The sequence below is a fragment of the Marinibacterium profundimaris genome, from assembly GCF_002210095.1.
GTDB lineage: Bacteria > Pseudomonadota > Alphaproteobacteria > Rhodobacterales > Rhodobacteraceae > Marinibacterium > Marinibacterium profundimaris.
The window spans coordinates 57,442-115,112 of sequence record NZ_AQQR01000007.1 but is presented as its reverse complement, the minus strand read 5'-3'; the positions used below and the strand labels follow the sequence as shown (position 1 = coordinate 115,112).

At 69.4% G+C, this 57,671-nt stretch carries 38 protein-coding genes (2 of these 38 only partly in view); 16 read left to right on the top strand and 22 right to left on the bottom strand.

The annotated features are described in order from the left end of the window. Both ATO3_RS17005 and ATO3_RS17000 read right to left on the bottom strand, forming a co-directional pair. Positions 1 to 745, bottom strand: partial view of a CaiB/BaiF CoA transferase family protein gene (locus ATO3_RS17005; protein WP_233152193.1) — the 5' portion only. Its footprint begins 458 nt before the window's first position; the window shows 745 of its 1,203 coding nt (coding positions 1-745); the start codon lies at positions 743 to 745; the stop codon falls past the left edge of the window. 143 nt (positions 746 to 888) lie between these two features. Further along, positions 889 to 1,545 carry a GntR family transcriptional regulator gene (locus ATO3_RS17000; RefSeq protein WP_088651082.1) on the bottom strand — a complete coding sequence of 219 codons (657 nt, stop codon included), beginning with the start codon at positions 1,543 to 1,545 and terminating at the stop codon, positions 889 to 891. A gap of 137 nt (positions 1,546 to 1,682) precedes the next feature. On the opposite strand from ATO3_RS17000, the gene dctP reads away from it, so the two are divergent. The 5 genes from dctP to ATO3_RS16975 all read left to right on the top strand — a co-directional run bounded on the left by dctP (position 1,683) and on the right by ATO3_RS16975 (position 7,426). Continuing rightward, a complete protein-coding gene (gene dctP, locus ATO3_RS16995) occupies positions 1,683 to 2,669 on the top strand; it encodes a TRAP transporter substrate-binding protein DctP (RefSeq protein WP_088651081.1) in 987 nt (328 codons plus the stop codon). Positions 2,670 to 2,733: 64 nt separating this feature from the next. Beyond that, positions 2,734 to 3,282 (top strand): TRAP transporter small permease, encoded by a 549-nt coding sequence (locus tag ATO3_RS16990; protein WP_088651080.1) that lies wholly within the window; start codon positions 2,734 to 2,736, stop codon positions 3,280 to 3,282. Then, positions 3,282 to 4,598: a TRAP transporter large permease gene (locus ATO3_RS16985; RefSeq protein WP_088651079.1), complete on the top strand. Its 1,317-nt coding sequence runs from the start codon at positions 3,282 to 3,284 to the stop codon at positions 4,596 to 4,598. Before ATO3_RS16990 ends, ATO3_RS16985 begins: the two co-directional genes overlap by 1 nt. Then, positions 4,595 to 5,899, top strand: coding sequence for a malonyl-CoA decarboxylase (locus tag ATO3_RS16980; protein ID WP_088651078.1), 1,305 nt, complete (start codon positions 4,595 to 4,597; stop codon positions 5,897 to 5,899). Before ATO3_RS16985 ends, ATO3_RS16980 begins: the two co-directional genes overlap by 4 nt. A 12-nt stretch (positions 5,900 to 5,911) precedes the next feature. Beyond that, the gene (locus ATO3_RS16975; RefSeq protein ID WP_088651077.1) at positions 5,912 to 7,426 is read left to right on the top strand and encodes a malonate--CoA ligase; all 1,515 of its coding nucleotides are present in this window, start codon (positions 5,912 to 5,914) and stop codon (positions 7,424 to 7,426) included. Positions 7,427 to 7,670: 244 nt separating this feature from the next. Here ATO3_RS16975 and ATO3_RS16970 read toward each other — a convergent pair whose 3' ends face one another. The 5 genes from ATO3_RS16970 to zrgA are packed head-to-tail and all read right to left on the bottom strand — an operon-like array spanning position 7,671 to position 11,453. Further along, complete coding sequence (locus ATO3_RS16970) at positions 7,671 to 8,183, bottom strand: DUF3299 domain-containing protein (RefSeq protein WP_233152192.1); 513 nt, start codon at positions 8,181 to 8,183, stop codon at positions 7,671 to 7,673. A gap of 18 nt (positions 8,184 to 8,201) precedes the next feature. Then, positions 8,202 to 8,729 carry a DUF3299 domain-containing protein gene (locus ATO3_RS16965; protein WP_233152191.1) on the bottom strand — a complete coding sequence of 176 codons (528 nt, stop codon included), beginning with the start codon at positions 8,727 to 8,729 and terminating at the stop codon, positions 8,202 to 8,204. 13 nt (positions 8,730 to 8,742) lie between these two features. Beyond that, entirely contained in the window at positions 8,743 to 9,990 is a 1,248-nt protein-coding gene (locus ATO3_RS16960) for an ABC transporter permease (protein WP_088651075.1), read from the bottom strand. Further along, positions 9,987 to 10,685: an ABC transporter ATP-binding protein gene (locus tag ATO3_RS16955; RefSeq protein ID WP_088651074.1), complete on the bottom strand. Its 699-nt coding sequence runs from the start codon at positions 10,683 to 10,685 to the stop codon at positions 9,987 to 9,989. The genes ATO3_RS16960 and ATO3_RS16955 overlap by 4 nt, the downstream gene beginning before the upstream one ends. 3 nt (positions 10,686 to 10,688) lie before the next feature. Next, complete coding sequence (gene zrgA / locus ATO3_RS16950; RefSeq protein WP_088651073.1) at positions 10,689 to 11,453, bottom strand: zinc uptake protein ZrgA; 765 nt, start codon at positions 11,451 to 11,453, stop codon at positions 10,689 to 10,691. Positions 11,454 to 11,785: 332 nt separating this feature from the next. On the opposite strand from zrgA, the gene ATO3_RS16945 reads away from it, so the two are divergent. The 3 genes from ATO3_RS16945 to ATO3_RS16935 are packed head-to-tail and all read left to right on the top strand — an operon-like array spanning position 11,786 to position 16,997. Further along, positions 11,786 to 12,874, top strand: coding sequence for an efflux RND transporter periplasmic adaptor subunit (locus tag ATO3_RS16945; RefSeq protein ID WP_158217991.1), 1,089 nt, complete (start codon positions 11,786 to 11,788; stop codon positions 12,872 to 12,874). Then, positions 12,871 to 13,959, top strand: a complete 1,089-nt coding sequence (locus tag ATO3_RS16940; RefSeq protein ID WP_088651071.1) for an efflux RND transporter periplasmic adaptor subunit — start codon at positions 12,871 to 12,873, stop codon at positions 13,957 to 13,959. Before ATO3_RS16945 ends, ATO3_RS16940 begins: the two co-directional genes overlap by 4 nt. Beyond that, a complete protein-coding gene (locus tag ATO3_RS16935) occupies positions 13,956 to 16,997 on the top strand; it encodes an efflux RND transporter permease subunit (RefSeq protein WP_088651070.1) in 3,042 nt (1,013 codons plus the stop codon). Before ATO3_RS16940 ends, ATO3_RS16935 begins: the two co-directional genes overlap by 4 nt. 46 nt (positions 16,998 to 17,043) lie before the next feature. On the opposite strand, the gene ATO3_RS16930 is transcribed toward ATO3_RS16935, so the two are convergent. The 6 genes from ATO3_RS16930 to ATO3_RS16900 all read right to left on the bottom strand — a co-directional run bounded on the left by ATO3_RS16930 (position 17,044) and on the right by ATO3_RS16900 (position 24,149). Next, positions 17,044 to 18,828: an FAD-dependent oxidoreductase gene (locus ATO3_RS16930; protein WP_088651069.1), complete on the bottom strand. Its 1,785-nt coding sequence runs from the start codon at positions 18,826 to 18,828 to the stop codon at positions 17,044 to 17,046. Positions 18,829 to 18,830: 2 nt separating this feature from the next. Continuing rightward, positions 18,831 to 19,640, bottom strand: coding sequence for a glycosyltransferase family 25 protein (locus ATO3_RS16925; protein ID WP_088651068.1), 810 nt, complete (start codon positions 19,638 to 19,640; stop codon positions 18,831 to 18,833). Next, positions 19,637 to 20,824, bottom strand: a complete 1,188-nt coding sequence (locus tag ATO3_RS16920; protein WP_088651067.1) for a DegT/DnrJ/EryC1/StrS family aminotransferase — start codon at positions 20,822 to 20,824, stop codon at positions 19,637 to 19,639. The genes ATO3_RS16925 and ATO3_RS16920 overlap by 4 nt, the downstream gene beginning before the upstream one ends. A 46-nt stretch (positions 20,825 to 20,870) precedes the next feature. Then, complete coding sequence (locus ATO3_RS16915; protein ID WP_233152190.1) at positions 20,871 to 22,160, bottom strand: glycosyltransferase family 4 protein; 1,290 nt, start codon at positions 22,158 to 22,160, stop codon at positions 20,871 to 20,873. A 163-nt stretch (positions 22,161 to 22,323) separates the two neighbouring features. Further along, positions 22,324 to 22,812, bottom strand: a complete 489-nt coding sequence (locus ATO3_RS16910; protein WP_269845418.1) for a sugar transferase — start codon at positions 22,810 to 22,812, stop codon at positions 22,324 to 22,326. Positions 22,813 to 23,216: 404 nt separating this feature from the next. Beyond that, positions 23,217 to 24,149 carry a glycosyltransferase family 2 protein gene (locus tag ATO3_RS16900; protein ID WP_088651064.1) on the bottom strand — a complete coding sequence of 311 codons (933 nt, stop codon included), beginning with the start codon at positions 24,147 to 24,149 and terminating at the stop codon, positions 23,217 to 23,219. Positions 24,150 to 24,346: 197 nt separating this feature from the next. Between ATO3_RS16900 and ATO3_RS16895 the strand changes: the two genes are divergently transcribed. Next, positions 24,347 to 25,423: a GNAT family N-acetyltransferase gene (locus tag ATO3_RS16895; protein ID WP_088651063.1), complete on the top strand. Its 1,077-nt coding sequence runs from the start codon at positions 24,347 to 24,349 to the stop codon at positions 25,421 to 25,423. Here the strand turns inward: ATO3_RS16895 and ATO3_RS16890 are convergent. From ATO3_RS16890 to ATO3_RS16880, 3 genes are read right to left on the bottom strand one after another with little or no spacing between them, the layout of a single operon-like run. Beyond that, a complete protein-coding gene (locus tag ATO3_RS16890) occupies positions 25,392 to 26,708 on the bottom strand; it encodes a glycosyltransferase (RefSeq protein ID WP_088651062.1) in 1,317 nt (438 codons plus the stop codon). The genes ATO3_RS16895 and ATO3_RS16890 overlap by 32 nt on opposite strands. Then, positions 26,705 to 28,354, bottom strand: coding sequence for a hypothetical protein (locus ATO3_RS16885; RefSeq protein ID WP_088651061.1), 1,650 nt, complete (start codon positions 28,352 to 28,354; stop codon positions 26,705 to 26,707). The genes ATO3_RS16890 and ATO3_RS16885 overlap by 4 nt, the downstream gene beginning before the upstream one ends. After that, positions 28,351 to 29,811: a hypothetical protein gene (locus ATO3_RS16880; protein ID WP_143747296.1), complete on the bottom strand. Its 1,461-nt coding sequence runs from the start codon at positions 29,809 to 29,811 to the stop codon at positions 28,351 to 28,353. Before ATO3_RS16880 ends, ATO3_RS16885 begins: the two co-directional genes overlap by 4 nt. 624 nt (positions 29,812 to 30,435) lie before the next feature. On the opposite strand from ATO3_RS16880, the gene ATO3_RS16875 reads away from it, so the two are divergent. Genes ATO3_RS16875 through ATO3_RS16865 form a run of 3 tightly spaced genes read left to right on the top strand, consistent with a single transcriptional unit; the run spans position 30,436 to position 35,295 of the window. Continuing rightward, complete coding sequence (locus ATO3_RS16875; RefSeq protein ID WP_088651059.1) at positions 30,436 to 32,523, top strand: GumC family protein; 2,088 nt, start codon at positions 30,436 to 30,438, stop codon at positions 32,521 to 32,523. A gap of 12 nt (positions 32,524 to 32,535) precedes the next feature. After that, a complete protein-coding gene (locus tag ATO3_RS16870) occupies positions 32,536 to 33,870 on the top strand; it encodes a glycosyltransferase (protein ID WP_233152189.1) in 1,335 nt (444 codons plus the stop codon). Positions 33,871 to 33,879: 9 nt separating this feature from the next. Then, positions 33,880 to 35,295 carry an oligosaccharide flippase family protein gene (locus tag ATO3_RS16865; RefSeq protein WP_088651057.1) on the top strand — a complete coding sequence of 472 codons (1,416 nt, stop codon included), beginning with the start codon at positions 33,880 to 33,882 and terminating at the stop codon, positions 35,293 to 35,295. Between the two features lie 18 nt (positions 35,296 to 35,313). On the opposite strand, the gene ATO3_RS16860 is transcribed toward ATO3_RS16865, so the two are convergent. From ATO3_RS16860 to ATO3_RS16840, 5 genes are all read right to left on the bottom strand, one after another. Continuing rightward, positions 35,314 to 36,876, bottom strand: a complete 1,563-nt coding sequence (locus ATO3_RS16860; RefSeq protein ID WP_088651056.1) for a glucosamine inositolphosphorylceramide transferase family protein — start codon at positions 36,874 to 36,876, stop codon at positions 35,314 to 35,316. Between the two features lie 146 nt (positions 36,877 to 37,022). Further along, positions 37,023 to 43,166: a type I polyketide synthase gene (locus ATO3_RS16855; RefSeq protein ID WP_088651055.1), complete on the bottom strand. Its 6,144-nt coding sequence runs from the start codon at positions 43,164 to 43,166 to the stop codon at positions 37,023 to 37,025. Continuing rightward, a complete protein-coding gene (locus ATO3_RS16850; protein ID WP_143747295.1) occupies positions 43,163 to 47,197 on the bottom strand; it encodes a non-ribosomal peptide synthetase in 4,035 nt (1,344 codons plus the stop codon). The genes ATO3_RS16855 and ATO3_RS16850 overlap by 4 nt, the downstream gene beginning before the upstream one ends. Positions 47,198 to 47,244: 47 nt before the next feature. Beyond that, positions 47,245 to 50,709, bottom strand: a complete 3,465-nt coding sequence (locus ATO3_RS16845) for an aminotransferase class III-fold pyridoxal phosphate-dependent enzyme (RefSeq protein ID WP_088651053.1) — start codon at positions 50,707 to 50,709, stop codon at positions 47,245 to 47,247. Further along, the gene (locus ATO3_RS16840) at positions 50,706 to 52,553 is read right to left on the bottom strand and encodes a polyketide synthase (RefSeq protein ID WP_088651052.1); all 1,848 of its coding nucleotides are present in this window, start codon (positions 52,551 to 52,553) and stop codon (positions 50,706 to 50,708) included. The genes ATO3_RS16845 and ATO3_RS16840 overlap by 4 nt, the downstream gene beginning before the upstream one ends. Before the next feature lie 183 nt (positions 52,554 to 52,736). On the opposite strand from ATO3_RS16840, the gene ATO3_RS16835 reads away from it, so the two are divergent. The 3 genes from ATO3_RS16835 (at position 52,737) to ATO3_RS16825 (ending at position 56,060) form a co-directional block, all read left to right on the top strand. After that, positions 52,737 to 53,522, top strand: coding sequence for a thioesterase II family protein (locus tag ATO3_RS16835; RefSeq protein WP_158217990.1), 786 nt, complete (start codon positions 52,737 to 52,739; stop codon positions 53,520 to 53,522). Then, entirely contained in the window at positions 53,519 to 54,574 is a 1,056-nt protein-coding gene (locus tag ATO3_RS16830) for a hypothetical protein (protein ID WP_088651050.1), read from the top strand. Before ATO3_RS16835 ends, ATO3_RS16830 begins: the two co-directional genes overlap by 4 nt. Before the next feature lie 64 nt (positions 54,575 to 54,638). Then, a complete protein-coding gene (locus tag ATO3_RS16825) occupies positions 54,639 to 56,060 on the top strand; it encodes a coproporphyrinogen-III oxidase family protein (protein WP_158217989.1) in 1,422 nt (473 codons plus the stop codon). Between the two features lie 91 nt (positions 56,061 to 56,151). On the opposite strand, the gene ATO3_RS16820 is transcribed toward ATO3_RS16825, so the two are convergent. Next, a complete protein-coding gene (locus tag ATO3_RS16820) occupies positions 56,152 to 56,439 on the bottom strand; it encodes a hypothetical protein (protein WP_088651048.1) in 288 nt (95 codons plus the stop codon). A gap of 442 nt (positions 56,440 to 56,881) precedes the next feature. Between ATO3_RS16820 and ATO3_RS16815 the strand changes: the two genes are divergently transcribed. Then, positions 56,882 to 57,671 carry the 5' portion of an ATP-binding protein gene (locus ATO3_RS16815; protein WP_088651047.1) on the top strand. The gene runs 1,499 nt beyond the window's last position, so 790 of the gene's 2,289 nt are visible here — the first part of the coding sequence; the start codon lies at positions 56,882 to 56,884; its stop codon lies off the right edge, out of view.

The following is a 57,671-nucleotide window of genomic DNA, read 5'->3' as shown; positions in this document are numbered from 1 at the left end:
GCGACCGCGTCGGCAGGCGCCGGCCGTCGTTCAGCCAGGTGGTCAGGACCTCGAACTGCAGGTCGACCAGCGCTTCGAGCAGGCTGGTCTCCACGTGGCGGCCCTTGCCGTCGATGCCCCGGCGGACCAGCGCTGCAAGGATGCCCTGGCTCAGCGCCACGCCGGCGAACATGTCGCCCACGGCCAGCCCCATGGGCACCGGCCCCTGCGCTGCGTCTCCGGTCAGCCACATCAGGCCCGAGCGCGCCTGCGCCAGCAGGTCCTGCCCCGGCAGGCCCACCCAGGGCCCGTCGGTCCCGTAGCCCGAGACGGAGCCCATCACGAGCCGGGGGTTCAGCGCGTGCACCGCCTCCCAGCCCAGGCCGATCCGCTCGGCCACGCCGGGCCGGAAGTTCTGGATCATGACATCCGCCTGGCCCAGCAAGATCCGCAGCGCCGCCAGGTCGGCCGGATCCTTCAGGTTCAGCGCGAGGCTTTCCTTGCCCCGGTTGATGGCGTGGAAGATCGTCGAATCCCCGCCCAGCTCGGTGTCGGACAGGTACAGCTGGCGCGACAGGTCGCCCTGCCCCGCGCGTTCGATCTTGATCACCCGCGCGCCAAGGTCGGACAGGCGCAGCGAACAATACGGCCCCGACAGGAACTGGCTGAGGTCAACGACCAGCAATCCCTCCAGCGGCCGTTCGGGTGCCGTATCCATCTGCTCTCCCCCCTGCTCCGTCGCGGCGGTCGTCTCCATTTGGCTCATGATAATTCTTCTATGAATGTCTCCCTCACATATGAATGATGCATCCGGACATGGGTCGTCAAGTGCGGTAACGCGCCGACACGCCACGGCCGGCCGCCCGCCGCCCTGCGGCGGAGGTGCGTCAGCGTGATCCGCGGCCCGGTTTACTCGGCGGCGGGTTTCAGGCTGGCCATGAGATGATGGAACTTCTCGCCCTGCACGGCGACATGGGCATGGATCGCGACCGCGGCGCGGTCCTCGTCCCCCGCGGCGAGGGCATCGACCACGGCCTCGTGCTCGGCCATGGATTGCCGCAGACGCCCGCGCAGACGCAGCTGCAACCGGCGGAACGGCTTGAGCCGCCGATGCAGGCGCAGGCATTCCTGTTCGAGGAATCCGTTGCCCGATTGCCGGTACAGCATGTGATGAAACCGCTCGTTCTCGCGGTAATAAAGGTCGGTATCCCCGGCCAGCACAGCCTCCTGGCAGGCCGCGTTCACCGCGCGCATCTCCTCCAGCGCCATGTCCGAGATCCGCCGGGCCGCGAGCCGGGCACAGATCGCCTCCATCCCGGCCATGACCTCGAACATCTCGATCAGTTCGACCGGGCCGGGCTGGCGCACGAAGACCCCGCGGCGCGGGATCTGTTCGACCAGACCGGAAAGCGCGAGCCTTTGGAAGGCCTCGCGGATCGGCGTGCGCGACACCTCGAACCGGGCCGCAAGCTGCACCTCGTCCAGCCGCGCGCCATCGGCAAAGGTGCCGTCGAGGATCATGCCCTCGAGCGTTTCCGCGATGATCTCTGCGCGCTTCGGTTCCATGGAACCTGCGTACCATGATGCCCGCCGTGCGCGCAACGGCGAGCTTCTTGTATACAAAAAGATTGACCTGAAGAACATGAAGTGAGACCCATTGAGACGTCCGGCGTTCGAATCGGACACACCAAGGGAGGAACATCATGCACCTGAAATTCACGGGGGCCGCCGCCGCGCTTGCGTTGTTCGCGGGCAGCCTGACCGCCAACGCCACCGAACTGCGCCTGTCCCACCAGTGGTCCGACAATGACGTCCGCCACAAGGTCGCGCAGATCGTGGCCGACGAGGTCGCCGCCGCGGATGTCGACCTGGAAATCCGGATCTTCCCGACCCAGTCGCTGTTCAAGGCGCGCGAGCAATACACGCCGCTGTCGCGCGGCCAGCTCGACATGACGGTCCTGCCGCTGTCCTACGCGGGCGGCCAGCAACCGGCCTACAACCTGACGCTGATGCCCGGTCTGGTGAAGAACCACGACCATGCCGCGCGTCTGAACGACAGCGAATTCATGGGCGAGATCGAGAAGATCCTCGAAAGCGACGACATCATGACGCTGGTGCCGGGCTACCTGGCGGGCGGGTTCGCCGGCAAGGATGGCTGCATCACCGGTCCCGACGACATGCCGGGCAAGCAGACCCGCGCCGCCGGCAAGGCGTTTGAACAGATGCTGGCAGGCGCTGGCGCCTCGATCGCCTCGATGGCCTCGTCCGAGATCTACAACGCCATGCAGACCGGCGTTCTGGACGCGGCGAATACCTCGTCCTCGTCCTTCGTCAGCTACCGGATCTACGAACAGGTCAACTGCTACACCCCGGCCGGCGACTATGCGCTGTGGTTCATGTACCAGCCCCTGCTGATGAACAAGTCGACCTTCGACGACCTGACCGAAGAGCAGCAGGCCGCGCTGATGGCCGGCGCCGAGAAGGCCACCGCCTTCTACCTGGAAGAGGCCAAGAAGGAAGACGCCGAGAGCCGCAAGGTGTTCGAGGATGCCGGTGTCGAGATCGCCGAGATGTCGGAGGCCGAATTCAACGCCTGGCGCGAGCTGGCGAAGGAAACCTCGTACAAGATGTTCATCGAAGAGACCCCCGGCGGCGACAAGCTGCTTGAGATGGCCCTGTCGGTCGACTGATCTCAACTGTCCGGGCGGCCCCGGGGATCCGGCGGCCGCCCCCAAGGAAAGAACGGAGTGACCCATGGCGGGCCACAGCTCTGCGGCGGTCGCGCATACCGCCAACAATCCCTTCCTGCGCGCCGTCGCGGCCCTGTCCACGCTGGCCGGATGGTGTTCGGCGGCGATGATCGTGGCCGCGGTGGCGATCACCTGCCAGATGATCTGGATCCGGTTCGTGATGAACGGATCGACGATCTGGCAGACCGAGGCCGTGATCTACCTGATGATCGCCGCCACGCTGATCGGCCTGTCCTATGTCCAGCGCCTGCGCGGGCACGTGAACGTGGACCTTCTGCCGCTGGCCTTCGGCCCGAAGGCCCGCAAGATGCTGGCCGTGATCACCCTTGGACTGTCGGTCGCGGTGGTCGGTATCATGCTGTTCTACGGCTATGAGTTCTGGCACTTCGCCTGGGAACGCGGCTGGCGGTCCGACACGGTCTGGGGCGTGCGGCTCTGGATCCCCTACCTTGCCCTTCCCATAGGCTTCGCCCTGCTCCTTCTGCAGCTTGTCGCCGACCTTTATGCCGTGATCGCCGGCATCGATGCCCCCTTCGGACTGGAGGACGCCTGATGGATCCCCTTCTTCTCGGCGCGCTGGTCGCCGTCGCCACCATCGGCGTGCTCTTTTCGGGCGTGTCGGTTGCCCTGGGCCTTCTGATCGTCTCGGGCGGCTTCCTTGTCGCCTTCGACGGCATGCGCTCGCTTGAACTGATGCCCGAGATCTTCTTCGGCAAACTCGACAATTTCGCCCTGCTGTCGATCCCGATGTTCATCATCATGGGCGCCTCGATCGCCTCGACCCGGGCCGGCGCCGACCTCTACGAGGCGCTGGAACGCTGGCTGACCCGTGTGCCCGGCGGGCTGGTGGTGTCGAACCTGGGCGCCTGCGCGCTGTTTGCCGCAATGTCCGGGTCAAGCCCGGCCACCTGTGCCGCCATCGGCAAGATGGGCATCCCCGAGATGCGCAAGCGCGGCTATCCCGACGGTGTCGCCGCCGGCTCCATCGCCGCGGGCGGCACGCTGGGCATCCTGATCCCGCCCTCGGTCACCATGATCGTCTACGGCATCGCCACCGAAAGCTCGATCGGGCGGCTGTTCCTGGCCGGGGTCATCCCGGGCCTTCTGCTGGTCGCGCTGTTCATGGCCTGGTCGCTCTATTCGACCTGGCGCTCGGGCGAGGCGTCGGTCCTGTCGGCCGGCCGCTATTCCTGGCGCGAACGGTTCGAGATCCTGCCCAGGGTCCTGCCCTTCCTGGCGATCATCGTCGGCGTCCTTTACGCGATGTACGGCGGTGTCGCGACCCCGTCTGAGACGGCGGCCGTCGGCGCGTTGCTCTGCCTGGTGATCGCCATGGTGATCTACAAGCTGTGGAACCCCAAGGACCTGTGGGTCGTGCTCCGCGACAGCACCAAGGAATCGGTGATGATCCTGGCCATCATCGCCGCCGCCGGGGTGTTCTCGTTCATGCTGTCGTCGCTCTTCATCACCCAGTCGATCGCCGAATGGATCGGAACGCTGGAGGCCAATCGCTGGGTCATCATGGCCGCGATCAACGTCTTTTTGCTGATCGCCGGGTTCTTCCTGCCGCCGGTGGCCGTGATCCTGATGGCCGCGCCCATCCTGCTGCCGATCATCACCTCGGCCGGGTTCGACCCGATCTGGTTCGCGGTGGTGCTGACCATCAACATGGAAATCGGCCTGATCTCGCCGCCGGTCGGCCTGAACCTCTACGTGATCAATGGCATAGCGCCCGACATCTCGCTGCGCACGATCCTGATGGGGTCCCTGCCCTTCGTGGCTTGCATGATCGTGGCCATCGTGCTGCTGTGCCTGTTCCCGGGGCTCGCCACCTGGCTGCCCGACCTCGTGATGGGACCCAGCGTTTGACCCTTCTTGCAGATCTTCTCACCACCGTGTTCGACCGCCGCGACAGGCTTGCCCTGCTTGCGAAACAGGTCGACAGGCCGCTGCCCGAGCTGGCCGCGGACCTGATCGGTGCCGAGGGCGAAGTCACCGGCCTGACCGTCGCCCAGCAGCTGCTGGACGGCTATGGCGCGGCCGACGACGAGACCAAGCTGGCCTTCTTCCGCCACCTGGCCGAAGAGATGACCATATCGCCCGAGGCCATACGCGCGGCCCTAGCCGCCTATGAAGAGGGCCAGTCCAAGGCCAGTTACCGCGCCTACATGGACGCCTCGGAGCCGCCCCGGCAGGAGTTGATCCGCCGCCTGAACCGGGTACCCGGGGCCACCCGGGCGCTGGTGGCGATGCGCACCGACCTGCTGCGCCTGGGCGGAGACGACGACACCCTGCAGGCGCTCGACCTCGATTTCCGCCATCTCTTTGCCAGCTGGTTCAACCGCGGCTTCCTGGTGCTGCGCCCGATCTCGTGGGAAAGCCCGGCGCATATCCTGGAAAAGATCATCGACTACGAGGCGGTCCACGCGATCAATTCATGGCGTGATCTGCGCAGCCGGCTGGAACCGTCGGACCGGCGGTGCTTTGCCTTCTTCCACCCCGCCATGCCGGACGAGCCGCTGATCTTCGTCGAGGTGGCGCTGACCCAGGGCATTCCCGGCGCCATCCACGCCGTGCTGACCGACGACCGGCCGCGCCTTATCCCGCAGGACGCCGACACGGCGGTGTTCTATTCCATCTCGAACTGTCAGGCGGGTCTGGCCGGCATTTCCTTCGGCAACTCGCTGATCAAGCAGGTGGCGGCCGATCTGGCCCACGAATGGCCGGGCCTGAAGACCTTCGTGACGCTCTCGCCCATTCCGGGGCTGGTGCGCTGGCTAAGCGCGCGGAACACGCCCCCGGCCGAGGGCGACGACCTGCGCGCGCAGGCCGCGCATTACCTGCTTGAGGCCAGGCGCCCCGACGGCCAGCCTCTTGACCCCGTGGCGCGGTTTCACCTGGGCAACGGCGCGCAGATCCTGCACCTGCATGCCGATGCCGACCGGTCGGACAAGGGCATGGCCCAGTCCGGCGGCGCGATGGTCAATTACCTGTACGATTTCGAGACGGTCACACAGAACCATGAACGCTATGCGGCCAGCCGCGAGATCGCGGCCTCCTCCGAGATCCGGGGGCTGGCTGCCGCCGCCGAAAAGGCCCAAAAGGCGACCGACAAGACGTCCAGATCCGCCAGGCAGAACCGGACACCCGACGACACGACAACCGCATGAGGATCCCCTCCGATGGCGAACCCGCTCTATGACCGTCTGTTCGGCAAACATGCCGGCAAGACCACGCCCTTCCTGATCCTGCCCGACGGCACGGTCGTCACCCATGCCGATTTCCTGGCCCGGGCCGCGCAATTCGCCCATGTGCTGACCGGGCTGGGGCTGGCGCCCGGCGATCGCCTCGCCGCCCAGGTGGAAAAATCCCCCGAGGCGCTGGCGCTTTATGCCGCCTGCGCCCAGGCCGGCGTGGTCTTTCTGCCGCTCAACACCGGCTACACGGTGGATGAGCTGACCTATTTCATCGACAATTCCGGAGCCCGGCTGGTGGTCTGCGACGGGGCCAAGGCCGCGGGGCTTGCGCCGGTGGCGGAACGTCTGGGCGCGATGATCGAGACGCTGAACGCCGATGCCACCGGATCGCTGATGGACAAGGCGGAAGGCCAGCCGGACAGCTTCGACACCGTCGACCGCGATGCCGAAGATCTCGCCGCCTTCCTCTACACCTCGGGCACCACGGGGCGCTCGAAGGGGGCGATGCTGACGCAGAAGAACCTGCTGTCGAATTCCGAAACCCTGGCCGAGCTCTGGCGCTTCACGGCGGATGACGTGCTTCTGCACGCGCTGCCGATCTTCCACACCCATGGGCTGTTCGTCGCCACCAACATCACGCTGATCGCCGGCGGTGCGCTGATCTTCCTGCCCAGGTTCGACGTGCAGGAGATGCTGCGCCTGATGCCGCAGGCCACCGCGATGATGGGCGTGCCGACCTTCTATACCCGCCTGCTGGACGAAGACGGTTTCACCCGCGACCTGGCGCAGGGCATGCGGCTGTTCGTGTCGGGCTCCGCACCGCTGCTGGCCGAAACGCATGTGCGGTTCGAAGAGCGCACCGGGCACCGGATCCTTGAACGCTACGGCATGACCGAGACCAACATGAACACCTCGAATCCCTATGACGGTGAACGCCGTGCAGGCACCGTGGGCTTCCCGCTGCCGGGGGTCGACCTGAAGATCACCGGGTCGGAGGGCGAGGAGCTGCCGCAGGGCGAGGTCGGCCTGATCGAGGTCCGCGGGCCGAACGTGTTCAAGGGCTATTGGCAGATGCCCGAGAAGACCCGAGAGGAGCTGCGCGAGGACGGGTTCTTCCTCACCGGAGATCTGGGGATGGTGGACGAGGATGGCTATGTCCATATCGTCGGCCGCAACAAGGACCTGATCATTTCCGGCGGCTACAACATCTATCCCAAGGAAATCGAGATGGTGCTGGACGACCAGCCCGGCGTGCAGGAAAGCGCCGTCATCGGCGTGCCGCACGCGGATTTCGGCGAAACGGTGCTGGGCCTGATCGTGCCGGAACCGGGCGCGACGCCGGATCTGGACGCCATCGCCGCCGCCGCCGGGGCAACGCTGGCAAGGTTCAAGCATCCCCGGAAGCTTCTGGTCATCGACGAATTGCCGCGCAACACGATGGGCAAGGTGCAGAAGAACATCCTGCGGGACGCATACAAGGATACCTTCGCGCCGGCGTGAGGCCGGGGCAAATCAAGGGGCCATCGCAACGGCCGAACGTCTCCCTTCGTCCGGACTCAAGCCGAAGGCGCCGGGCCAGCGGCGGCCCGCCCCATCGGGCTGCCGCTTTGGTGACGCCGAGAGAGACCTTCCCGCGAGGGAAATGATTGCCCCGTAAAGCGCACCCGCACGGGTGTACGGGCGGCATCCCGCGGGCCGCTGCTGGTCCGGCTTCTGCAGCTTTGCCTGCGTGGTCCGAAGCTCCCTAGCGGTAGGGCTCCACCTTTTCCGCCGACAGCGCGTAACCGATCTCGGCCAGCTGGGTCGAGGTTTGGGCCGTTCCGAACATCCCCGTCACCACCACCGGAGCGAAAAGCCCGTCGGTCTCGTAGGGCTTTTCGCTCGTGACCAGCACCAGCTGGTTGGCGGGCGGCGGCGGCACATGAATGCAGGCCCCGACATAGGGAACGAGGATGAAGGCCGTCACGCCCGTGCCCGAGTAATCCAGCGGGATGATGAACCCGGCCAGCCGCACGATCTGGCCGTTCCAGTCCGTCCGCACGCCGGTCGACATCGGCTGACCCGCCGTCGCGGCGGCGCTTTCGTCATGGGGCACCACGCCCTGCAGCGACGGCGGCAGCGCCTCGCTGTCCTCGGGCAGAAGATCCTCCCACGCCAGATCCACGACCGACGCCGCCCGGGCCGTGGACCCGAGCACCGGCAGCGCGACGGCGCCCAGCAGCATGGCGCGCCGGGACAGGAGAAATCCGTGTGTCATCTCATGCACCCCATGAGGTCAGTCGAACCTCTCGATCCGGTCGGCGACGATGGTATAGCCGGCCTCGGCCACCTCGGAACTGCGCGGCGCGGCGGTCATGATCCCCGACACCCAGACCGCGTCCCACAGATCGGTCGTGGGCCAGGGCGGATCGGTTTCCACGATCACCAGCTGGTTCGGCGGCGGCGGCGGCACGTGGATGCAGGCGCCGACATACGGCACCAGAAGGAAGACGCTGACACCGTCCGTGCCGAGCTCTAGCGGGAGGATGTAGCCCGGCAGCTTCACGGTCTCGCCATGCAGATCGGTGTTCAGCGCCAGCGCGTTGTCGTCGTACTGCGGTTTCCAGATGTCATTCGCCTCGTCGACCTCGCCCATGCCGACGATCTCGCTGTAGGGCACTCCGGGCGGGATCAGGTCGTCCCACTCGATCTGCCGCGCGGTGGTGGCCCGCGCCGACGTGGGCCAGACGATGCCGTTTGCCAGCGGCACGCCCAGCATGGCGGCCCCCAATGCAAAGCTGCGACGTGTCACAAAGCCGGACATGATCTTTCTCCGTTCAGATCCGCACCATCATACCGTCTGCCAGCGACAACCGGTAGGCCCTGAGCGCGGGCAACAGGCTGGCAACCGCCGCTGCGCCGATCACGGCCAGTAACACCTGCGTTTCCGCAAGGCTTGGCGCCTCGATCGGCAGCCAGAGGCCAAAGGCCTGGTCGACGACCGGCCGCGCCAGCCAGAGCACGGCGTACAGCAGCGCCATGCCCAGCACCGCGCCGATGGCCCCCATGCAGGCGGCCTCGGCCACCAGAAGGCCCAGGATCGTCGCCGGGCGCGCACCCATCGCCCGCCAGATCGCCATCTCGCGCCGGCGTTCGTTGAGGCTTGAGAAGATCATCGCCATCATCCCGATAAGCGCCGTGACCACGACCATGGCCGAGACCGCGATCAGCGCGGTTTCCGCCACGCCGACGATCTGCCAAAGTTCCTGCAGCGCCACGCCGGGCAGCACGGCCAGCAGCGGCTCTTCGGGGTATTCGTTGATCCAGCGTTGCAGGCCGAAGATCTGCAGGCGCGATTTCACCCCCACCAGCGCTGCGGTGATCGCCTGCGGCTGCAGGTCCATCTCGCGGATCACCTCTGTCGGCGTCACCTGCCCGGTCTTGGCGCCGCTCTGCCAATCCACGTGGATCGCCTCGATCGCGTCGAGCCCCACGATTACCGTGCGGTCCACCGGCGTGCCGGTCTTGGCCAGGATCCCCGCGATCCGGAACGGCTGATCGTCATGTCGGGTGAACGAGGCAAGCCCGTGCGCCACCACGATCGGGTCGCCCACGGCATAGCCCAGCGTCTCGGCCACGTCGGCGCCGATCACCGCGTCATAGAGATCGCCGATGCCCGTCCCATCGGCATAGGCCAGCGACCGGCCACCGCGATACTTGTAGCGCTGAAAGAATTCGGGCGTCGTGCCCATCACGCGGAACTGCTTGTGGCTGTCCCCCAGCGAGATCGGCACGATCCAGTCGACCTCGTCCCGCGATGCGATGTCCTGGTAACTTTGCCAGGTCACGTTGTTCGTGGCATTGCCGATTCGGAACACCGAATAAAGCAGCAGCTGCACGGAGCCCGAGCGCGCGCCGACGATCAGGTCGGTGTCGGAAATCGTGTCGGCAAAGCTGGCGCGGGCACCGGTGCGCACCTTCTCGACACCCATGAACAGGGCGACCGACAGGGCGATGGACAGGATCGTCATGCCCACGGTCAGGGCACGGGCCGACAGGGATCCCATGACAAGACGAAAGATCATGCGGCCTGCCTTTCGGTTTGCGCGATGTCGTCCAGCCGCAGCACCCGGTCGAACCGTGCGCCCAGCCGGTCATCGTGGCTGACCATCAGCAGGGCGGAGCCCGCGGCGCGGACCTGGTCGAACAGCAGGCCCAGGAACGCATCCTGCGTGCGCGCATCCAGCGCCGAGGTCGGTTCGTCCGCGACGATCAGCGGCGGCTGGCCGATCAGCGCGCGCGCCACGGCGACGCGCTGCTGCTGGCCGACCGACAGGCGCCCGGCGGGCACCCCCTGCAGCTCGGGCGCGAGGCCCAGCGCGGTGCAAAGCCGTGCGGCCTCTGCCTCGGCATCGCCGGCGCGGGACCGGCGGTCGGGAGCGAAGCGCAGCGGCAGGCGGATGTTGTCGCGGACCGAACCATAGGGCAGCAGGTTGAACTGCTGGAAGATCACCCCGATCCGTTCGGCGCGAAACCGGTCCCGGGCGCCGGCGCGCAGGGAGGACAGGCTGGTCCCGTCGACCTCCACCTGCCCCTCCTGCGGGACGATGATGCCGCAGATCAGCGACAGCAGCGTGGATTTCCCGGATCCGCTTTCCCCCAGCAGAAGCACCGTCTCGCCCCGTTGCAGGGTGAACCCCGGCACCGTCAGCCGGAACGATTGCCGTCCCGGCCAGCGAAAGCCGACGTTTCGGAGGGAAAGCGCAGTGCCGTCCGTCATGGATCAGTTCCGGGTCTCCAGGGTCAGGACCGGGTCGTCGCGGCCAACTTCGGCCATCGAGGCGCCCGCGTCGCTCACCAGCTGGATATCCAGTTCCTGCGCATTGGGGAAGGCGTCGAAATAGGCAAAGTCGATCCGGTCGGCGGCGCCGATGTCGGAACAGGTCAGCAGATACTCGGCGTGGAACTCGGAATGGCCACCCTCGGCGTGGTCGTGATCATCGTGGTCGTCATGGGCCTCGGCGTGATCGTCATCGTGTTCATGGGCGTCTGCGTCATGATCATCGCCCTCGGCATGATCTTCGTCATGCTTGTCATGCTCATGCTCCTCGTGGTCGCCATGCGCCGCATCGTCGCCATGATCGTCATGCGCCTCGTCGTGGTCGTGGTCGCTGTCTTCTTCGTCATGATCATGGTCGTCATCGTGATCGTCATGCTCCCCGAGCACCAGCTCGGCATGGGCCTCGACCAGCGTGCAGCCCGCCGCCTGGGGCATTTCAAACAGCGTCAGCGGCTGTTCCAGAGCTGCCAGCGCGGCGGTCACCAGCGCCCGGTCCTCGTCGCTTTCGGCCGCATGTTCAAAGCCCACGATATCGGCCCCCGGCGCGCGCAGTTCCATGGCGATGCCGTCGTCCTCGATGGCGATGCCCAGCTGGCCGACGCCATGTTCATGGGCGCCCAGCTCGCGGTGCTCCTGCGCGGAAAGCGGGGCCGAGAGCCCCAGTGCAGCGACGGAAACGGTGGCCAGGGCCAGGGCGGAAACGTTCATGATCCATTCCTTCTTTTACCCGCCGGGACGGGGTTCGCAGTCCCGGACGGGACAGTGTCATGGCGCGGCCCGGAGCCGTTCGCCGGCCCGCGGCTTGCCGCGCATGGGAGTCGCACGCGCCTTGTAATGTTATAACATTTGACCATCAACCCCCCCCTACGATCCGCACCAGGTCCGGTACGTTCCGCAGCGTCACATCGCGATCTCCCCGCAAGTGCTTCACCATAACTGAACCAAACGGTTTACTTCCTCGCCTTTTGCCTTACATGTCCGCACCATGCCCGTCGCCAGATCGCGATCGCGGCAGCCTAACAGCGACCGGACACCCGACCTTGCCCATCCCTTCCAGACCTTCCGCCCCGTCCCGCGCTCTTGTTGCGGCGGCGCTCGGCTGGCTGACCCTGGTGTCGCCCGCCCCCGCCGAAGAGCCGCTGGCCGTCACCGCCGTCACCGCCCGCACCGAGACGCCCACAGCCCGGTCCACGCTGATCGGCGAGATCACCGCGCCCGAGACGCTTCAGGCCTCCTTTCCCCTGGGCGGCCGGCTGACGGCCGTGCGCGCGCAGGTCGGCGACCACGTGCTGAAAGGAGACGAGCTGGCACGGATCGAACAGGTGCAGCAGGCCCAGGCCCTGCGCGCGGCCGAGGCACAGCTTTCGGCAGCCGAGGCGGAACATGCCGCCGCGCAATCCGCCGCGCAGCGGCAGGCGCAGCTTTTCGAGCGCGGCGCCACCACCCGATCCGACCGCGACAGCGCCGCCGACCGCTTCGCCGCGGCCGTGGCTCTGAAAACCCAGGCCGAGGCCACGCTCGACCAGGCAAAACAGGCGCTGGAGGACACCGTGCTGACCGCCCCCGCGGACGCCACGGTCACCGACCGCTTCGGAGAGCCGGGCCAGGTCGTCGGCGCCGCGCAACCGGTGCTGGAGCTGGCCGTGGGCCAGGGGTTCGAGGCCACGTTCAACGTGCCCGAAACCGTCCTGACCGCCTCGCGCGCGGCACCGGCCGAGGTCGAGCTTTCGGCCATCGACCGCCCGGGCCTGACGGTGACCGCGCGGGTGAAAGAGATCTCGCCCCTCGTCGATCCGGCGCGCGGCACGGTGGAGGCGACCGTCGCGCTGGAGGAGAACCTGCCGGGCCTGACCTATGGCGACCCGGTGCGCGGCTCGACCACCTGGCAGGACGAGCCCGGTATCTCGCTGCCCTGGTCGGCGATCTCCTCTGGGGTCGAGGGGCCGTCGGTCTGGGTGGTGTCGCCCGAGGACAACACGGTCTCGGAACGCCCGATCACCATAGCCCGCTACAGCGAACACCGGATCCTCGTCGAGGAGGGGATCGCCGAGGGCGAGACCGTCGTGACCCGCGGCGCGCAACTGCTGTTCCCCGGACGCAAGGTCCGGATCGTGGAGGCCCCGGAATGAAACCTGCTTTTCTTGCCCTTGCTTCGCTGCTGGCGCTCGCCGCAGCGCCTCTCCACGCCGCCGATACCGATGCCGCCGGTGCGGAGGCCCGCCCCCGCCCCGTCGTCTCCGAGGTGATCCAGCCGCAGGCCGAGATCGCGCGAAGCTGGGTCGGCTCCGTCGAGGCCAAGCACGAGATTTCGCTCGGGTTTCTCCTGCTAGGCACGCTGGCACAGCGCCAGGCGGAGCTGGGCGACGTGGTGAAGAAAGGGGACGTGCTGGCCCAGCTCGACTCCGCGGATCTCGCGGCCGGGGTGCGCGCCGCCGAGGCTGGCGTGTCCATCGCCAGGGCCCAGCGCGACACGGCGCAGGACGCCAATGACCGCGCCTCCGCCCTTCTGGAGCGCGGCGTGTCGAACCAGGCCGCCGTCGAGGAAGCGCGCAATTCCCTGGCCGCCGCCGAGGCCTCCCTTCGCCAGGCCGAGGCGCAGCTGGAACAGGCGCGCGAGCAGCTGTCCTATGCCCAGCTGACCGCGCCCACCGACGGGATCATCACCGCCGTGCGCGCCGAAGCCGGCGCAACGCTGGATTCCGGCGAACCGGTCTTCGACCTGGCGGCGGGGGAGGCGCGCGAGGTGATCGTCAGCCTGACGCAGGACGTGGCCTCGGCCATGCCGACCGGCACGGAATTCGACGTCAGCCTCGTGTCGAACCCCGCGATCACCGCCCGGGCCACGCTGGAACGCATCGACCCGGTCAGCGAACGCGCCTCGCGCACCCGCGCGGCGCATCTGGCGCTGTCGCAGGACAGCCCCGCGGCCTTTCGCATCGGCGCCCTGGTCTCGGCGCGGCTGGCGGCGCGCAACGGCTCGATCGTCACCCTGTCCGAAGGGGCGCTCATCGACGACACCGACAGCGTCTGGCTGGTCTCGGGCCCCGACCGGACGTTGCGCCGCACAGAGGTCACGGTCGGCCCCCGCATCGCCGGCCGTGTGCTGATCACAGGCGGGCTGTCCAGGGGCGACGAGGTGCTGGTGCGCGGCGTCCGTTCCGTCACCGAGGGCCAGAAGGTCGGCCCCCGTACTGCGCCGGAGGCGATCCGATGAGCGGCTTCAACCTGTCCGACTGGGCCCTGAGGCACCGGTCCTTCGTCTGGTTCCTTATGATCGTCTCGCTGCTGGCCGGCACCATGGCCTACCTGCAGATCGGGCGCGAAGAGGACCCGAACTTCGCGATCAAGACCATGGTGATCCAGGCCTCGCTGCCCGGCGCCTCGGTCGAGGAAACGCTGCGCCAGGTCACCGACCGGATCGAGAAGAAGCTGGAGGACCTGGACGAGCTGGACCGCACCCGCTCGCTGACGCGCCCCGGCGAGGCGATCATCTACGTCGAGTTGCTGGATACGACCCCCGCGCGCGAATTGCCGCGGATCTTCCAGAAGGTGCGCAACATGATGTCGGACATCCGGGGGGATTTCCCGCCGGAATTCCAGGGCTTCGGCTTCAACACCGATTACAGCGATGTCTTCGGCAATATCTACGCCTTCACCTCCGACGGGTTCACCCCGCGCGAGCTGCGCGATTACGTTGAGGGCGTGCGCCGCGCCGTGCAGGGGCTGGACCAGGCCGGCAAGGTCGAGATCTTCGGCACGCGGGACGAGGTGATCTATGTCGAGTTCTCGACCGAGCGTCTCGCCGCGCTGGGTCTGAACCAGGAAGAGGTCCAGCAGATGCTGGCCGCGCAGAACGCCATCCTGCCCTCGGGCGAAATCGACGCCGGTCCGGAGCGGGTACTGGTGCGCACGGGCGGCGAATTCACCGGCGCCGAAAGCATTGGCGACGTCAACCTGCGGCTGGGCGACGACTTCTTCCGCCTGACCGACGTGGCAACCGTCACCCGCGGCTACGAGGATCCGCCGTCCGAGATGTTCCGCTATCGCGGAGAGGACGCCATCGGCCTGGCCATCGGCATGCGCGACGGGGCCAATATCCTCGATTTCGGGGAGGAGCTGTCGGCGCTGATGGCCGATATCGAACAGCGCCTGCCCATCGGGATCGATGTCTATCACATCGCCGACCAGCCCGAGGCGGTCGAGGAGGCGGTGGGCCATTTCATCCGCGCCCTGATAGAGGCGGTGGTGATCGTGCTGGCGGTCAGCTTCATCAGCCTTGGCGTACGCGCGGGGCTGGTGGTGTCGCTGTCGATCCCGCTGGTGCTGGCGATCACCTTCGTGGTGCTCGACCTCTACGGCATCACCCTGCAGAGGATCTCGCTGGGCGCGCTGATCATCGCGCTGGGGCTGCTGGTCGATGACGCCATGATCGCGATCGAGACGATGATTTCGCGGCTGGAGCTGGGCGAAAGCCTGGCCAAGGCGGCCTCCTTCGCGTGGACCTCCATCGCCTTCCCGATGCTGACGGGAACGCTGGTGACGGTGGCGGGCTTCATCCCGATCGGGCTGAACAACTCGGCGGCGGGCGAATTCACCTTCTCTCTTTTCGTGGTGATCGCGGTGTCGCTGCTGGTGTCCTGGATCGTGGCGGTGCTGTTCGCGCCGCTGCTGGGGGTCACGCTGCTGCCCGAAACCTGGGCGCATCGCGAAGGCCAGAGGGATTACGTGCGCACCCTGTTCCACCGGGTGCTGCGCGGGGCCATGCGGTTCCGCTGGCTGACCATCGCGATCACGGTCGCCGTCTTCGGCACGTCGATCTGGGGCATGCGCTTTGTCGAGAACCAGTTCTTCCCCAGCTCGGACCGGCCCGAGCTGATCATCGATGTCACCCTGCCCCGCAACGCCTCGATCGAGGCGACGCGGGCCGAGCTGGACCGGATGGAGGCCGCGCTCGCCACCCATGACGACGTGCTCTACTGGAGCTCCTACGTCGGTCGGCTGGCCCCGCGGTTCATCCTCAGCTTCTCCGGGGATCCGCCGGCGCCGAACATCGGGCAGATCATCATCCAGACCCCCAGTGTCGCGGCCCGCGACCGGCTGCGCGCCGACATGGAAGAGCTGGCCGAGACCGCGTTCCCCGGCACGGATGTCTTCATCAAGCTGCTGGAGATCGGGCCGCCGGTGGGCCGCCCGGTGCAGTACCGCATCACCGGTTTCGACCCGGACCGCCTGCGCGAGCTGTCGCGCGATTTCGCCGCCATCCTGGCCCAGGATCCGCGCACCGGCAACGTGGTGCTCGACTGGAACGAACCGGCGCGGACGGTGCGGGTGGACATCATCCAGGACCGGCTGCGGCTGCTCGGCCTGACCTCGCGCGATATCGCGGGGGCGCTGAACACGATCTATGACGGCACCCTGATCACCGCGCTGCGCGACGACACCTACCTCGTGGACATCGTCGCGCGCGGCAGCGACGCGGCGCGCGCCTCGATCGAGGGGCTGACCAACCTGCAGCTGTCCACGCCGGACGGCACCGCGATCCCGCTGTCGTCGCTGGCGGTGTTCCATTACGACACCGAACAGCCGCTGATCCGGCAGGAGAACCGGATGCCGACCATCATCGTCGCCTCGGCGATCGAAGGCGGCGACCAGCCGGACACCATCGTCCGCGACCTGGCCCCGCAGGTGGAAGACTTCCGCAGCGCCCTGCCGCCGGGCTACGACGTGGAGGTCGCGGGCTCGGTCGAAACCTCGGCCGAGAGCCAGGAGCCGATCGCGGCGGTGGTGCCGATCATGCTGCTGATCATGGCCTTCCTGGTGATGGTTCAGATGCAGGGCTTCCGGCGGTCCTTCGTGGTCTTCGCCGCGGCGCCGCTGGGGCTGATCGGGGTCGTGGCGGCGCTGGTCGCCGCCGATGCGCCGCTGGGCTTCGTGGCGATCCTGGGGGTGCTGGCGCTGATCGGGATCCTGATCCGGAATTCGATCATCCTGGTGCACGAGATCGAGGTGCAGCGCGAGCAGCACGGGCTGTCGGCCTGGGATGCGGTCTTTACCGCCTCGGACAACCGGGCGCGTCCGATCCTGCTGACGGCGGCGGCGGCCTCGCTTGCGCTGATCCCGATCTCGCGGCAGATCTTCTGGGGGCCGATGGCCTATGCGATGATGGGCGGGATCATCGCCGGGACGCTGATCACCCTGCTTTTCGTGCCGGCGCTTTACCTGGCCGTGTTCCGGGTGAAGCGGCCCACATAGGGCGGCGGGTGCGCGTCGGCCCGATGCCGGCACGCCTCGCTGCCTGTCAGGCGGCGTTTCTGGCGGCGGAGCGGGCCTTGGCCTGCTGGCCCAGGTGGCCGGCCAGGCGGGTGGCTAGCGCGACGATCATCAGCGTCGGGTTGGCGTGCCCACTGGTCGGGAAGACCGAGGCGCCCGCGACGTAGAGGTTCGCCATCCCGTGCACCCGGCAATCGGCATCCACCACGCCTTTGGCCGGATCCGCCGACATCCGCGTGGTGCCGGCGGAATGGGCCATGTCGATCACCGCGACATCCCCCTGCCCGTCGCGGATCCAGTCCTCGATCACCGGGACCGGAAGACCGGCGCGGGCGAACTCCTCTGCAATCAGCCCGCCGAACCGGGCCAGCGTGCGCATCTCGGCCGCGCCCACCTTCCAGCGCACGAGCGGCAGGGGCTGGCCATGGCGGTCCGTCTCGTCGGCCAGCCGCACGCGGTTCTCCGGCTCGGGCACCTGTTCGCAGACCGCCTGGATGTCCAGCCCCACCAGCTTGTGCGGCATGCCGCCGGTCAGGTATTCCTCGGCCGCGAAGCCGGGGCGGAAACGCACGACCTGCTCCACCGCGAAGCGGCTGAGACCCTTGGGCACATGCCGGCTTTGCACCGCCATCCGCCCCAGACCCTTGGCCACGATGCCCGGAGAGCGCAGCACCGCGCGCAGGTCCTCCAGCGGCCTGTCGCTCTGCCGTTTCACCAGCCGCTTGGCCGCCGGCAGCGGATCGTCCGCCGCCCGCACGCCCGGCATGAAGGCGGCACAGTTCAGCAGCCCCTCGCGCCGCTGCACCTGGGCCGAGGGGGCGAGGCCGCGCATGTACATGGCCACACCCTGGTCGGTCTTCAGCCCGAAGAAGCCGTAATGCGCGGCCATCCGCGTGATGTCGTCCGGCGCGAACCGGGCGACCACGGCGCAGGGATGATCCATCAGGTAACGGCCCACGGCATCATGGGCGTTGCCGATCCCGTTGCGATGGGTCGCGCGGGAGGCCAGCAGCAGGCGCGCGTTCTCGATCGCGCTGGCGGCCAGAACCACCGTGCGCGCCGCAATCTCGCGCTGGCGGCCGGTGCCGTCGGCCACGCGCACCGCGCGGATGCCCTGCCCGTCGCCGGTCGTCAGCAGCTCCAGCACCGTGGCGCCGGTCAGCACCCTCACATGCGCCGGCATGGCCTTCAGAAACTCGCGCCCGCATTGCATGACCTCCATCGGAGCAATGGTCGAGCGGGCGAATTGCCAGAAGAACGAGCCCAGCACCGCGCGGTCCGGTTCCGGCTGCGGCGGGTCGCGGCGCAGCCTGTCCCAGAGCGCATCGCCGTAGCAATTCGGCCCGAGGTTCAGCGCCTTTGCCGCCTGCTCCAGCGGGTCCTCCAGCTCGGCGGCGTCGATGGGCCAGCCGGAATTCGGCACCCAGTCGCGGGCCTCGTAATCGATGTCATCGAAGGCGGCGGACTTGCCTGCCCAGCTTTGGGTCGATCCGCCCATCAGCCGGCAGCGCACGCCGTAGCCTTGTGTCTCGTGGCTCCAGAGCCTGGTCTGGTCGCCGTGGTAGTCGCGGCGCCGCGCCTCCTGCGCGGGGGACCAGTTGCCCGGCTCGGCCCGGGTCGTGTTGAGATCCTCGGCAGAGGGATCCTCGTCCAGCCCGCCGCTTTCCAGCAGCAGGACCTCGCGCCCGGACCCGCCAAGCTCGCGCGCGACGGTCAGCCCGGCGGGGCCACCGCCGATGACCAGCACATCGGCCGACAGGTCTTCGCCGGCATCGAGATCGGCCAGAGACCGGATGGAGGACCCGCGCCCCATGGTCAGGGCCCGACCTGCCGGAAACCCTGGTCGCGGGCCTGCATCGCGCGGTCGCGGCGGCGCAGGCGGCGGTTTTCGGCGATCTTGCAAAGCTTCTTCACCACCCGCGTCTTGACGAAGCCGATCCGGTCGGCGCGGTCCAGCGGCGCGATGTCGTTGATCGGCACCGAGCTGGGCGAGAACCGTTCCAGCGCCGGGAAGGGATAGACCGAATAAAGCGGCAGCCCGGTCTTCCAGAATTCGTCCAGCGCAAGGTCCCAGGCGGTATCGACCTGGCGGCAGGTTTCGGCGATGCGGCGGGCGCCTTCCTTCGACAGCAGGTAGGCCTGCGTGCCCGAGGGCGAGCTGTGATAGCGCAGGATCGCGCGGTCGTAGAAATAGGACAGCTGCTCCGCGTCGCGGTGGTACATGCCGTAGAGGCGCATGTAGTGGATGTCTTCGCCCTTGCACCAGCCGATCAGCTCGTCCAGCGGGAAGGCGGGGTCGAGCATCAGGTCGTCTTCCATCACCAGCAGGTGGCCGCTGGCGCTTGTCTCGGCGAACTCGGCGATCACGGTGTAGTGGCTGGACCACAGCGCCACCTGGCCCGGGGTCAGGTCGCGGCCATAGGTGCGGCGGACGCTGTCGGGATCGAAGCGCAGGCGCGGGTTCATCAGGGCGGTGTGCGCCTCGAAGAACGACCAGGGCCGGTTCAGCGGCGCCATCTGCTGTTCCATCCAGGCCCGGCGCTGGGTGGCACGGGCCAGGTTGATCACCCGGATTTCAAGATCCGGGCAAGTGGCGTGGTCGGCCAGGGCGGGATCGTGGATCATGCCATCGCCTCCGTCTTCGTGTCTTTCCGGGTGGGCGCGCGCTGATCCAGCGCCCGGCGCAGGGCGCGGCGGCGCAGCTGCATCACCGGCAGCGGATATTGCGCGCCAAGCGCCACGCGGCAGGTACGCGCGAGGATGTCGAGCGTGCGGGCGTAATCCTCCACCCGGTGCGCGATCTCACGGTTGGCCCAGGCGTAGGGGTCCATCTTCGGATGGAAGCTGCGGCGCGACAGGACGGCCTCCCAGTTGCGGAAGACGTGGCGGTCGGTGTCCAGCAGGCGTTCCGCCCCGGCGATCCCGCCGAAGGCCTGCGCGTCCTCGGCCCTGTCGAAGATGACCGAAAGGCCCACCGCGTTGTCGGGGTCGTTGTGCGGCGAGACCCGGCAGCCCCGGGCGCCGTCGAAGGCCTGCGCCATCAGCCCGTGCCGCTTGCGCAGCCGTCGCATCAGCGGGTCCAGCCGGGGCAGCTGGGCGTTCAGCATGGCGCCGGTCAGTTCGGACACCCGCAGGTTCATGGCCGAGAAGACCGGTTCCTCGGTCGCCTTCAGCCCGCGGATGAAGTTGCCCGGATCGTGGTACATCTGGGCGCGGACATGCAGGCGGTCGTCGCTCGTCAGCACCGCGCCGCCCTCGCCGGCGGTCATGTTCTTGTGGTGGTTGAAGCTCATCGCGCCGAGATCGCCGATGGATCCCAGGCGACGGCCCTTGTAGGTCACGCCGATGGCCTGGCAGGCGTCCTCGACCACCACCAGGTCATGCGCCTTCGCGATCCCCATGATCGCATCCATGTCGCAGGGCAGGTTCAGCATGTGAACCGGCAGGATCGCCTTCGTCCAGGGCGTGATCGCGGCCTCGATCGCGGCCGGGTCGATGGTCAGGCTTTCGTCGATATTCACCAGCACGGGCACCGCGCCGACGGCCAGAGGCGCGATGGCGGTCGAGACCCAGGTGTAGGCGGGCACCAGCACCTCGTCCCCGGGGCCAACACCGGCGGCGGCAAGCGCCGCGATCAGCGCGCTGGTGCCGCTGTTGACGGTCAGCACGTGATCCACGCCCATCCTGGCGGCGAAGTCGTGCTCGAACCGCTCGGTCTGGCCGCGCGCGCCCTTGCCGTAGCGCAGAAGGCGCCCATCGGCCATGACCCTGGCCAGCGCCGTGAATTCCCTCAATCCGATCCTTGCCATCGTGGCTTTCCGAAATGGGCCGCGCGGGTGCGCGGCGGTGAATGGGTCAGAGCATGGGCTCCAGCAGCCGCCACAGCCTGTCCCCGGCATGGGTCCAGGTCAGCTCGGCCGCGCGGGTCCGGCCCTGCGCGATCAGTTCGGCGCGGGCGGCGGTGTCGGTGATCAGGTGTTGAACGTGATGCGCCCAGCCCTCGGCGTCCAGCGGGTCGATGATCCGGGCGCCGGTGCCGCAGACCTCGGGCATGGCGCCGGCATCGGCGGCGATTGTGGCGGTGCCGCATTGCATCGCCTCCACCGGCGGCAGGCCGAAGCCCTCGGTTTCCGACGGAAAGAGGAAAACGCTCGCCGCCTCGTAGAGCGCACGAAGGGCCGGATCGCTGACGCGGCCGGCGAAGACCGTGTTGGGCGGAGGCGTCCAGCCGCGCGCCTCGTACTCCGCCCGGCCGGCGCGGCCGGTGATCACAAGGGGCACCTCGGCCAGCGCGGGGTCCTGGAAGGCGCGGAACAGCGTGCGCATGTTCTTGTAGGACGACAGCGCCCCCAGGGCGAGCGCGAAGGGCCGCCCCTGCAGGCCCAGCCGCGTCACCGCATCGCTGTCCGGGGCCAGGCGCAGGATGTGATCGGTGCCGTTGTGGACGACGAAGATCTTGTCGAGCGTGCCGATCCCGTGGTCGGCCAGCGCCTGGCGCGAATGTTCCGACACGGTCAGGATCGCCCGCGCGCGCCGCGCGATGGCGGGCCACAGCATCCGGTAGCCCTGCACCTGCCGCTTCGGATAGGCGTCGGGCACCGTCAGCGTCTGCACGTCGTGGATCATCACCACGGAATTCGGGTGCAGCACCGGCGCAAGGTTGCAGAAGTTCACCAGCAGGTCGCCTCGGGTGAGCGCCGGCAGCGACAACATTTCCCAGGCCTGGCCCCCGCCCAGAACGCTCGGCCGCAGCTCGGGCGCGAGGCCGATGTCGCGGACAAGCCCGGCATCCTCACCTATCGCCGGGGCGACGATCCGGGTGGGGATCGTGGCCGACGCCCGTCGCTCCAGCTCGGCGGCGAAGTTCAGGGCGACGCGGTGAACGCCGTTGCTGACCAGGTTGTCCTGCAGGAACTTGCCGTTGATCGTCAGACGCCGCGCCGCCGGTGCCGGGCGAAGCCGGGCGAGGCGACCGGCCGCGTCCTCGGGGATATGCGCCGTCGCGGATGCCTCGACGCTGGCCGCGCCACCGGTCACGTCGTTCAGCACGGCATCGGGGATCGGTCCGGCGGGCATTGCATTCGGCCCGATCGCGTCCGGCAGAACGCGACCGCGCCGGCGGTGCCGGCCCGAGAGTTTGTCCATGCCACTCCGCCAGACCGGAGAGGTCTTCGTGTGATCCGCCCTGTCAGGCGTCTGCTTGAACTGCACGTTCTGCGTTCCTTTTCGGGCCCCCTCCCTTCGGGTCCCGGTTTCCCCGGCCTCAGACGCCGCGATACCTTTTGCACGCGGGGCGCCCCACCGGTCGTCAGACGGCGCCTTTGCGCGCCAGCACGCACCGGACGGTGCGGGCAAGAATGTTCAGATCCGTCGCGAAGCTCGCCGTGCGGACATAGGTGACGTCCAACGCGATGCGCTCCTCGTAGGTGGTGTCGCTGCGGCCACTGACCTGCCAGAGACCGGTCAGTCCGGGCCGCACCAGCTTGTAGGCTTCGTAATGGTGGCCATAGCGCCGGGTCTCGGCCTCTGTCACCGGACGGGGCCCGACAAGCGACATGTCGCCCCGCAGGACATTCAACAATTGGGGCAATTCATCGAGACTGGTCTTGCGCAGGATACGACCGATCCAGGTGACCCGCGAATCGTTTTCCAGCTTGAAGTCCTCTTCCCACTCCTGCCGGGCCACGGGATCGGTGGCCAGGATCTGCTGCAGCCGCTCCTGCGCGTCGGGCACCATGGACCGGAACTTCAGGCAATCGAAGGGCCGCCCCCCCCGCGCCGATGCGGCGGTGCGCAAAAAGGGCCTTGTCCTTCGTCGTCAGGCGGATCGTGGCGGCAATGGCCAACATGAGCGGGGACAGCACCAGAAGGGCGATGAAGGCCACGGCGCGGTCGAACACCGGCTTCACCAGCGCCGAGGCCGGATGCCCGCGGTATCCCCGGCTGCGCGTCCGGCGCCTGGCCTGATGGAACAGACCGCCTGAAATTGTCTTGTTCTCAATCAAAGCCACTTAAAAACACTCCTCGAAAAAATGATGCGGAACAGCGCCAGGTTGCCCGGAATCGTGTCACACGAGAGATTGGGGCAAATTCTGGGCGCGATGTTTATCCTTGATCCCGTTAACACTGCGTTTCCCGGATCGGGACCAATCGGGGTGGAGCCGCATGGCACGCGGCATGGGGCGCAGAGGGCGGGCGCGATCATCGGGCGGCCGTCCAGTCGAGGATCCGCCTCGGGTCGGCCCGGCCGGTCAGGATCTCGGCAACGCCGCGCCAATTGCCGCGCACCCGCCCGGCCCGGTCTATCCACGGCTCGGGACGCAGCGCCCTGACGTGGTTTGCCGCCACGTTCCGGAGCGCCAGCTGCAGCGCGTGGCCCGGGGTGACGTTGCCCTTGCGCCAGAGGTACCAGGGGTTGACCACCTGGCTGTAGCCCAGCCGTTCGCCACTGGCCTCGCGCCCGGACTTGGTGCCCAGGTGGACACCGGTGAAGGCCGGCGTCTCGACACGGCGGCCCGGCAGCTGGGCGGCGAAATCCACGTCTTCCTGCCAGCCGTAAAGCGGCAGGCTCTCGTCGAATTCCAGCCCGACGGCAGCGCGGGCGCGGAAGGCCATGTTGCAGCCGTAAAGCCCCAGCGTGTCGCGGGTGATGCGCGGCGCGGCGGCGGGATCGCAGGGATGGTCCACGTCCCAGTCGGCCAGCATCGCCTCGGCGGTCTCGGGCGGGATACCGGGGCCACTGATGCCGTCGGCGATCAGCTGGCCGGTCACGCCATCCACGTCCGCGTGATGCGCGAAGGTGGCCGCCAGCCCCTGAAGCGCGTGGCGCGAGGGATAGAAATCGTCGTCGTAGCCCACGACATAGTCGATATCCGCCGGCAACGCCCTCAGCGCCGTGTTGCGCTGCGCGCAGGAGCCGGGGGCGGACACCAGGATCCGCCCCTCGATGCCGGGATCCAGCAAAGAGCCCAGGTCGAAATCCGCATCCTCCGGCCCGGTGACCGAGAGGATCACCAGCGCCGGCCTGAGGCTCTGCCGGTTCAGATGCGGCAGCATCTGCCGCAGCACCGCCGACCGCCCCTTTGAGGCGATGATCACGGCGATGCGGGGGGTGTTGGCGGAGGGATCGGTCATCGGCGCCGGGCCCTTTCTGCTGATGCGCTCACTGGGCGGCGAAGGCCGGGCGCTCTGGCGACGGCCCCGATTGGCCATGCGGCTTCCTTATTGCGGCCACCATTTGTGTCCAGATTTAGCCCGGACAGGTAAGCTGAGGATCGGCGGTGGGGCAGCCCGCCGCCGCTTGAACGCGTGAAGTGGTGCGGAGGGGTTGCATGAAGGTCGAATGGATCGCGGCGCACGACCTGGACAGCGGTCTGCGCCGGCGGTGGCGCGCAGTGCAGTCCGGGGCGCCGGTGTTCCGGAGCCCGTTCTTCTCGGTCGACTTCATGCGCATCGTCGCCCGCCACCGAAGCGACCTGCGACTGGCGCTGCTTCGCGATCCCGACACGCCTGCCGAGATCGCGGGCTTCTTCCCCTTCCATCGCCGTCCCGGGGGCCGCGGCGTGCCGCTGGCCGGCCCGATCGCAGATTACCAGGGCATCCTCGGCAGCACCGACGGGGTGGACCCGGCCAGGCTGCTCGAAAGCTGCGGTCTGTCGCATTTCGACTATGACCACGCGCTCGGCACCTCGCCCGTCTTCCGGCAGGAGGCATTCCGCGAGACCGCATCGCCGCTGATCGACCTCGGCGAGGGCTTTGATGCCTGGTACGGGTCCCGTCGCAGGGCGACGAGCGCGATCAAGACCACGGAACGCAAGATGCGCAAGCTGGAGCGCGAGATCGGCCCCGTCCGCTTCGATCCCGACGACCGCACGCCCGGGGCCTGGGACCAGCTTCTGGCCTGGAAGCGCGCGGCGCTGGCGGACAAGGGCGTTGGGCTGACCCTGGACACGCCGTGGGTGCAGGGCATCGCCCGTGACATCCACGAGGCCGACGGGCCGGAGTTCTCGGGCCGCCTCTCGACGCTTTATGCGGGGGACCGGCTGGTGGCCGCGCATTTCGGCATGCGCTCGGCCGACGCCTGGCACTGGTGGTTCCCGGCCTACGACCCCGAAATGTCGCAATATTCCCCGGGCCTTGGCCTGCTGCTGCACTGCGCCCGGCAGGCGGCCGAGGACGGCATGGCCGAGCTGGATCTCGGCCGGGGTAGCGAGCGCTACAAACGGGAATTCGCCAGCGGCGCGCGGCGGCTCTGCGAAGGCTCGCTGGAACGCGCGCTGGCGCCCATGGGCGCGGCGCGGCGTCTGCGCAAGACGCTGCATCGGGTGGCGGAGAACGTGTTGACGGAACATCAGGTCGACCTCAAGCGCCGCACGTTCAACAGGCTGCTGCGCGCCGGCCGGCTATAGCCCGCCCCGCCGCAGCCTCGAACAGATCCACCAGCACCCCGATCCAGGCCTCCGGCGTATTGGCCAGCTGCCCGGCCCGGCGCATGGCGTTTTCGCTGATCTCCCCGATATGTTCGGCCTCCATGTCACGGATCCGGACCAGAGCCGCGTCCAGAGCCGCCGGGTCATGCACGTCGAAGGCCATCCCCAGGCCCAGACGTTCCACGTCACCGGCCAGCGCCCCGCTGTCCGACAGCAGCACCGGCAGGCCACAGGCCGAGGCCTCGGCCACCACCAGCCCGAAGGGCTCCGGGTGGTGCGACGGCATGACCAGGGCGCGGGCATCGGCGACCAGCGCGCCGATCGCCTCGGCGCTCTGCCAGCCGGCAAGCGCGACGTCGGGATAGTCCAAGGCGATGCGTGCGCGCAGCGATCCCTCGCCGATCAACCGCAGGTGTTGGCCGGTTCGCGCCGCCGCACGGACCAGGTCCATGACGCCCTTGTCCTCTTCCAGCCGCCCCACGTAGACCAGCGTCCGGTTCTCCTCGGCCCGCACCCGCGTGGCCCGCCAGGGCGTGGCGGGGTTGCGGACGACCCGGACCATGGGCGCGGGAAACCCCGCGCGGACAAAGCCCTCGGCCTGGCGGGGATGGATCGCCAACACCCCGCCCCAGGGCGCCGACCGGTCAAGGCAGCGCCAAAGCAGCGCATGCCGCGCCACGCGCCACAGCTTGTGCGGGTAGGAGCGTTTGTCGCAATGGGTGGCCAGACAATCTGCGCCCAGCGGAACCCGGGTGCAGATGTCGTGATGGCGGTAATCCATGTACATGCCGTTCGGACAGGCCAGGAAACTGTCATGGGCATGTAAAAAGCACCGCTCGGCCACCGGGCGCAGCGCCTCGAATATCGCGGGCGTCAGGATCTGAGACCAGTTGTGCACGTGATAGACGGTGCCCGGCCCGTCACGGCGGGCGACAACCTCTTCGACCAGGCGCCGCGCGGCCGGGTCATGCATGCCCCTGGTCGCCGCCTGCAGCTTTGGCCGGGCCAAAAGGTCCGCGCCGCCGGCGGCCACGACCTCGACACCCAGCGCCTGCAGGTCGGGATTGTCGCCCGAGTCGCCGGTGATCAGCGTCACCGGAACGCCCCGCGCCCGCAGCCCGCGCAAAGCGGCCAGCATCAGCACCGCCGCCCCGCCGTTGGGCCGGCTGTGATCGTTGATCACCACGACCCGGTCGAGCCGCGTGGCGCCCGTCGCAGCAGCGGCCATGTCCGTGGGTCCCGAAACGAGGGTCTGGCCGGTCATCCAGCTCTCCGAAGCGTGATCCGCAGATCGGTGTGATCGCCCGCGGAATTGCCGTTGGGCCCCAGCACCACGTCCAGCACATCACCCGCGTGCAGATTCACCGAGGTCAGCCCCAGCTGTCGTGGGCCGGTCAGGACGTCGTGGGACAGGACCTCGCCATTGCGTTCCAACGCGATGCTGACGCCGTCTTCGCTTGCAGAAGACGGGCGGGCGGAGATTTCCACGTCCAGCGTCAGGTCCGCAGGCGCGGTGTAGCGATGCACGATCTCCAGCGGATCCTCGGGCCCCCAGGCCGACGGCACGGCCCAGCCGGCGCCGACCATCACCGACCCGTCCTGTTCAAAGCCCAGGTAAGGCGTCCAGGGCACGCCGTCGCGCTCCTGTCCGGGGCGGGGCTCCAGCGGCAGGCCCTCACCGCCCCGGCGCAGGAACAGATCCGCGCTGCCGGCCTGCGGGAACTGGTCATAACTGTCGGCCAGCACCTGCTGGACCCCCAGCGCGACGTTCTCGTCCAGGGTCGGCGCGATACCGTCGCCCAGGATCAGCAGCGGCTCGGTCCGCGACAGGACGGGGGCGGCCATGGGCTGTCCGGTGGCGTCCAGCGCCTCCAGCCCCGGTGACAGCGAGACCGCGCGCGGCGCGCCCCAGATCACCAGCGCATCAGGGCCGAAGGCGCAGGCATAGGTGAAGGGATCGGGCGCCACGTCCCGTGCAGGCCGGCCCTCCAGATGGGTGCGGATCAGCGCATAGGTGGCGCCGGTGTCGGTCAGCGCGCCATCCTCGTCCACCAGCGGCTCCAGCCCGTCGCCGCGCGGGCTGAACGGGTACCAGTCGGCCTGGGTCACCCCCGCCAGCGCCATCTGGCAGTAATAGCGCATCAGGTAGCCCGGCGCGGCCCCGGCATCGCGCGTGCCGAATTCGGTCACGGCCAGCGGCATGTCCTCCAGCCCCGGCACCTGCCGCAGGCGCGCGACCTGGCGGACGAATTGCTCGGGCTCGGTGGTGTAGGGGTGCAGGACGAAGGCGTCGATCAGGTCGCCCAGACCGGCCGCCATCAGCGCCTCTGCCCAGGCCACGGGGATGGAATGCGCCGCACCGCCCAGGATGCGCAGGTCGGGGCGCTCCGCGTGAACGGCGGGCACCGTCTGCAGGGCCAGCCGCACGTAGGTCCGGGCGCGCTCGGCCAGATCGTCGGGCCAGCCTTCGTGCTCTGCGAATTCGTGGGAATTGAACTCGTTCCCGATCTCCAGGCTGTCGATCAGCGGGAACATCCCGACGATCTGCGCGTGATAGCGGGCGAAGGCGGCCTGCCCCTCCTCGCTTTGCGGCGCGCGGCCGTCGTCCCAGCGCGGATGGCCGGTGTAGCCCAGCAGCGTCATGGTCGCGTCCCGCGCGCTCAGCATCCTGGCATAGGCTTCGCGGGTCGAGCCGAAGCGCAGCGTGCCGTCCATCTGCTCAACGTGGTTCCAGATGATCTCGTCCCGAAAGCGCAGGATCCCGGCCTCGGCCCCGCCCGCGACGGCCTGCGGCTGCCAGCTTTGCCCGAAGTTCGACGCCGCGCCCAGCCGCGGACCCTGCAGCCCGGGCCCGGCCCAGGCCATGGCCGCGCCGGAGGCGAGGCAGGCGGCAAGGACAGCGTGTTTCATGACCGCCTCGCGGCGATGGCGGATGAGGGTCTGCGCTGATGGCCCGGCCGCCGGGCCACCGGCATCGGCATTGGCAGGTCCCGCGCAGCGGCGGCGCTGCGCGACAGGCCCACGATCAGGCCTGCGAAGATGAAGAAGCTGGTGCCAAGGTTCGGTGTCGGCGCCGTGGGCATGGCGGCGATCACCTGTGCGAGGCAGGCCACCTTCAGCGCCTGGATCACGTGATCGCGGGTTTCGACCCCTGTCTGTGCCGGTGCCCGGAACATCGAACCGAGGAAGGCCAGGTAGGCCGCCGTCCCGAGGATGCCAAGACTGCCGAGGCAGGCCATCAGCCAGTTCGACGCACGCACGCTGCCCAGCCCGGCGCCCATGGTCCAGGTCTCGACGAAGTTCTTCCAGGCCTGGATGTTCCAGCTCATCCGCTCGACGCCGCTGTCGCTTTCCAGCTTGTTCAGAAGCGTGTCATCCAGGAACTCCGTCACCCCCGGCACCAGGTTGTAGGCCGTCACCACGCCCACCCCCAGCAGCCAGGTGCCCAGGATCATCCACACCAGAACCGAGGCCACCCGGCGCGAGAACCGCCCCCTGGACGCGACCCAGACAAGCCAGATCGAGTAGACACCAAGCAGCCCGATCAGCGCCACATAGGCCCCCGACGAGGTCGAGCGCAGCACGCAGAAGGCGGTCATGGCGAACATCGCCGTAACCAGCCGCGAGCGCGGCGCGATCACCCAGTAATGCAGCCAGAACCCGAACAGCACGACCGTGAAGGCGCCAAAGGCCGACGCCTCGGGGAACCCGCCGACCATGCGCTTGATCCCGGCCATCGTGTGCTGTGTCGCCATCGCGTAATTGGCGGTGCGGATCGGGTCCAGAAGCTCTGGCAGGCCGACGAAGGACGAAATCACGTCGATCATTCCCAGCCCGAAATTGACCGAGGTGCAGACCACCATCGCCGTCAGCACCGCCTTTTCATCGGGTCGTACGCGGAACAGCGTGGCCACGGCCAGGAAGCACGCGGCCGAGAGCACCATGTAGAAGGTCTGGGTGATGTTGCCGTTCGACGGGCCCAGCGGTATCGAGATGATGCGATCCGCGTTCACGTCGCGCGACAGGCCGAAGATGTCGGTCGCGCCGGCGAAGACCCGCGGCAGGAAGGCGGCCGAGAGCACGCCGTAGAGGATCACCAGCAGCAGCCAGAAGCCCGGCTGCCCGGGCCGCAGCGTACCCACCAATCGGTCGGGCCCGCCGGGACTGGCCGCGGCGATCAGCAGCACGAAGCACAGCGTCAGTTCCAGCTGCCCGATCGTGGCCCCGCCCACCGCCGGCAGGTTCAGCGCCGCCGCCGCGCCGAAAGGCGCAAGCCCGATGAAGGCCCAGAGCCCCCGGTAGGGCCCGATCGCGAACAGTGTCGCGATGGCTGCGAGAGCCAGAAATGTGCTGGGAACGATTTCCACAGACAACCTCGAAATGACTTGCAAATTCACACGCCGCACGCGGGCGAACGACATTCCGTCACATTCCCCTGCGCGACGGAGCGCAGGTGGCTCGGGTTCGGAAAACCATTCCTTGCGGCAATTTCAATTACGCTTGGTCAGACACCAAAATTTTGTCAACCAAGCTGCGGCTCGCCTATCCGACAGGGCTACGCCCGCCCTGGGCAAAACAGCGAAAATCCTTGCCCGGCCGATCTCCGCCCGTCATCCGCCTGCGGCCCTTACCTTCGTGAAAGGCGCCATAATCCCACGACAAAACAATGACTTAAGAAATACCAACCTCATGATTCCGGCGCCCGGAATTGTGACCTGATCCGCGCCGCGCGGCGCGTTTCAAATCGTGTCTTAAACATGGCGGCCGATCCGGTCTTCGTTCCCGATTGGGAAACGAAAGTAACACTTTGGCCGCATTATCCCGGCGGGCAACCTCAACCACCGCAATAATAACACATTCGTTGACTCCTGCCCCGGTGGCTCGCCACCAAGGCCGTGGCGAACGCGCCTCCACCGTCTTTGGACCGGGTCGATGGACGGACGTGTGTACCGCCTTTGGGGATTTGGCCTCTTTGCGGGGACAGTGAGATAATGAACACGGCGTTTTCGAGATCCGAGCAGATGCGGATCGATCCGGCCATTCGTGCGAGCCAGAAGCCGCGCGATCCGGATGCGGTCGATTTGCGCGGATTGCTCGGGCTATTCGTCAAACGCTGGAAGCTCATTTTCGGGTCGGCCCTGATCGCCGCCATTGCCACCTATCTGGCCGTGTCCCAGATGACGGCGGTCTATTCCGCCCAGGCCAAAGTGCTGCTGGACCCGTCGGGCGCCCAGATCCTGACCGGCGACGAGGTTCTGCAGACGCGCGAACCCTCGCAGCAGATCATCAACGGCGAACTGGCGATCCTGCGGTCCAACATCCTGATCCAGGACGTGATTGCGCAGCTTGGCTTTGATCGCGTGCTCCAGATTTCGCCCGGGATCGCCGAGCTGCCCGGGGATCAGCAGATGGATGCGCTGGTCTGGGCCGTACGCGAGAACCTTGCCGTCTATGCCGAGAACGAAAGCTACGTGATCGCGCTGGCCTTCCAGTCCACCGACCCCGCGCTGGCCCGCGATTTCACCAACACGCTGGCCGACCGCTACCTCAACCGACAGACCGAGACCCGGCGCGAGACGATCCGCCAGGCCGGATCCTGGATCGAAGAGCGGCTGAAGGCGCTTGGCGCCGATGTCGCCGCGCGCGAGGAACAGGTGGCGCAGATGCGCACCGACAGCCTGATCGCCAATGGCGGCACGCTTGAAAACGCCTCGCAGCAGATCGCGCGGCTGAACAACCAGCTGGTCGTCGCCCGCGCCGAACGCGCCACCGCCGAGGCGCAGGTGCGCCAGCTGGAACAGGCGCTGACCGACGGAACGCCCGCCGATGCCGCCGCCGTGGTTACCAGCCCCGTACTGGAGGAGTTGCAGGCCCAGGCGCTGGACCTGCGCCAGCAGGAGGCAAGCTGGGCCGAGACGGTGGAGGTCACGCATCCCCGCCGCGCCGCCATCCTGCGCGAACTCGACCAGGTCGACCAGCAGATGTCGCTGGAAGTGTCGCGGATCCTGCAGAAACTGCGCGGCGAATACGAGGTCGCGCGCCTGAGCGAACAGAGCCTCGGCGACACCATCATGCAGATGGAAGAGCGCGTCGTCGCAATTTCGCGCGGCGAGATCTCTCTGCGCCAGATGGAGCGCGACGCGGCCTCGGCCCGGCAGACCTACGAGGCGCTGCTGGCGCGGCTGACCGACACCCGCACCCAGGAACAGATGCAGACCTCCGAGGCCAAGCTGATCGAAAGCGCGACCCTGCCGACCTCGCCCACCGCGCCGCGGCCGAAGCTGATGGCGGCGATGGCGGGGTCGGTCGTCTTCGCGCTGGCCGCCGTGGCGGTATTCCTGACCGAGATGACGGCAACCACCTTCCGCACCGCCGCCGAGGTCAGGGACCAGACCGGCCTGCCGGTGCTCGCCTCGCTGCCCGCAGGGCGCTGGTCGTCGGTGAACGACTGCCTCAACGAATTGCGCGACACGCCCTACACGCCCTTCTCGGAAGCCGTGCGCAAGTTGCGCACGATGCTGATGATGCGCGACGAATTCGCGATCTCGACCTGCGCCGTGGTGCTGTCCTCCAGGTCGGGCGAAGGCCGCACGACGGTGGCCCTGGCGCTGGCCGAAATGGCCGTCCGGGCGGGGCGGTCGACCATCGTCGTCGACTGCGACCTGCGCGAGATGGGCATCGGCGCGCAGCCCGGCTGGGCCGTGGACTATGACCTGGCCGACGTGCTCACCGGGGAGTGCCCGCTGGAATACGCGATCAGCCAGCCGGTGAACCGACCCTTCGACGCGCTGGTCAACGCGCGGCCGCATCCCGACGTCGCCGAAGAGCTCAGCGCCATGGCGCTGAAACCGATCATCGAGCAGCTCAAGGCGCTCTACGACGTCGTCATCCTCGAGGGTCCCGCGCTGCTTGCGGCCTCGGAATCGATCATCGTCGCGAAGGCGGCCGACAGCTGCATCTACGTGGTGGAACACGACCGGACCGAACGCAGCAGCGTGCAGGACGGGCTGGGGCTGCTGCACGAAATGCAGGTGCCGATCGAGGGCGTCGTCCTGAACAAGGTGCCCGCGGGCGCGTGAAAGGTGTGAAGAATGGGCAAGACTGACAGCCCCGAAAGACTGCGCCTGGCCGCGCGAGGCGGCTCTGCCGACAGCCGGGCACCGGACGCACGGGGCCGGGACGTATGGGGCCGGGACGAATGCGGTATGGGCACGCGCCCGCAGTCGCAGGGCCCATGGCCCGCAGCGCAGGCGCCGGTTGGCCCGGCACCCTGGATCCTGCGTGGGTCCAAGCCGCGTGTGGCGCTGATCCACTACTGGCTTGTCGGCATGCGCGGCGGGGAAAAGGTGCTGGAGCAGCTCTGCCACATGTTCCCGGACGCCGATATCTTCACCCATGTCTACGAACCGTCGAAGGTCAGCGACGTGATCCGCCGTCACAAGGTGACCGAAACCTCGATTGCCCGCCTGCCCTTCGCGCGCAAATACTACACCAGGTATGTCTCGCGCATGCCGCGCGCGCTCGAAGAGCTGGACCTGAGCGGCTATGACCTTGTCATCTCGTCAGAGTCCGGCCCCGCCAAGGGGGTGATTCCCCAGCCCGAGGCGCTGCACCTGTGCTATGTGCATTCGCCAATGCGCTACATCTGGGACCATTACGGGATCTACCGGCGCAACGCCGATCCGATCACCCGGCGCATGATGGCGCCGCTGACCGCGCAGCTGCGCATGGCCGATGTCACCTCGGCCGCGCGGGTCGACGGCTTTGCCGCCAATTCCCGCTTTGTCCAGCAAAGGGTCATGAAATACTGGCGCCGCCCGTCGCGGGTCATCCACCCGCCGGTCGATGTCGCCCGCTTTCGTCCCGCGCCGGATACCGAGGTCGGCTCCTTCTACCTCTATGCCGGCGAACTCACGGCCTACAAGCGCCCGGATCTCGCGATCGCGGCGTTCAACAGGCTGGGCCTGCCGCTGGTGGTGATCGGCGGCCCGTCGAAGGCCGAGAAGGCGCTGGCGAAGAAAGCGAACAGCAACATCCGCTTCCTGGGCCGCGTGTCGGACGAGAAGCTGCGCAAGTATTTCGCCGCCTGCCGCGCCCTGGTTTTCCCGGGCGAGGAGGATTTCGGCATCCTTCCGGTCGAGGTCATGGCCTCGGGCCGCCCGGTGATCGCCTATGGCAAGGGCGGCGCGCTGGATTACGTGGTGGACGGGGTCACCGGCACCTTCTTCCGCGACCAGAGTGTCGATGCGCTCGTCGAGGCCGTGGACCAGTTCGAAACCGAGCGGATGTACCGGCTCGACAGCCAGCGGATCGTCAGCCACGCGCAGAATTTCGACGCGGCGCAGTTCCGCGCCGGGATGGCCGATTTCCTCGCCGATCACGGCATGCCGGTGGCCGCGCCGACCACGCTGCGGCAGTCCGCGTAAGGCCGGTCGATGCTGCGCACGCTCAGCTCGGCCTTCGCCATCGGGGTTGCCGCGCGGATCACCGCGCAGGTGGCCGCCTTTGCGCTGATCCTGGTGGCCTCGCGTGCGCTAGACCTGGCGGAATTCGGCAGCTACGCGATTGCCGCCGCGCTGATGGTGATCACCACCACGCTGGTCTACACCGGCATCTACCACCTGCTTCTGCGCACCGACGACATCGCGCGCGACCGCGACACGTTCTTCGCCATGCAATTCGCCATCGGCGCCAGCGGTGCCACGTTGATGGCGGGCCTTGGCCTGTGGATGGGCGGGCCCTCGGCGGGCGGCACCGCCTTCGCGCTGCTGGCGCTGGCGCCCAACCCGGTCTTCGCCGCGCTCTCCGCCTGGCTCGAGGCGCATCTTGTCCGCGACGCCCGCATCCGCACCACCGCGCTTGCCACGCTGGGGGCCGAGCTGGTGGCCCTTGGCACCTCGGTCGCCATGTTCCATGCCGGCTACAAGCTGGAGGCGCTGGTCGCCGGGCGCTATACATCGATGGCCTTCATCCTGGTGGTCTACCTTGGCCTTGTGCGCCGCCTGCCCGGCCTGACCTGGCGCTGGGAGAGCGCGCGACACGGCCTGCAACAGGCCTGGCCGCTCTGGGGCTCGTCCTCGCTGGGGATGCTGTCGAATTACGGCGCCGACCTGATCCTGGGCGCCTTCCTGGCGCCCGCCGCCGTCGGCACCTACCGCGCCGGGTCGCGGGTGGCCAATACCGCCGCCGACGTGGTGCTGCAGCCCTTGGGCCAGATCAGCTGGGCCCGCTTCGCCCGGCTGGAGGCCAATGCAAACCGCGACGACATCCGCGCCGCCTGGAAGGAGAACGTGGCGCTGTGCGTCGCCATCCTCGCCCCCGCGATGCTGACCGTCAGCCTGCTGGCGCCGGGCATCGTGTCGGTCCTGCTGGACCCGTCCTGGGGCGCGGCCGCCGGGGTCGTGGCGCTGCTGGCGCTGGCGCGGTCGGTCGACAGCCTGGTCTTCCTGCTGGAGCCCACGATGACTTGCCTCGGCAAGGGGCGGCTCCAGTTCTTCGTGCGCCTGGGCGACGCGGCGCTGCTGGTCGCCCTGCTGGTCACCATCGGCCGGGTCTCGGCCGAGGCCGCGGCCATGGCGATCGTGGTGAAGGCGGCAATCGTGGGCGGTGTCGCGCTTTGGGTCATGGCTGCCGCGCTGCGGGTGCGGCTGCCGGACCTCGTGGACATCCTCGCCCCGGGCCTTGGCCTTGCGCTGGTCTGCCTGCTGGTGATCCTGACCTTCCGCTCGGTGCCTGTGGCCGCCGGTCCCGCCGCCGACCTGTTCCTGACCGCCGGCGCCGTTCTGGTCACCTGGGCGCTGGCCATCGCCGCTCTGATGAAGAGCCGCTGGCTGACCCTGCCCACGCCCTGAGCCGAGGCGATCGCGCGCCTAGCGCCGCCGCACGTCGAAGATCACCCGCCCGTTCAGCGCATCCACGTGATGCAGTCCGATCAGCCCCTCGATCCCGGCGGTGTCCGGCGTGACATGCCGCACCAGCCGCTCGCGGTAGTCCCGGGGAGAGAGGCATTCGATCTCCATCAGGCACAGCCCGTAGCCATAGACGCCGTGCGAATTGTCCTGGGCCACGCGATAGAGCCGCCCGTCCTCTTCGAACACGCGCCCGCCGCCCCGCGCCACGCGCGAGCCCAGGACGACCGGGTTCAGCGGATGCGGCTCCACCCGGGTCATCCCGGGCCCGTCGACGCGGAAGACGTGCAGCTCGGAACAGAAATCGCCAAAGCTGTCGCGGCAGATATTGGTAAAGAGCCACCATTGCCCGTCCTGCTCGACCAGCGCACTGTCGGCGCAGGGCGTGCCCTCCAGCGCGGTGCGGTGCAGCTCCCATCTCAGCGGAAACTCGACCGCGCGCCACAGCTCCAGCCGCCCGGACTGGTGGCTTTCGGGCAGCATGAAGACCTCTCCGTCATGGGCGAAGACGAAAGGATAGGAGAGGTGGTAGTCGGGCGTCAGCACCGGGCCGAGCGGAACCAGCCTGTCGCCGTCGAGCCGTCCGGCGGCGATGTGGCCGCGGTCGGCGGCATAGTCGTAGACCTCGAAGAAGACATGCAGCCCGGTTGGGTGGTCGATGAGGAAGGGATCCGCCCAGTACTGGCCGGCAGGGGCGTCGAACTCGACCGATTGGGCCGGGTCGAATTCCAGCGCCGTGCCCTGCGCAAGCCGCAGACAGAACCGCCCGGGCCGGCCGCCCACCTTCGCCCGCAGCCTGTCGGCCACCCGTCGCGCCACCTGAAGCCCGGCGCGCCGGGCATAGCCCGCCAGCCCCGGATCAGAGACCGGCTCGCCGTCCGCCTGCCCGTCAGGGCGCGCCGGACGGTCCCGGGCCCCGGCGGCACGCCGCGCCAGTTCATGTTCTGCCAGCTGGACCGCCTTTTCCCGCTGAAAGCTGCGGTTGCGGGTGGCCAGGAACTTCGTGTCATAGCTGGCCTGCGCCAGCTCGCGCCATGTGCCATCGGCGCGGTCGAGGCCGCACAGCCGCACCCGGGTCTCGGCGGCGCCGGCCATCGCCTCGGCCACCCCGGCCAGCGGTGCGCTGGTGCTCAGCCGCCAGAGCCCCTGCGCCGCCCGGTCCGCCAGCGCTGTATCGGCGGTTCCGGCAAGGTCGAGCACAACGTCCACGGCATGGACGTGCTCCGCGCCGATCTCCGGCAGATCGGGCAGGAGCGCATCGAACGCGGGCGTCGCGACACCGGGCCACCGGTCCACGCCGCGTGCCTCGAGCGCGAGCACCCGGCCCAGCAGACCGCCCTGAACGTCCGGCTCCGCCCTTGGCGCGTGCGACAGCGCGACGATCCGCAGGGTGTCCGAGGTGGCAAGCCGCTCAAGCATCCGCGCGCAACCGGGGTCGTCGCGCCAGCCGTCGGGCAGCACGACGGCAAGGCAGAGCCGCCGCGCGGCAGGGCCGTCCGGGGCAATATCGGAAAGGCGGGTCATGCCGCCATCCTGCCGCCCCCGCCCCATGGCGCAAGCGCCCTTGGCCGGGCCCGGGCACGGCCACCGGAATACTGCGGCCTCCCGGGAACAATCGGGGCCCGGATCCCCCGCCTTTCGCGGATCGGGGACAATCTGTCCCGCCCGCCTCAGCCCGCCTCGCGGCGCGCCTCGGGAAAGAGCTGTTTCACCAGGGCGGCGGCCAGCAGGGCGGGGCTGTCGTGGGTTTCGATCAGTGTCGGGTTCAGCGCGATGCCCAGCCCCCGTTCGATCCGCGCGGCCATTTCCAGCGCGGTGAGGGACTCCAGCCCCAGCTGCAGGAATTTCACCTCCGGATCAAGCTGATCGGCGCGCAGGCTCAGCACGTCGGCCAGCGTGTCGAGGATGAAGCCCGTCAGCCGCTCCACCCGCGCCTCGGGCTCCAGCCCCTCGAGCGCCAGCGCCACCTCGGCCGGCGCCGCCTCCGGCGCGGCCTCGACGATGCCCTCCAGGTAGCGCTCGGCCGCCAGGGCCGGTGCGCCCTTCTGCAGCGCCACGGGGTCAAGCCCGGTGACGATCACGTCCGGGCGCCGGTCGATCATCGCCGCCCCCAGCGCCTGCAATGCATGGGCCGGGGCCATCGGCGGCAGGCCGATCCGCGCGCCCAGATCCGCCGCACCGGAGCGGGCCGCCATCCCCGCCTCGCCCCAGCCGCCCCAGGCGATCACCCGGGCGCCCAGCCGCGTGGCCAGCGCCTCCATCGCGCCGTTGGCGGCGGCATAGGCGGCCTGCCCCGGCGGCGGCATGTGGGCGCTGAGCGAGGAGAAGACCACGAAATGATCCAGCGTCTCCGGATCCAGCAGCCCGGCAAGATGCGCCAGCCCGTCCAGTTTCGGCGCCGCGGCCCGGGCGAAATCCTCCGGCTCGACACTGTCGGCGCGGCGGTCCTCCAGCACCCCGGCGAGGTGAAAGAGCCCACCGATCCGCGTGGTCTCCAGCACCGGCGCCATCGCCGCGCGCAGGCCCCCGGCATCGGTGATGTCGGACGCCACAACGTCGACCGTCACGCCGGACAATTGCAGCGCACGGATCGCCGCGCGCGCCTCGGCCCCCGGGGCGGAGCGGCCCAGCAGCACGAGGTGCCGCGCGCCCAGCTGCGCGAGGTAGCGCGCCACGGCCAGCCCCAGCCCGCCAAGCCCGCCGCTGATCACGCAGGCCGCATCCGGCCGCAGCCCCGCGAGACTGCGCGTCACCGGCTCGGGCGGCTCGGTCAGGTCCACGACCAGCTTGCCGACATGCTGCGCCCGCGCCATCTTCAGGAAGGCCGGTACGGTATCTGTCGCCGGCACGATCTCCACCGGCGGCAGGGCATAGAGCCCCTGCCCCACACCCTCGAACACCTCGTCCAGCAGGGCCGACAGCATCACCGGCCGTTCGGAATACATCCGCGCCAGGTCCACCGCCGCGAAGCTGAGGTTCGCGCGGAAGGCCTGCAGCGGCAGGGACCCGCCCTCGTAGATGTCGCGCTTGGTGATGTCGACGAAGCGGCCATAGGGTGCGAGACAGTCGATGCTTGCCGCCATCAGGTCACCGGCCAGCAGGTTGATCACAACGTCGACGCCCTCGCCCTCCGTCGCCTCTAGCACGCCCGCGACGAAACTGTCATCGCGCGAGGCAAGGACAGCCTCGGCGCCCCGGTCCAGCAGCAGCGCGCGTTTCTCTTCACTGCTGGTGGTGGCGAGGATCCGCGCCCCGCAGGCACGCGCAACCTCCATCGCGGCAAGGCCCACGCCCCCGGCGGCGGAATGGATCAGCACCGTCTCCCCCGCCTGCAGCCGCGCGACGTGGCGCAGCGCATGGATCGCCGTGGCATAGACCACCGGCAGCGCCGCGGCCTCGGCCGGGGACAGATCGCCCGTGGGGCGGACAAACCGCGCATCGACCAGCACGTGGCTGGCCAGTGCCCCGGCGCAGAGCGCGACGACCCGCGCGCCGGGCGCGCAGCCGTCGACGCCAGGCCCGGTGGCCTCGACCACGCCCGCGCATTCCGAGCCGAGCGCGCTGAGCGGCCCGGACGGCAGGTCCGGCCGCCGCCCGAGTGCGGCCAGCACATCGAGGAAGTTGAGCGAGGCGGCCTCGACCCGGATCAGCACCTGCCCGGGGCCGGGCACGGGACGCGGCAGGCTGCGGTAGCCCAGGGCCTGCATCTGCCCCGGCTCGGGGGTTTCCAGCCGCAGGGCGGCGTCCTTGGGCTCTTCCGGCGTCACCGGGTCCGGCGCCACGTCTTCCATCCGCGCCAGCATAAGCTGGCCCTCGCGGATCGCGCATCGGTTCTCGGCCGGGTCGGCGGCGAGAAGCCGCGCGAGCAGGTCCAGATCGGCCTTCGACGGCGTCAGCGCCAGGTCGATGCGCCGCAGCTCCAGCGTGCCGGTGTATTCGGCGGCAAGCGCGCCCAGCATGGACCAGATCCCCGCCGCACCGGGATCGCGCGCGGCGCCGGGCATATCGCTGGCCCCCCGCGTGATGACGTCGACCCGGCTGCCCGGTGGGGCGATGGCGGCCAGGCGCGTCACCTGGTCCAGCAGCCGGTGCGCCACATGGGACAGGGCTTCGGCATCCTGCGCCTTGCCGGCCTCGGGCGCGAGGATCACGTGATGGATGGCCCCGGCCGGCAGCTGCCCGTCGTAGGGCGCGCAAACGCAGGCGCAGGCAGCGGCCACCGGCTCCGCCAGCGGCGCGTCGGGCTCGGCGATCAGCACATCGGGCCCGGCGCCGCCCGGCGCGGGGTCGGAAGGGATCCAGTGGGTGGCGACACGGCGCGCCGCGCCCGTCACCGGCCCGGTCATCTGCGCGGCGCCAAGCCGGGTCAGCGTCAGGTCGCGGATCTGCAGCACCACGTCGGCGCCCTGCGTCACCAGCAGGTCGACAAAGACCTGGGCTTCGTCCTCGCTGGCCCCGGTCCGCCAGGCGCTCACCGCCAGCGGCTGGCCCGGGTCGATCGCGGCAAAGGCCTCCAGCGTGCCGATGGCCGACGGCAGATAGGCCTGCCCGCCCTGCGCCCCGGTATCGAGGAAGACGCCGGCAGCCACGTGCAGGATGGCGTCCATCACGGCCGGATGGACGTGGTAGATGGCGCAGTCTTCGGCGACCTCGTCGGGCACGCGGATCACGCCGTGGGCCGCGCCGGCACCATAGTGCAACTGCGTCACGCCGCGAAAGGCGGGGCCATAGTTCAGGCCCACGGCGGCGAGACCGTCGTAGAATTCATTGCCGTCCACCACCTGTGCATCCGCGGTGGGCGCCGGGGCCACGGGACGGCGCCCGGGCGTGCCCCGGCGCAGGCCGGCCGAGGCGATGGGCAGCGGGGCCGCCTCTCCCTCGCCCTGCAGCGCGACCTCTAACCGGGCGCGGCCGCCGTCGGTCCGGCTTGACATCAGGATCCGCGCATTGGCGCCATCGGCCAGGGAGACCGGGCGATGCAGGACCAGCTGCTCGATCTGTCCGTCCTCGCCAAAGGCCTCGCGGGCGCAGGCCAGAGCCAGTTCGACCCAGAGCGCACCGGGCAGAACGACCCGGCCCGAGAGCCGGTGATCGGCCAGGTAGGGATCGGAACCGGGGCCAAGCTCCAGCACCAACTCATCGGCGGGGGCGGCGGGCGCCTCGGCGCGCGGGGCCTCGATCCAGTGGCGCTGGCGGTCGAAGACATAGACCGGCGCGGGATGAGCGCGGCCCGGCGCGTCGGCTTGCCGCGCGAAGGTGCGCAGCGGCAGGCCGGCGGCGCGCAGCTTCACCCGGGCGGCGGCCAGGGCCTCGTCCGGCGTGCCGCCCTCCTGCAGGCCATGGATCACCGGCATCTCGCCCACGACGCGGACGTAGGGCGCCAGCTGCCGCTCGGGGCCCAGCTCCAGCCAATGGGTCGTACCGAGACCGGCAGCCTCGCGCAGCGCCTGGTGCAGCAGCACCGGCTCGGCGGCGTGGCCGCGCCAATAGGCGGGGTCCGTGAGACGGTCGGGATCCAGCACCGCGCCGGTGCGGGTAGAGACCAGGGTGCCCTGCCCCGGTCCGGGCTCCAGCACCGTCGCGGCCTCGGCCACGGCGTCAAGCGCGGGGGCCATCATGCGCGAATGGTAGGCCCGGGCGACGGGCAGGCGGATCGCGCGCAGGCCGGCGGCGGTCAGGCGGGTTTCGGCCTCGGCCACCGCCCCGGGCAGGCCGGCCAGAACCAGCGCGTCGGGCCCGTTGCGGGCCGCGATGTCGAGATCGGGCAAACCCATCTCCAGCGCCCGCGCGCCGTCCTGCGGCACCGCCAGCATCGCGCCCTCGGCACAGAGCCGCTGCATCGCAAGGCCGCGCCGCGCCGCGAAGACCAGGGCGCTGTCCATCGTCAGCAGACCGGCGGCCACGGCGGCCGAGATCTCTCCGATCGAATGGCCCACCACGACCTTCGGCTGCACGCCCTCGGCCGCCCAGAGCGCCGCGCCGGCGACTTGCAGCGCCACGCAGAGCGGTTGCACCTGTCCCGGCTCCACCGGCTCGAAGGCGCCCTTCACCAGCACGTCCATCACCGGCACATCGTAGGGCGCCAGCACCTGCGCCGCGGTCTCAAGCGCCGCGCCGAAGGCGGGGTTGGCGGCATGGGCCTGCGCCCCGGCGCCGGACAGCCGCGCGCCCTGCCCGGCAAAGAGCCCGCCCAGTACCAGCGCCTCCGGTGCGTGGCCCACGGCCGCCAGCGGATCGACCTGTCCGGCGGCGGTGTCCTCCAGCCGTTGGGCGATCTCGGCCCGGCTGCGCCCGGTGACGGCCAGCGTCACCGGCAGCGCGGGCCGGCCGCGCCCAAGGTCGGCCATCAGCCGGGACCAGGGTCGTTCGGGCGCGGCGCGCAGCCAGGCGGCGGCCTGCCCGGCCATGGCGCGCAAGCTGGCTTCGCTGCGCGCGGTCAGGGACATGTAGCAGGCGGTGGGATCGGCCGGCGGGATCTGGCCGCGCGGCACCTCGGCCTCTGCCGGGGCCTCGGCCAGGACCAGATGCGCGTTGGTGCCGCCGATGCCGAAGCTGCTGACCCCGACGCGGCGCGGCCCGGCACGCTCGGCCCAGTCCTCCATCCCGCGCGCAAGCCCCAGCGCCGGAGCCTCGTCCAGCTCGGGGATCGGATCGCCCGCCATCAGGCTGGGCGGCACCGCGCGGCGTTCCAGCATCAGAACCGCCTTGGCAAGCGCCGCCGCCCCCGCCGCGGTTTCCAGGTGGCCCATGTTCCCCTTGATCGACCCCACGCGCAACGGCCCGTCCGGCCGCGCCGCGACGCCGAAGACCTGGGCCAGCGCCCGCAGCTCGATCGCGTCGCCGATGCGGGTTCCGGTGCCGTGCGCCTCGATCACGTCGATCTCTTCGGGGCGGCATCCCGCCACGCTGAGCGCCTCGGCAATGACGGTGATCTGGCCCTCGACGCTGGGCGCGACAAAGCCGACCTTCTGCGCGCCGTCGTTGTTGATCGCCGTGCCCTGCACCACTGCGCGGATCGGATCGCCATCGGCCAGCGCGTCCTCCAGCCGGCGCAGGGCGAAGACGCCCACGCCGTTGCCGAAGACGGTGCCCGTCCCGGTCCGGTCGAAGGGGCGGCAGACCCCGTCCGCCGCCATCACCCCGCCCGGCTGGTGGCGATACCCCACCAGGTGCGGCGCGCGAACCGTCACGCTGCCCGCCAAGGCCAGGTCGCATTCGCCCGACAGCAGGCTTTGCGCCGCCATGTGCACCGCGACCAGCCCGGTGGAACAGGCGGTCTGCACCGTGACCGCCGGGCCGCGCAGGTCCAGCCGGTAGGCCACTGATGTAGCGAGGTAATCCTTGTCGTTGCCGACAAAGGCCCCCATGATGTTGGTCGACGCGGTGCGGTCGATGGTCGGAAGGATGTTCTCGGTCAGGTAGCTTGACAGGCTGGCGCCACCGAACACCCCGATCTGCAGATGATCCCGCCCGCTGGCATGGCCCGATTGCTCCAGCGCCTGCCAGGCATGCTGCAGGAACAGCCGCTGCTGCGGATCGGTGCCGGCCGCCTCGGCCGGGGTGATCCGGAAGAACCCGGCGTCGAACATGTCGAAATCCGCGATCGGCGCGCAGACGGGGATGTAGTTCGGATCGTCCAGCACGCGCTCGGCCACGCCCGAGGCCAGCAGCTCCTCGCGGCTGAGCTGGCGCAGGCCCGAGCGCCCCTCGGACAGCAAGGGCCAGAGCGCCTCAACACTGTCGGCCCCGGGAAAGCGGCCCGCCATCCCGGTGATCGCGATGGCGCTGTCCCCGTAAAGCGACAGGTCGGTCATGGCCGGCGCCCCCGGCTGCGGCGGCGTTCGCCGCGCGCTTTCGCGGCGGCCATGGCGCGGCTCGCGGGATCCTGCGGCGCCTGCTGGTCGTCGCTGCCGGCGGCCTCCTCCGCAGGGGCCTGCCGGGCGGCGATCAGCCGGGCCAGCGCGCGAAGCGTCGGGTAGTCGAAGACCTCGGCCACGTCGAGTTCCACCTCGAAGCGCCGCTGCACCTCGCTGGCCAGTTCCACCAGCTGCACGGAATCCGCGCCAAGCGCGAAGAACTCGGTGTCGAGGTCGATCTCATCGAGATCCATCAGCTCACCGGCCAGCACCAGCAGCGCCTGTTCGTGGGCGCCGCCGCCGCGCGCGGGCTCGGGCGCCTTGCGGCGCGCGGCCGGATCGGCCAGCCGTGCCAGCGCCTTGCGGTCGATCTTGCCGTTGGCGGTCAGCGGGAATTCCGGCAGGATCACGTAATCATGCGGCCTGAGGTAGCGCGGCAGCCGCGTCTTCGCCTCGGCCCGCATCGCCTCCACCGGATCGCGGCTGAGCGGACCCACGGCCTCGGTCACCGCGTCGGGCACCCCGCCGAGGAAGCCGTGCAGGAAATCCTTCGTCCCGAAGCCCGCCGCGTCGGCCGCGGGCCCGGCATCCATCGCCCCGATCGGGCAGATCCGCAACGCGGTGTCCAGGCTCGCCTGGGTCAGCGCCTGCCCGATATAGCCCGCTTCCATTAGGCAGAGATCCCGGGCCAGCGCGCCGTATTTCGGCTCGATCGCCGCGCGGTCGGCGAAAAGCATCAGGCCGAAGCCCGCCGCCTCGGCCAGGGCGCGGTTATGCGGGAAATGCCGGTCGGGCCCGGCTTGAGGATCGGCCGCGACGCGCGTCAGCTGACCGTCGGCGCCCACGTGGTAGAATCCGGCCTCGACCCCCTCGACCCGGCCGCCCGCGACCGAGAGATAGGCCCGCACCGGGTAGAGCGCGCTGGCCGAGGGCCAGGCCCGTTTCACCCCGCGCTCGACCGCGCCGGCGACGAAGACCGACAGCAGCGCGGCGAGATCGGCGAAGGGCACGACATCGGCGGTGAAGCCGCGCGGCGAGCGGCGCTGCCCTAGGGCAGCGCGCGCCGCCTTGCCGCCATCGGGGGCGAAGCTGATCTTCAGGTCACCCTCCGGCGCGGCGGGCAGGCTGGCGCCGCCGCCTTCGCCACCGGCGCCTTCGGCCAGGGTGGCGAAGGCCACCAGCCGCTTGTTGCCGAACTGCGTGCCGATCGCATCCACGACCACCTGGCCTATGTCCGGCGCCTGCGCCAGCGCATGGGCCACGTCGCCGGTTTCCACCCGCAGGCCCTGGATCTTCACCTGGGTGTCGACCCGGCCCAGCAGGATCACCTCGCCATCGGTGCGCACGCGGGCCAGGTCGCCCGTGCGATACAGCCGCTGCCCGCTGCGCGGATGGGTCACGAAGGCCCGCGCCGTCAGGTCGGGCGCGCCGAGGTAGCCCTCGGCCAGCCCCACTCCGCTGATGAAAAGCTCGCCCTCCACCCCGTCGGGGCGCGGCTCCAGCCGGTCGTCCAGGACATGCAGGCCCTGGTTCGCCAGCGGCACGCCGTAGGGGATCGAGGCGCCGCCGGTATCCTCGGACCGGATCGGATGATGCAGCGACCAGATCGCCGCCTCGGTTGCGCCGCCCAGGCTGACCACCTCTGCGCGCGGCGCGACCTGCCAGATCTCGGCCGGCAGGCCCGGCGGGATCCAGTCGCCGCTCATCATCACGCGGGTCAGCCCCGGCAGCTTGCGCCCGGTCCTCTGCGCCTCGCGCACGGCAAGGCCCATCAGCGCGGGCACGCTGTTCCACAGGGTGACGCCGTGGCGCTCGATCGCCTCCAGCCAGGCGGCCGGTTCGGTGCGCTGTCCCGGCGCGGGATGGATCACGGCGCCGCCGGCTGCCCAGATCCCGAAATGATCGAAGACCGACAGGTCGAAGGTCGGCGCGCTCAGCGCCAGCACGCGCGTTTCCGGACCGAGCCCATAGCGCGCGACGAGGTCCGCGCAGGTGTTCCAGGCCGCCGCATGGGTCATCACCACGCCTTTGGGTGTCCCCGTGGTGCCGGAGGTGAAGATGACATAGGCCCTCTCTCCCGGCGCGCGCTTGGCCAGCGGACGGGCCGGTGCCACGCTGTCGTCGGGATGCACCACGCGCCAGCCGCCCTCGGGCAGCGTCGCGGCCTGCTCCGGCGTGGCGACGATCACCTTCGGCCGCAGGAGCGCCAGCTCCTGCGCGCGGCGGTCCGGCGGCGCCGAGGGGTCCAGCGGCGCGTAGGCGCCGCCCGCCGCCAGCACCCCCAGAACCGACGCCGCATGAGCGGCGCCCGGCTCCAGGATCACCGCGGCGGCATCGCCGGGCGTCAGCCCGGCGCCCTCCAGCTTCGCGCGCATCGCATGCGCGCGCCCGGCCAGTTCGCCATAGCTCAGCGCGGTATCGCCCTCGACCAGCGCCAGGGCGTCCGGCGTGGTTTCAGCGCGGTCAAAGACCGCGCGGTGCAGAAGCTCCGACGCGATGTCGCGCGCCGTGTCGTTGCGCGCCGCCCGGACGGCCATCTGCGCCGGGGGCACGCAATCGGCGGGTCGCTTCCAGGCCTCGTCGCTTTCGGCCAGCGCGTTCAGCAGGCGCAGATGCGCCGTCGACATCCCGGCCACCAGCCCCTCGGCAAAAAGCTCCCGGATGTGATCCCAGTAGAAGGCGATCCCGTGGTTCGACTGCAGGATCTGGTGGTCCAGCATCACCTGCGGTGTCTGGCTCAGGCCCCAGTCAAGCTCGCCCAGAACGGTATCCCGCCCCACGGCGTCCTGATGCGCGAGCAGGTTGGTCAGCACCACCGGCGCCACCAGCCCGCCGACCTCGGCGCTGCCCCGCGCGATGCGCAGGTCGCGCATCACCGACAGGCCGGAATAGGCCCGGTGCCGCAGAGACCGGCGCACCGACTGGGTCATGGACGTGATGGTGTCGAGGAAGACCGGCCCCGTGCAATCGGTGTCGATCAGCACGTTGGACGTGAAATTGCCCAGCGGCACGCGCCGGTCCGCATCCGTGGCAGGCGGCGCGAAGATCGGCATGTTCACCAGGAACCGCCGCTTGCGCGACCAGGCGGCGATCACCTCGGCGAAGGCCGCGTTCATCACCGCCGGAAGGGTCGTGCCATGGGCCCTGGCGCGGGCCGCCAGGGCATCGGCCACCGCCTGCGGCAGGAACCCCTCGTGCCGCACGAAACGCGACTTCTCCAGCGTGCCGGGGTCACGGACCAGCGGCAGGTCCGGCGCGGCGGGCAGATCCGGCAGCGCCTCGCGCCAGTAGGCCTCGGCCCGGGCCAGGGCGCGCGCGGCCTTCTCCGGGCGGGGCGTCATGCGCGCCTCGCGGTAGCTGATCCCGGCCAGCTCGGTCAGCGGATCGCCGCGATAGGCCCGCGAGAGATCCTCGATCAGGTGATGCACCGTCGCCGCGTCGGCACCGATCAGGTCAAAGAGGAAACAGACCCGGTCGAACCCGTCGGCCCGGTAGAGCCGCACGTCGAACAGCGGCCAGCGGGCCGGGTCGAAGGTACGATAGGCCAGCTCCTCGCGCAGGGTGTCCAGCATCGCCTCGGCCTCGGCGCAGGGCTTGCCGCGCGCATCGACCACCGGCAGCGTGACCTTCGGCGTCTGCGGCAGCACACGCTGGCCGTCGGCGCCCTCGATCACCACGCGCAGGATGTCATGACGGTCGATCAGCCCCTGCCAGGCCCGGGCAAGCCGGTCCCGGTCCAGCGGCGGCGTCTTCATCTCCATGTAAAGCTGGCATCCGCGCCCGCCCAGCACCAGATCCTCGCGCCGGCCCGTCAGATAGGCCGCCTGCAATTCGCTCAGTGGAAACAGCTGGGCCGCCTGGGCGTCGGCCTCTTTGCCGGGCCGCCCCCCGGTCGCCTTGCCGCGCGGGTCGTCCGGCATGTCAGTCATGCCCGTCATCCGCGGCTGATCGGGAAAGAGATACTCGTCGGTCATCCTGGGTTCGCTCAACGTCCTGGGTCCTTCGATCAAATTCACTCGTCACGTCAAAATGCACTTCACAATTCACGGGCCCTGTCCTGATCGGGATCGGGGGAAATCACCGTCCGCATCCCGGCGGCGCGGGCCGCCCCGGCAATGCGGCGCAGTTCGGCCGCGCCGGGCTGCGGCCCGGGCACCGGGGCCGGGCGGCCCGGTTCCTTCATCAGCGCAAGCAGCATGGTCTCGGCCATGCAGGCATAGGCGCAGTGGCGCGGGGTGCCGAAATCCACGACGATGTCGAAGGGTGCCTGCGGCGCGATCACGCCCCCCTCGATCACGCAGAGATCGGGGCGCTGCGCCGCAAGGTCCGGCGGCAGGTTGAACGGGCGCGACACGTCGCTGACCACCGCGCCGGGCTGCAGCTGCGCCGGATCGACCAGCGCCCCCAGCGCATTGGTCGCCGCCACCACCGCGCCGGCCCGGCCCATGTCGCCGCCCATGTCGCGCGAGAGGCCAATTGCCTCCGCCTCGCCCGCCACCATCCGGCCCCGCGCCGACCAGGGCGGCGGCGTGCCCTCCATGCTGGCGACCTCGGCGCGCAGCGCGTCCAGCCGCGCCAGCGCGCGGGCCTCGGGCTCGGGCCGCCCGGCGACCAGGATCCGGCCCACGCGGTCGGCCAGCGACATCACGATGCCCCGCCCGACCGAGCCGAAGCCGCCGATCACCAGCACCGTCGTCCTGGCCGGGTCCCGGCCCATCCGCGCCAGCCCGTCGAGCACGCCGTCCCCGGCCGAAATCGCGGTCAGCGTGTTGCCGCTCGTCAGTGGCACCGGCGCCGTCAAGGCGGCCCCGGCATCGGTAACGACCGAGGTGAAGCCGCCCAGCCCGACGATATCCGCCCCCCTCGCCACACCCAGCGCGACACCCGCGCCGACCGCCTCGGCCGCCGCTTCGCGGCGCATGGCCATCAGCTCGCGCGCCGTGTGCGGCACCAGGATCACGTCGCCGGTGGCCCGCGCCCCGGTGGCCGAGCCGAGCTCGACCTCGGTGATCACGGCCGGGCGCATCTCGCTTGTCAAAAGCGCGCGGGCGCGGTCGAAGTTCGACAGGTCGAGCCCGGCAAAGCCGGGGTCGAAGCGTGCCAGGTCGTCCTGGCCCATCAGGTGCACGAGGAAGGCAAAGCGCCCCTCGTCGGCGCGCCGCTCGGGCACTGGCGGCCGCGGGCGGGCCGGGGCCGGATCAGGCGCGCGGTCGATACCCAGCAGCGGCGCCATAAGCCGCCGCGCATCGCCGCGTTCCAGCGTGTCGGCCAGATCCTCCAGCGCCGCGGCCACGTCGTCGATCACGCTTTCGGGACAATCCAGCGGCGGCTCGATCCTCAGCACCGCGCCATCCGCCAGCGCCGGGGCGACGCGGATGCCGTGGCGGTTCAGCACGTAGGAGGCCAGCACCATGCCGAAGGCTTCCCACTGGCAGAGCAGGTTCAGCACCGGGCTGGCATAGGCCGAAGGGCCCGTCGCCAGCACGAGCCCCTGCAAGAGCCCCCGACCCCGAACCGCGCGGACCGCGTTCGGATGCCGCCCGGCGATCGCCTGCAGCGCGGCGGACAGTTTCCGCCCCTTCACCTCGACCTCCGCCAGCAGGCGGTGGTCGTCGCGGGTCAGTTCCTCCAGCGTCGCCAGCCCCGCCGCCGCGCCCAGCGCGGTCGACCCGAAGGTCGATCCATGGCGCAGCGCGAAGGCGTCGTTCAGCAGCGCACCGCGATAAAGCACGGCACCCATGGGCACCAGCCCGCCGCCCAGCGCCTTGGCCAGCGTCACGATATCGGGCCGTGCCGCCGCGCTGGCAAAAAGCGCGCCCAGCCGGCCCAGCCCGGTCTGCACCTCGTCGGCGACCAGCAGCACGCCATGGCGGCGGCAGATCGCGGCGGCGCCCTCCAGGTAGCCCTTGGGCGGGGTCACGATCCCGCCCTCGGCCTGCAGCGGCTCCACGATGAAGGCGGCGATGGTCTCTCCCGCCTCGGCCAGCTTTGCCTCCAGCGCGTCGAGATCGCCGTAGGGGATGTGATCGAACCCCGCCACCGGCGCGCCGAAGCCCGCGTGATAGGCGCTGCGCCCGGTGGCCGACATGGCGCCCAGCGTCAGCCCGTGGAACCCGCCCGTCGTCGACAGGATCCCCGGCCGCCCGGTGGCGGAGCGCGCCAGCTTGATCGCGCCTTCGATCGCCTCGGCGCCGCTGGTGCAGAAGAAGACCGTATCCAGCCCCTCGGGCGCCAGCCCGGTCAGCCGTTCAGCCAGCCGTCCGGCCAGCGGCGGCGGCGACAGCGACATGAAGGCCGGCACCTGCTCGGCCTGCAGCCGGGTCAGCGCCTCCCAGATACGGGGCGGATTGTGGCCGAAGGGCAGCGCGCCGTATTGCGCCACGCAGTCGATCACGGCACGGCCCTGGGCATCGTGCAGCATGTGCCCCGCGCCCCGCACGTAATCCCGCGCAACACCGGCCAGCGCCAGCCGCTGGTCGAGCGCCGGGTTCACATGACGGGCGAACAGGCTGTCCTCCTCCGCCCCATCCCGTGTCGCGCGCGCGGCCTGCAGCACGGTGTCGGCGGCGATCTCGGCCAGGTCCGTCAGCGTGGCCCCGTGCGAGAGCCGGTCGAAGGGCAGGTCCACGCCGATGCGGGTCTCCACCTCGACCGAGAGATCGATCACCAGGATGGAATCCAGCCCCATCTCGGCCAGCGGCAGGTCGCAGGGCATGTCCTGCCGGCCCAGCAGGGAGGCGGCATGGGATTGCAGCTGCTCCAGGATCCGCTTGCGCAGCGGACCCGGCGCCTCAGGGTCGATCGCAAGCGGGTCGAGCATCCCGGCTCCCCCGACGGCCCGGTCGAAGCGGACATGGTCCAGCCAGAGCCGGCCCTGCCCCGCGTCATCCACCAAGGCCAGGTCGACGATCCAGCCGCGCCCGTCCACATGCGCCTCGCGCGCGGTGGCCACGGCCCAGAGCGGCGCATCCGGCAGGCGCCCGGCGCGCCACAGCCCGCCTATGGCACGTGGCAGCACCGCGCCTTCCATCCGTGCCTCGGCCAGCGCCGACAGTCCGAAGGCCGCCGCCAGCACCGCCTGGATCATCTGCTCGGGCATCAGCCCGGCGGCCAGCGGCACGCAGGCGGCCCGTTCGCCCAGGACCGTGTCGCGCGCGGGGTCGAAGGCGGCCTCGGGCGAAAGCCCGGTCTCGGTCGCCCAGGCCGCGAAATCGGCCGTCGGCAGGGCATCGCCGCCCGGCAGCGCCGGCGCCCAATCCGGCGCCTCGCCCCCCGGCACGCCGCGCGCGATCAGCGCGCCACCGGCCGCACGCAGGCAAAGCCGGCCCGCTTCATCCGTGACCCACGCCCCGTCCAGCGGCCCCATGGCGCCATCGAGACAGAGGTTGCGCAGTCCATCGGGCGCATGGCCCAACAGGTGGGCGAGGATCCCCGCGATCCGCCCCATCGTGACATCTTCGACCGGCGCCTGCCGGATCTCTCCGCGCAGCTCGGTATTCATGATGGATTGCGCCGCAGCAACGGATGGGTCGACGGCTTGGCCCGGGCCGCAGGATGAAGCGGAGCCGAGGATGCGGCCGCGGGCGCTGTCCCATCCCGGGGCGGCGCAAATCGGTGGGTGTCACGCCGCAGCGGGGTCGGCGGCAGGGCCACGCGCCGGGCGCCGGGGCCGAACACCGCAGACCACGGCACCGGCTGGCCGCTGAGGAACCTCTGCGCCGCGGCCAGATCCGGCGCGCCCTCGGCCTCGGAGAAGGGCGCCGGGGTGGCCCCCTTTCGCAACGACTCCGCGCGGGACCTGACGGGCTCGTCGATGCCCTCGGCCAGCCGCCGCAAGCCTTCTGTAAGCGCCGCCCGGTCGGAGCCTCTCACCACCGCGCGCCAGCTGCCGTGCCAGCGCCCGGTGGCGGCGGTGAAACAGATATCGTTCAGCGACACGTGGTCATCCCGCAGCGCCCCGGCATAGGCGGCGGCGAGCTGCCGCAGATCCTCGGCCGTGCGGGCCGAGAGTACCAGCGGCGCGGTGCATGGCGCGTCGTCGGCCGCCCCGCCCCGCTCCGGGGCCGCCTCGAGGATGGCGTGCCCATGGGTGCCCGACATGCCAAGCGAGGTCACGCCGACCCGGCGCGGCGCGTCGGGCGTGGCGGGCGCCGCCGCCTCGTCCCCGGTGACGAACCGCAGCCCGCACGGCGGGGCGTGGCGCGGCTGGCGTAGCCCGGCCAGCGGGAACCGCCGGCCCCGCTCCAGCCCCAGGATCGCCGTGGCGAGCGCCGCCAGGCCCGAGGCGGGTTCCAGGTGGCCGATGCTGCCCTTCTCGCAGGTGGCCGCCAGCGGCGCACCCGGCCGGTCGTCCAGCCCGTAGGCCAGCGAAATCGCCTCAAGCTCGGCGGCGTCGCCCATGGCCGAGGCCGAGCCCATGCAATGCAGCGTATCGACCGCCGGGCCGTCCAGACCGGCCTGGTCCAGCGCAGAGCGCATCACCCCGGCAATCGCGCCTGCGTCGGGCGCGTTCAGCCCGGCGCCCGCTCCCTGGTGTTCCAGACCGATGCCGCGCAACACGGCGCGGATCCGGTCACCATCTTCCAGCGCCTTCGAAAGCGGCTTCAGCAGCAGCACGACGCCGCCTTCGCCCGGAAAGAACCCGCCGGCAGCAGCATCGAAGGGATGCGCCCGTCCGGAGCTTGAAAGCAGATCGAACCGCTGCAGCACGTAGAGATAACGCGGCGACATCAGGAAGTTCACCCCGCCGACAAGAGCCATCTCGGCCTGGCCGGAGCGCAGCGCCACGGCCGCGGCGTGAAGCGCCGAGAAGGAGGAGGAACACAGCGTGTCCATGCAGACCGACGGCCCCCTCAGGTCCAGCGCCGTGGACAACCTGTTGGCGATCGCCGCCTTGCTGTTGCCCAGCCCGGCAAAGTAGTCGCCCTGGTCCAGGTGCGGGGCCATCGCCTCGAAGTAATCGGCCCGCGAACAGCCCACGTAGACACCGCATCGGCTGCCCGCGATCCCGGCGCCACCGCGCCCCGCATCGTCGCAGGCCAGCCAGGCCAATTCCAGGAACAGCCGCAATTGCGGATCAAGAAGCGCGGCCTCTCTCGGGGAAACGGAGAAAAGCTCGCAATCGAAATCGAAGATATCGGGAAGGAATCCCGCGCGGACCGGTCTTTCGGCCTCACGCAGGGCCCAGCGGTCCTCGGGCGGTGCTCCGCTCACCGGAAGACCGGCGGTCAGAACCTGCCAGAGCGCCTCTTCATCGGGGGCGCCGGGAAGGCGAAGAGCCATGCCCAGAACGGCCAGAGGTTCGGCTCCGGAGACATTGCTCCGGCGCGAGAGATCGGTCGTCATGGCACACGTCTCTCATCGGAGGAATCAGTCAAAAGGTCTTTGGTCACGATCAACTCAGTACAAGAAGACAAGCAATTGTAAATAAAAACACATAGAACTTGTAGCAGACCTTGCAAGCCGCTACGCTACCGATAGTAGAGTATTAGGTCATAGTACGCCACACGCAAAACAAGGTTGCCGGGCGTGAGCTGGATAAGTCGTTTCAAACAACCGCAGTGTCATTCGCTAACACTTTATTGCTTCGCCCATGCCGGCGCCGGGGCAAGTACGTTTTTGCCCATCTCGAAACTTGCACCGCCCTGGATGGACATTGCGCCAATCCAGCTTCCCGGGCGCGAGGGGCGACGCACCGAACCGCCGGAAAGCTCTCTCGAATCTGCGGCGCGCGCGGCGGCGACGGCCATCGCTGCGGATGCCGAAAGGCCCTTCGCGCTGTTCGGTCATTCGCTCGGCGGACGACTTGCGGCCCGGGTTGCACAGATTTTGGGCAACGATGCCGCGCTCTGGCCCAACGATGCGGACGGCGCGGCCGAAGCCGGACCTGCGCCCGACCATCTCTTCATCTCGGCCACCACGCCGACCTATCGCGCGGCCCCGATTTCCCATCTGGACGACGCGGCTTTCACCGAGGCCGTGCGCGCCCGGTTCACGGGTACGCCCACGGCGATCTTCGACACGCCCGGGGTCTGGGACATCTACCGCCCGACCCTGCGTGCCGATCTCGGCCTGCTGGAGACGGCGCCGGATTTCACCGGCGCCCTGCCGTGCCCCGTGACGCTGATCGGCGGCCGCCAGGACGCGACCGCGCCGGCCGCCCGGCTGTCCGACTGGGGGCCCCATGCCACCGCCGGATCCACCACCTGCCTTCTCGATGTCGACCATTTCGCCCTGCGCTCCCACGCGCAGGCCTATCTCGATCTGATCGGCGAAGCGCTTGGCCCTGCCGCGGCCCGGAAACAGGGATCATGAGCCTGTCGATCCGCCCCTTCGACGGCACGCCCGAGCAGCTGTCGGACTTCGTCATGGCGCATTGGAGCCAGCAGTACCGCGATCAGGCCATCCTGCCGGTCTGGACGGGGGATTACTTTGCCTGGCAGCTGCCGGCGCTGCTGACGGACGACCGCTCGCTGATCCTGGCCGGCTATGACGGCGACCGGCTGATCGCCGTCTTCCCGATGGAAGACACGCCGATCCGCCTGCAGGGCAAGCCCTACAACGCCTCGACCGGCAGCTGGTACACCGTCGATCCCGCCTACCAGCGCAGCGGCATCGCGCGCGATGCGCTGGACGCCCTGCGCCGCGAACATGCCGAGCGCGACATGGCCTGCATGATCGGCTTCGTGAACGCCGCCAACTATCCCGGCAAGGGGCGCGGCTTCTGGCATTCGGTGTTTCCCGAACATGTCGCCTTCGACAAGCCGATCCTCTGGGTGCTGACGCTGAACGCGGCGGCCACGGCGCGGGCCTCGCCCACCTTCATGGACCGGGTGGGCTCGCATATCGGCGGTATCTGCGCCTGGGGCGGCCGTGCCGACCAAAGCGGCATCCGCCCCTACACCGCGGCCGACAAGGCTGCCTGCCACGCGCTCATGACCCGGAAGATGGCCGGCTTCGACATGGCCTACGACTGGTCCGCCGACCGGCTGCATCATCACCTGACCCATGGCCCCCTGCCCCGCGCCCGGGTGCTTGAGGAAAAGGGAGAGATCACCGGCTTCGTCGCCTACCACGTGATGGACGCCGTCGGCTGCGCGCCCTGCCGCATGGGCATGGTCGACACGCTGGCGGACGATGGCCTCTCGGCCCGCGACAGCCGCAGGCTGCTGTCGGCCGCCGTCGCCGACATGCGCGAGGCCGGCGCCGATTTTGCCGTCATGCTCGCCCACCCGATCCACCAGCGCGCCACGCTGCTGGCCAACGGTTTCATGCCCTACAAGAGCACGCACAAGCTCTACGCCTTTTCCACCGATCCCTCCGCGCCGGTCCTCTCGGCGCGCAGGGGCTATGCCCATTACCGTTAGTTACATGTTTTCAGGAGTTTGAACGATGATCCACAAGGACGTTTTATCCCAGGCGGACCATTTGATGCACGCCACGAGCCAGGAAGCGCTCGAGATGGGGCGCATAGGTATCGACCGGCTCAACGACAACCCGGAGGCGGCGCGCTATCACCTCGCCTATGCCGACTGGGCGCCGTGGACCCAGGAAGACTGGATCGCCGAGCTGGACCCGCAAAGCCTGAAACGCACCAATATCTACGTCGATTTCCCGTTCTGTCCGCAGGTCTGCTCCTTCTGCGCCTTCTACCCCGAGCTTGACCGCAAAGGCGACCGCGTGGACCTGTACGCCGACCAGCTGCAGACCGAGATCCGGCTTCTGGGCGAGCTGCTGGACGGCAAGCAGATGGCGGTTTCGGCGCTGGAATTCGGCGGCGGCACGCCCACCCAGATGTCGGCGCAGCAGCTGCGCGATGTCTGCGCGACGCTGGCCGCAACCTTCCCGGTGACCGACGACGTGGAGCGCAATTTCGAAAGCACGCCCGAGAAGCTTCTTGGCCCCGACGGCGAGGAAAAGGTCGCCGCGCTGCGCGAAGCCGGGTTCGACCGGGCCAGCATGGGCGCGCAAAGCTTCGACCAGTCGGTGCTCGACCTTGCCAACCGGCACCATTCCCCGGACGAGACGCGCGCCGCGATGAAGGTGCTGCGCGACGCCGGGTTCGAGCGGATCAACATCGACATCATGATCGGCCTGCGTGGCCAGAGCCTCGACAGCGCGCTGGCCACGATCGAGGAGACGATCGCGATCGATCCCGACATCATCGAGCTTTACACGATGCGCTATTTCGACACCAAGCGCCCGGTGCCGATGACCCGCCACTTCCTGCACCATCCCGAGGACTTCCTGACCGAAGAGGAGGCCATGCGCGCCCGCCTCTACGCCCATGTGCGCCTGACCGGGCTGGGCTATGTCAGTTCCAACGGCCGCACCTATTTCCGCGACCGGGGTGAAGGCGATTATTATGCCATGTTTTACAAGGGCAATTTCCTGGGCGACAACGTGCTGGGGATCGGGCGCAAGAGCCATTCCAACATGTACCCATTCCAGTACGCCAACTTCCGCAACCTGGAGAAATACGGCGCCGCGCTCGAGGCCGGGCGCCTGCCCATCGCCACCGGCATCCGCATGACCGACGAGATGCGGCTGGCCAAGCTGATCTCGGGCGGGCTGCAGCTGCGCACACCGTTCGACTTTGCCGCCGCCTGCGCCCGCTTCCCCAGTGTCGATCCGGCGCCCTTCGCGGCGCAGTTCGACAAGCTGGCCGCCGCCGGGCTGGTCACCCTGTCGGAGGGCCGCGTGACCCGGACCGAGCGCGGGTTCTTCTTCATCGAGGAAATGCTGAAAAGCCTCTACGACGTGGCCCAGAGCCAGTTCAACCAGGACGTCACCTTCCTGGGCGCGGCCCAGCGCAAGATGCGTCCGCCGAAAGAAAGCCCGGCCGTCAGCTGATCCCGGTCGCAGCCGCGCGCCCCTGCGGAAAACAGAAGACCGGCGCCAGGTCCCCCTGGCGCCGGTCCGTCACGATCCGTAAGCGAAGATCTCAGCAGCTGCTTTCGGACGGGCTGCCGCCGCCGGAACACGCCTGGTTGTTGCCAGCCGAATTGCCGGGATCGACATCCCGGCTACCGTCCTCGCCGTTGTTGGTCGCCACCCAATCCCCTTCGTCGGTCTTCCGCTCGCCACCGTTTCCGATGCCCGCGTTGGAATTGCGGTTGGCGTCGACCTTGGCCGCTTTTTCCTCGCTCCAATTGGCGCTGTCGGCCGCGACTGGTGAAATGGCACTGACTGAAATGAACGCGACAACGGCCGTGGTGTGCAAAATCTTCATGTCTTCCTCCCTTGGTCTGCCCCGACCTCGGAACACCCCGCAAGATCCGGGGATCGGTTCCCGGCCTGAGCACAATCAGCATAACGCAAGGCCTCAATTGCCTCAACGTGAACAATTCATGGCCCAAAGGTGAGGCAATTCGTTGCCATCCTTCCCCGGACATCGCACCGCCGACCCGGAAGCGTGCCGCACCTTCGGCCCGCCGACATGACCCCGACCGCCCCGGCAGACTCCCCCGGCTTTCTCCCCAAGCTTGTATGAAACTTCGGATCGCATATGATCCGGCAATCCGAGCCGCCCCGAACAGCCAAGTGAGCGCGTTGACCCATCGACCGAATTCGCGGCCAAGCCACCCGTCCCTCGTCCTGCACACCCCGGCGGGAGGTGCACGGACCGGTCCGGCTCAGGGCCACCGCGCCCTGGCTCCGGGCCACATCCGGCCATGAGTGCCGTCGACCTCGAAACCTGCGACCGGGAGCCGATCCACCTGATCGGGGCCGTCCAGCCCCATGGCGCCTTGGTGGCCGTTGACAGGCACAGCCTGGTCGCGGAATTCGCCAGCCGCAATACCGCAGAGTTCCTCGGCTGGGCGCCCGAACAGATCCTGGGCCGCCCCCTGGGCGACTGGATCGGACGGGACAACGCGGACAAGCTGCCGCATCTGCCGCTGGAACCTTCGACGCCGGAGCTGCTGAAGCCGTGGTTCATCCGGTTCACCGGCCCCGACGGCGCCGGGATCGAGGCGGAGTGCCTGCCGCATCGCAACAATTCCCACATCATCCTGGAGTTCCTGCACCGCGAGGCCGTGTCGGCCCCGGTCTGGGAGGACGAGTACCTGCGCCGGGGCTATATCTCCGAGCTGGTAAAGCCCGGCGCCCTGGACGAGCTGGCCGAAGCCAGCGCCAAGGTCATCCGCGAGGTCACCGGGTTCGACCGGGTGATGATCTATCGCTTCGCCGAGGACAAGCACGGCGAGGTCATCGCCGAGGCCACCAACCGGCCCGACAGCTTCCTGGGCCTGCATTACCCCGCATCGGACATCCCCGACCCGGCGCGGCGGCATTTCCTGCTGAATGTCATGCGCTCGATCCCCGACATCAACGGCACGCGCGTGCCCATCGTCAGCCGCGAGGGGCTGGGCGCCGACGCGGCCTCGGCCCATCCGCTGGACCTGACCTTCTGCAGGCTGCGCGCCGTGGCGCCGGTGCATGTGGAATACCTCAACAACATGG

Coding starts and splice junctions, on each gene's coding strand:
- ATO3_RS17000 (WP_088651082.1), bottom strand. CDS start 1,545: ATGGAACCGAAGCGCGCAGAGATCATCGCGGAAACGCTCGAGGGCATG.
- dctP (WP_088651081.1), top strand. CDS start 1,683: ATGCACCTGAAATTCACGGGGGCCGCCGCCGCGCTTGCGTTGTTCGCG.
- ATO3_RS16990 (WP_088651080.1), top strand. CDS start 2,734: ATGGCGGGCCACAGCTCTGCGGCGGTCGCGCATACCGCCAACAATCCC.
- ATO3_RS16985 (WP_088651079.1), top strand. CDS start 3,282: ATGGATCCCCTTCTTCTCGGCGCGCTGGTCGCCGTCGCCACCATCGGC.
- ATO3_RS16975 (WP_088651077.1), top strand. CDS start 5,912: ATGGCGAACCCGCTCTATGACCGTCTGTTCGGCAAACATGCCGGCAAG.
- ATO3_RS16970 (WP_233152192.1), bottom strand. CDS start 8,183: ATGACACACGGATTTCTCCTGTCCCGGCGCGCCATGCTGCTGGGCGCC.
- ATO3_RS16965 (WP_233152191.1), bottom strand. CDS start 8,729: ATGTCCGGCTTTGTGACACGTCGCAGCTTTGCATTGGGGGCCGCCATG.
- ATO3_RS16960 (WP_088651075.1), bottom strand. CDS start 9,990: ATGATCTTTCGTCTTGTCATGGGATCCCTGTCGGCCCGTGCCCTGACC.
- ATO3_RS16955 (WP_088651074.1), bottom strand. CDS start 10,685: ATGACGGACGGCACTGCGCTTTCCCTCCGAAACGTCGGCTTTCGCTGG.
- zrgA (WP_088651073.1), bottom strand. CDS start 11,453: ATGAACGTTTCCGCCCTGGCCCTGGCCACCGTTTCCGTCGCTGCACTG.
- ATO3_RS16940 (WP_088651071.1), top strand. CDS start 12,871: ATGAAACCTGCTTTTCTTGCCCTTGCTTCGCTGCTGGCGCTCGCCGCA.
- ATO3_RS16935 (WP_088651070.1), top strand. CDS start 13,956: ATGAGCGGCTTCAACCTGTCCGACTGGGCCCTGAGGCACCGGTCCTTC.
- ATO3_RS16930 (WP_088651069.1), bottom strand. CDS start 18,828: ATGGGGCGCGGGTCCTCCATCCGGTCTCTGGCCGATCTCGATGCCGGC.
- ATO3_RS16925 (WP_088651068.1), bottom strand. CDS start 19,640: ATGATCCACGATCCCGCCCTGGCCGACCACGCCACTTGCCCGGATCTT.
- ATO3_RS16920 (WP_088651067.1), bottom strand. CDS start 20,824: ATGGCAAGGATCGGATTGAGGGAATTCACGGCGCTGGCCAGGGTCATG.
- ATO3_RS16915 (WP_233152190.1), bottom strand. CDS start 22,160: ATGGACAAACTCTCGGGCCGGCACCGCCGGCGCGGTCGCGTTCTGCCG.
- ATO3_RS16900 (WP_088651064.1), bottom strand. CDS start 24,149: ATGACCGATCCCTCCGCCAACACCCCCCGCATCGCCGTGATCATCGCC.
- ATO3_RS16895 (WP_088651063.1), top strand. CDS start 24,347: ATGAAGGTCGAATGGATCGCGGCGCACGACCTGGACAGCGGTCTGCGC.
- ATO3_RS16890 (WP_088651062.1), bottom strand. CDS start 26,708: ATGACCGGCCAGACCCTCGTTTCGGGACCCACGGACATGGCCGCTGCT.
- ATO3_RS16885 (WP_088651061.1), bottom strand. CDS start 28,354: ATGAAACACGCTGTCCTTGCCGCCTGCCTCGCCTCCGGCGCGGCCATG.
- ATO3_RS16875 (WP_088651059.1), top strand. CDS start 30,436: ATGAACACGGCGTTTTCGAGATCCGAGCAGATGCGGATCGATCCGGCC.
- ATO3_RS16870 (WP_233152189.1), top strand. CDS start 32,536: ATGGGCAAGACTGACAGCCCCGAAAGACTGCGCCTGGCCGCGCGAGGC.
- ATO3_RS16865 (WP_088651057.1), top strand. CDS start 33,880: ATGCTGCGCACGCTCAGCTCGGCCTTCGCCATCGGGGTTGCCGCGCGG.
- ATO3_RS16860 (WP_088651056.1), bottom strand. CDS start 36,876: ATGACCCGCCTTTCCGATATTGCCCCGGACGGCCCTGCCGCGCGGCGG.
- ATO3_RS16855 (WP_088651055.1), bottom strand. CDS start 43,166: ATGACCGACCTGTCGCTTTACGGGGACAGCGCCATCGCGATCACCGGG.
- ATO3_RS16845 (WP_088651053.1), bottom strand. CDS start 50,709: ATGAATACCGAGCTGCGCGGAGAGATCCGGCAGGCGCCGGTCGAAGAT.
- ATO3_RS16840 (WP_088651052.1), bottom strand. CDS start 52,553: ATGACGACCGATCTCTCGCGCCGGAGCAATGTCTCCGGAGCCGAACCT.
- ATO3_RS16830 (WP_088651050.1), top strand. CDS start 53,519: ATGAGCCTGTCGATCCGCCCCTTCGACGGCACGCCCGAGCAGCTGTCG.
- ATO3_RS16825 (WP_158217989.1), top strand. CDS start 54,639: ATGCACGCCACGAGCCAGGAAGCGCTCGAGATGGGGCGCATAGGTATC.
- ATO3_RS16820 (WP_088651048.1), bottom strand. CDS start 56,439: ATGAAGATTTTGCACACCACGGCCGTTGTCGCGTTCATTTCAGTCAGT.